The organism is Pseudomonas sp. S4_EA_1b, assembly GCF_016307435.1.
Classification (GTDB): domain Bacteria; phylum Pseudomonadota; class Gammaproteobacteria; order Pseudomonadales; family Pseudomonadaceae; genus Aquipseudomonas; species Aquipseudomonas rhodesiae.
On record NZ_JAEILC010000156.1, the window covers coordinates 1 to 51,443 of the forward strand.

Annotated in this window: 42 protein-coding genes and 3 pseudogenes; 25 read left to right on the plus strand and 20 right to left on the minus strand. The window is 61.0% G+C overall.

From position 1 onward, the window contains the following. Positions 1–237 precede the first annotated feature (237 nt). A complete protein-coding gene (locus YA0848_RS33630) occupies positions 238–2,373 on the minus strand; it encodes a TonB-dependent siderophore receptor (RefSeq protein WP_169903964.1) in 2,136 nt (711 codons plus the stop codon). Positions 2,374–2,567: 194 nt separating this feature from the next. Further along, positions 2,568–3,659 carry an NADH:flavin oxidoreductase/NADH oxidase gene (locus YA0848_RS33635; protein WP_034097355.1) on the minus strand — a complete coding sequence of 364 codons (1,092 nt, stop codon included), beginning with the start codon at positions 3,657–3,659 and terminating at the stop codon, positions 2,568–2,570. 90 nt (positions 3,660–3,749) lie between these two features. Between YA0848_RS33635 and YA0848_RS33640 the strand changes: the two genes are divergently transcribed. Beyond that, positions 3,750–4,049: an ArsR/SmtB family transcription factor gene (locus tag YA0848_RS33640; protein ID WP_047882561.1), complete on the plus strand. Its 300-nt coding sequence runs from the start codon at positions 3,750–3,752 to the stop codon at positions 4,047–4,049. 6 nt (positions 4,050–4,055) lie between these two features. Here the strand turns inward: YA0848_RS33640 and YA0848_RS33645 are convergent, their stop codons facing one another. Continuing rightward, a complete protein-coding gene (locus YA0848_RS33645) occupies positions 4,056–4,514 on the minus strand; it encodes a metallophosphoesterase family protein (RefSeq protein WP_169903965.1) in 459 nt (152 codons plus the stop codon). 238 nt (positions 4,515–4,752) lie between these two features. Here YA0848_RS33645 and YA0848_RS33650 point away from each other — a divergent pair, with 238 nt between their 5' ends. The 4 genes and pseudogenes from YA0848_RS33650 (at position 4,753) to YA0848_RS33660 (ending at position 10,315) form a co-directional block, all read left to right on the plus strand. Continuing rightward, positions 4,753–5,643 (plus strand): bestrophin family protein, encoded by an 891-nt coding sequence (locus tag YA0848_RS33650; RefSeq protein ID WP_034097352.1) that lies wholly within the window; start codon positions 4,753–4,755, stop codon positions 5,641–5,643. 144 nt (positions 5,644–5,787) lie between these two features. After that, positions 5,788–6,870, plus strand: a pseudogene (locus YA0848_RS36855) (HAMP domain-containing protein); the annotation flags it as partial. 93 nt (positions 6,871–6,963) lie between these two features. After that, entirely contained in the window at positions 6,964–7,731 is a 768-nt protein-coding gene (locus YA0848_RS36860) for a methyl-accepting chemotaxis protein (protein WP_371264003.1), read from the plus strand. A 175-nt stretch (positions 7,732–7,906) separates the two neighbouring features. Further along, a complete protein-coding gene (locus tag YA0848_RS33660; RefSeq protein WP_198712578.1) occupies positions 7,907–10,315 on the plus strand; it encodes a glucose/quinate/shikimate family membrane-bound PQQ-dependent dehydrogenase in 2,409 nt (802 codons plus the stop codon). A 152-nt stretch (positions 10,316–10,467) separates the two neighbouring features. Here YA0848_RS33660 and YA0848_RS33665 read toward each other — a convergent pair whose 3' ends face one another. Then, complete coding sequence (locus YA0848_RS33665) at positions 10,468–11,664, minus strand: XylR family transcriptional regulator (RefSeq protein ID WP_034112981.1); 1,197 nt, start codon at positions 11,662–11,664, stop codon at positions 10,468–10,470. Positions 11,665–11,803: 139 nt separating this feature from the next. On the opposite strand from YA0848_RS33665, the gene xylA reads away from it, so the two are divergent. The 4 genes from xylA (at position 11,804) to YA0848_RS33685 (ending at position 17,141) form a co-directional block, all read left to right on the plus strand. Then, positions 11,804–13,120, plus strand: coding sequence for a xylose isomerase (gene xylA / locus YA0848_RS33670; protein WP_169903907.1), 1,317 nt, complete (start codon positions 11,804–11,806; stop codon positions 13,118–13,120). A 329-nt stretch (positions 13,121–13,449) separates the two neighbouring features. Beyond that, positions 13,450–14,451, plus strand: coding sequence for a D-xylose ABC transporter substrate-binding protein (gene xylF / locus YA0848_RS33675; protein ID WP_034097344.1), 1,002 nt, complete (start codon positions 13,450–13,452; stop codon positions 14,449–14,451). Beyond that, positions 14,448–16,004 carry a D-xylose ABC transporter ATP-binding protein gene (gene xylG, locus YA0848_RS33680; RefSeq protein WP_169903908.1) on the plus strand — a complete coding sequence of 519 codons (1,557 nt, stop codon included), beginning with the start codon at positions 14,448–14,450 and terminating at the stop codon, positions 16,002–16,004. The genes xylF and xylG overlap by 4 nt, the downstream gene beginning before the upstream one ends. Further along, positions 16,005–17,141, plus strand: coding sequence for a sugar ABC transporter permease (locus YA0848_RS33685; protein WP_099312885.1), 1,137 nt, complete (start codon positions 16,005–16,007; stop codon positions 17,139–17,141). Positions 17,142–17,278: 137 nt separating this feature from the next. On the opposite strand, the gene YA0848_RS33690 is transcribed toward YA0848_RS33685, so the two are convergent. Continuing rightward, complete coding sequence (locus tag YA0848_RS33690; protein WP_034097329.1) at positions 17,279–18,778, minus strand: CoA-acylating methylmalonate-semialdehyde dehydrogenase; 1,500 nt, start codon at positions 18,776–18,778, stop codon at positions 17,279–17,281. A 108-nt stretch (positions 18,779–18,886) separates the two neighbouring features. Between YA0848_RS33690 and YA0848_RS33695 the strand changes: the two genes are divergently transcribed. The 4 genes from YA0848_RS33695 to YA0848_RS33710 all read left to right on the plus strand — a co-directional run bounded on the left by YA0848_RS33695 (position 18,887) and on the right by YA0848_RS33710 (position 22,584). Then, entirely contained in the window at positions 18,887–19,825 is a 939-nt protein-coding gene (locus YA0848_RS33695; RefSeq protein ID WP_034097327.1) for a LysR family transcriptional regulator, read from the plus strand. Positions 19,826–19,892: 67 nt separating this feature from the next. After that, a complete protein-coding gene (locus YA0848_RS33700) occupies positions 19,893–20,828 on the plus strand; it encodes an ornithine cyclodeaminase family protein (protein ID WP_169903909.1) in 936 nt (311 codons plus the stop codon). Further along, positions 20,825–21,958 carry an NAD(P)/FAD-dependent oxidoreductase gene (locus YA0848_RS33705; protein ID WP_169903910.1) on the plus strand — a complete coding sequence of 378 codons (1,134 nt, stop codon included), beginning with the start codon at positions 20,825–20,827 and terminating at the stop codon, positions 21,956–21,958. Before YA0848_RS33700 ends, YA0848_RS33705 begins: the two co-directional genes overlap by 4 nt. Continuing rightward, on the plus strand, positions 21,958–22,584 hold the full coding sequence (locus tag YA0848_RS33710) for a helix-turn-helix transcriptional regulator (protein ID WP_034137788.1): 627 nt from the start codon (positions 21,958–21,960) through the stop codon (positions 22,582–22,584). Before YA0848_RS33705 ends, YA0848_RS33710 begins: the two co-directional genes overlap by 1 nt. Before the next feature lie 412 nt (positions 22,585–22,996). On the opposite strand, the gene YA0848_RS33715 is transcribed toward YA0848_RS33710, so the two are convergent. After that, on the minus strand, positions 22,997–23,773 hold the full coding sequence (locus YA0848_RS33715; RefSeq protein WP_169903911.1) for an ABC transporter substrate-binding protein: 777 nt from the start codon (positions 23,771–23,773) through the stop codon (positions 22,997–22,999). Positions 23,774–23,971: 198 nt separating this feature from the next. Between YA0848_RS33715 and YA0848_RS33720 the strand changes: the two genes are divergently transcribed. Then, positions 23,972–24,268 (plus strand): hypothetical protein, encoded by a 297-nt coding sequence (locus YA0848_RS33720; RefSeq protein WP_052198945.1) that lies wholly within the window; start codon positions 23,972–23,974, stop codon positions 24,266–24,268. A gap of 31 nt (positions 24,269–24,299) precedes the next feature. Here the strand turns inward: YA0848_RS33720 and YA0848_RS33725 are convergent, their stop codons facing one another. Together YA0848_RS33725 and YA0848_RS33730 are read right to left on the minus strand one after the other, a co-directional pair. Further along, on the minus strand, positions 24,300–25,574 hold the full coding sequence (locus YA0848_RS33725) for a glucarate dehydratase family protein (RefSeq protein WP_169903912.1): 1,275 nt from the start codon (positions 25,572–25,574) through the stop codon (positions 24,300–24,302). Further along, positions 25,571–26,965 (minus strand): MFS transporter, encoded by a 1,395-nt coding sequence (locus YA0848_RS33730; protein ID WP_416146535.1) that lies wholly within the window; start codon positions 26,963–26,965, stop codon positions 25,571–25,573. Before YA0848_RS33730 ends, YA0848_RS33725 begins: the two co-directional genes overlap by 4 nt. A 70-nt stretch (positions 26,966–27,035) precedes the next feature. Between YA0848_RS33730 and YA0848_RS33735 the strand changes: the two genes are divergently transcribed. From YA0848_RS33735 to YA0848_RS33750, 4 genes are all read left to right on the plus strand, one after another. Next, positions 27,036–27,935 carry a LysR family transcriptional regulator gene (locus YA0848_RS33735; RefSeq protein WP_034137784.1) on the plus strand — a complete coding sequence of 300 codons (900 nt, stop codon included), beginning with the start codon at positions 27,036–27,038 and terminating at the stop codon, positions 27,933–27,935. 198 nt (positions 27,936–28,133) lie between these two features. Further along, positions 28,134–28,592, plus strand: coding sequence for a (2Fe-2S)-binding protein (locus YA0848_RS33740; RefSeq protein WP_034112956.1), 459 nt, complete (start codon positions 28,134–28,136; stop codon positions 28,590–28,592). Then, entirely contained in the window at positions 28,592–30,829 is a 2,238-nt protein-coding gene (locus YA0848_RS33745; protein WP_169903914.1) for a xanthine dehydrogenase family protein molybdopterin-binding subunit, read from the plus strand. The genes YA0848_RS33740 and YA0848_RS33745 overlap by 1 nt, the downstream gene beginning before the upstream one ends. Positions 30,830–30,845: 16 nt before the next feature. Next, on the plus strand, positions 30,846–32,189 hold the full coding sequence (locus YA0848_RS33750) for a c-type cytochrome (protein ID WP_169903915.1): 1,344 nt from the start codon (positions 30,846–30,848) through the stop codon (positions 32,187–32,189). A 77-nt stretch (positions 32,190–32,266) separates the two neighbouring features. Here YA0848_RS33750 and YA0848_RS33755 read toward each other — a convergent pair whose 3' ends face one another. The 4 genes from YA0848_RS33755 to YA0848_RS33770 form a co-directional block, all read right to left on the minus strand. Further along, the gene (locus YA0848_RS33755; RefSeq protein ID WP_099312866.1) at positions 32,267–32,758 is read right to left on the minus strand and encodes a CinA family protein; all 492 of its coding nucleotides are present in this window, start codon (positions 32,756–32,758) and stop codon (positions 32,267–32,269) included. A 64-nt stretch (positions 32,759–32,822) separates the two neighbouring features. After that, positions 32,823–33,266 carry a DUF421 domain-containing protein gene (locus YA0848_RS33760; RefSeq protein ID WP_034097307.1) on the minus strand — a complete coding sequence of 148 codons (444 nt, stop codon included), beginning with the start codon at positions 33,264–33,266 and terminating at the stop codon, positions 32,823–32,825. An 8-nt stretch (positions 33,267–33,274) separates the two neighbouring features. After that, positions 33,275–33,793 carry a hypothetical protein gene (locus tag YA0848_RS33765; RefSeq protein WP_099312867.1) on the minus strand — a complete coding sequence of 173 codons (519 nt, stop codon included), beginning with the start codon at positions 33,791–33,793 and terminating at the stop codon, positions 33,275–33,277. A gap of 7 nt (positions 33,794–33,800) precedes the next feature. After that, on the minus strand, positions 33,801–34,022 hold the full coding sequence (locus YA0848_RS33770; protein WP_034097303.1) for a PLD nuclease N-terminal domain-containing protein: 222 nt from the start codon (positions 34,020–34,022) through the stop codon (positions 33,801–33,803). A gap of 344 nt (positions 34,023–34,366) precedes the next feature. Between YA0848_RS33770 and YA0848_RS33775 the strand changes: the two are divergent. Beyond that, a pseudogene (locus YA0848_RS33775) lies at positions 34,367–34,519 on the plus strand (general stress protein); the annotation flags it as partial. Between the two features lie 199 nt (positions 34,520–34,718). Next, positions 34,719–34,904 (plus strand): annotated as a pseudogene (locus YA0848_RS33780) (general stress protein); the annotation flags it as partial. Between the two features lie 111 nt (positions 34,905–35,015). On the opposite strand, the gene YA0848_RS33785 reads toward YA0848_RS33780, so the two are convergent. Further along, positions 35,016–35,594: a TetR/AcrR family transcriptional regulator gene (locus YA0848_RS33785; RefSeq protein WP_169869082.1), complete on the minus strand. Its 579-nt coding sequence runs from the start codon at positions 35,592–35,594 to the stop codon at positions 35,016–35,018. 137 nt (positions 35,595–35,731) lie between these two features. Between YA0848_RS33785 and YA0848_RS33790 the strand changes: the two genes are divergently transcribed. Beyond that, positions 35,732–36,520: an SDR family NAD(P)-dependent oxidoreductase gene (locus YA0848_RS33790; RefSeq protein ID WP_034097298.1), complete on the plus strand. Its 789-nt coding sequence runs from the start codon at positions 35,732–35,734 to the stop codon at positions 36,518–36,520. A 217-nt stretch (positions 36,521–36,737) separates the two neighbouring features. Here the strand turns inward: YA0848_RS33790 and fabF are convergent, their stop codons facing one another. The 3 genes from fabF to YA0848_RS33805 form a co-directional block, all read right to left on the minus strand. Next, the gene (gene fabF / locus YA0848_RS33795) at positions 36,738–38,033 is read right to left on the minus strand and encodes a beta-ketoacyl-ACP synthase II (RefSeq protein ID WP_047882546.1); all 1,296 of its coding nucleotides are present in this window, start codon (positions 38,031–38,033) and stop codon (positions 36,738–36,740) included. Positions 38,034–38,129: 96 nt separating this feature from the next. Next, positions 38,130–41,213: an efflux RND transporter permease subunit gene (locus tag YA0848_RS33800; RefSeq protein ID WP_198712577.1), complete on the minus strand. Its 3,084-nt coding sequence runs from the start codon at positions 41,211–41,213 to the stop codon at positions 38,130–38,132. Next, positions 41,210–42,319 carry an efflux RND transporter periplasmic adaptor subunit gene (locus tag YA0848_RS33805; RefSeq protein ID WP_034097292.1) on the minus strand — a complete coding sequence of 370 codons (1,110 nt, stop codon included), beginning with the start codon at positions 42,317–42,319 and terminating at the stop codon, positions 41,210–41,212. Before YA0848_RS33805 ends, YA0848_RS33800 begins: the two co-directional genes overlap by 4 nt. Before the next feature lie 301 nt (positions 42,320–42,620). On the opposite strand from YA0848_RS33805, the gene YA0848_RS33810 reads away from it, so the two are divergent. Further along, positions 42,621–44,090, plus strand: a complete 1,470-nt coding sequence (locus YA0848_RS33810) for an efflux transporter outer membrane subunit (RefSeq protein ID WP_034097290.1) — start codon at positions 42,621–42,623, stop codon at positions 44,088–44,090. Positions 44,091–44,302: 212 nt separating this feature from the next. Here the strand turns inward: YA0848_RS33810 and YA0848_RS33815 are convergent, their stop codons facing one another. The 3 genes from YA0848_RS33815 to YA0848_RS33825 form a co-directional block, all read right to left on the minus strand. Further along, positions 44,303–44,923 carry a TetR/AcrR family transcriptional regulator gene (locus tag YA0848_RS33815; protein ID WP_034097289.1) on the minus strand — a complete coding sequence of 207 codons (621 nt, stop codon included), beginning with the start codon at positions 44,921–44,923 and terminating at the stop codon, positions 44,303–44,305. A 332-nt stretch (positions 44,924–45,255) separates the two neighbouring features. Continuing rightward, complete coding sequence (locus tag YA0848_RS33820; RefSeq protein ID WP_034097288.1) at positions 45,256–46,140, minus strand: SMP-30/gluconolactonase/LRE family protein; 885 nt, start codon at positions 46,138–46,140, stop codon at positions 45,256–45,258. A gap of 2 nt (positions 46,141–46,142) precedes the next feature. Then, positions 46,143–46,988, minus strand: coding sequence for an SDR family NAD(P)-dependent oxidoreductase (locus YA0848_RS33825; RefSeq protein WP_034097287.1), 846 nt, complete (start codon positions 46,986–46,988; stop codon positions 46,143–46,145). Between the two features lie 295 nt (positions 46,989–47,283). On the opposite strand from YA0848_RS33825, the gene YA0848_RS33830 reads away from it, so the two are divergent. From YA0848_RS33830 to YA0848_RS33835, 3 genes are all read left to right on the plus strand, one after another. Continuing rightward, positions 47,284–48,222, plus strand: coding sequence for a LysR family transcriptional regulator (locus tag YA0848_RS33830; RefSeq protein WP_034112942.1), 939 nt, complete (start codon positions 47,284–47,286; stop codon positions 48,220–48,222). A 51-nt stretch (positions 48,223–48,273) separates the two neighbouring features. Then, positions 48,274–48,675: a hypothetical protein gene (locus YA0848_RS36865; RefSeq protein ID WP_167389883.1), complete on the plus strand. Its 402-nt coding sequence runs from the start codon at positions 48,274–48,276 to the stop codon at positions 48,673–48,675. A 511-nt stretch (positions 48,676–49,186) separates the two neighbouring features. Then, a complete protein-coding gene (locus tag YA0848_RS33835; protein ID WP_082036812.1) occupies positions 49,187–49,726 on the plus strand; it encodes an AAA family ATPase in 540 nt (179 codons plus the stop codon). A gap of 213 nt (positions 49,727–49,939) precedes the next feature. Here the strand turns inward: YA0848_RS33835 and YA0848_RS33840 are convergent, their stop codons facing one another. Next, entirely contained in the window at positions 49,940–51,370 is a 1,431-nt protein-coding gene (locus tag YA0848_RS33840; RefSeq protein WP_034097281.1) for an IS1182 family transposase, read from the minus strand. Positions 51,371–51,443: the final 73 nt, after the last annotated feature.

Sequence of the window (51,443 nt, forward strand, 5' to 3'; positions counted from 1 at the left end):
TAACAGACAGCCCGTGTAGTGAGCAGGCTTGCCCTGCGCTGGACTCCGAAGCCGCCCCACAACCTGCCAACCGTTTCCGCCTGACCCTCCGCACCGCCTGCAGACACGACCGCTTCGCGGCCCAGCGCGGGGCAAGCCCGCTCACCACAGCAAGCCTCAACCCAGCAAGCCCCCTCCCACACTTAGCTCCAACTATCTGGTTACGCCCCTATGCCATTGCAAGCCGACAAGACGGCGTTACAAGGTGTAGGCAATACCAACCTGCACCGTACGCGGCGCGCCGGGGTACGCGTAGATATTGCCGAACGCACCCTCTTCGTACTCGCGGTTGAACAGGTTCTTCACGTCCAGGTTAAGACGGATCTTGTCGTTGACCTTGTAGTAGCTGAGCAGGTCGACGACGGTGTAGGCGCCCATGGAAAACGCGCTGTTGGCGGTCTGGCCCGCGCGTTCATCGACGTATTTACCGCCGGCGCCAAGGCCCAGGCCCTTTAGTGCGCCGTCTTGGAATTCGTAGACGTTGAGCAGGCTGAAGCTGTTACGCGGGATATTCAGCAAGCGCGTGCCACTGCGCAAGGTATTGTCCCGGGTGACTTCGGCGTCCACATAGGCATAGCCGCCGATCACGCGCCATTCGGGGGTGAGATTGCCGGCAACGTTAAGGTCGAAACCGCGACTGCGGACCTGGCCAGCGGCGACGCTGAAGGTGGAATCCACGGGATCGGTGGTGAGCACGTTCTTCTTCTCGATCTGGTAGATCGCCGCGTCAACGCTCAACTGACGGTCCAGGGCCTCCCACTTGATGCCCATTTCGTAGGACTTGCCTTTCTCCGGGGCGAAACCTCCGCCTTCACGGCTGGCACCGGTGTTGGGCTTGAACGAGCGTGCGGCGTCGGCGTAGACGGCGACGGTGTCTGTCAGGTCATAGATCACACCCAGCCGTGGAGTCACGGCGTTGTCCGCGGCCTGCCACGGTTTGACACCCGTCACATAACTTTCGTAGTCGTGCTCGAACCGCTCGAAACGCGCACCAGCCAGGACTTTCAAGCGTTCGGTCAGCGCCACCTGGTCCTGCACGAAAGCCGCGTAGGTCTTGAGGTTTTCTTTGTCGTGGGTCGGCGTGCGCGTCAGCGGCGGGCGTGTCTGACCGTAGACCGGATTGAAGATATCGATCGAGTAGGTGCCGGCGGCGGCGCTGGAGCGCTGGATGATCGACTGGTAATCGTAGTCCTCGTACTCGATGCCGGTCAGCAAGGTGTGATCGAGGCCGCCGGTGGAGAAGTGCCCGGTCAGATTGAGTTGGTAGTCCTTGTCGGTCCATTCCAGCTTGCGGTAGTTGAAGTTGCGTTGCAGCGTGCGGCCGTCGGCGCTCAGGCTACCGGGGCCGTTAGCCTCGATGGCATTCCCCTGCAACGTCCCATCCAACCACTGAAACCCACCCCCCAACGTCCAGCTGTCGTTGAGCATATGCTCGAAACGCAGTTGGGCCATGTTGTTGTCGTTGTGCAGCTTGCCCACGTCCTTGTCACCCCAGAACGTGTCGCGGGACGGCGTGCCGGCCTGGTTGGGGAAGCGCGTCAGGCCACGGTCCAGCGGATGGTTATTACGCATGAAATCGCCTTCGAAGATCACCTTGGTGTCATCGCTGGCCTGCCAGGTGAGGACCGGGGTGACGCCGTAGCGCTCGGTCGACACATGATCACGGAAAGTGTCGCCGCCCTCGCCCACCACGTTCAGGCGATAGGCCAGGCGGCCTTCTTCGTCCAGCGGGCCGGAGGCGTCCAGCGTGCCGCGCTGCATGCCCTGGTCGTTCAACTGGCTGCCTAGGGTCACCGTGCGTTCGGCCAGCGGTTGCTTGGACACGACATTGAAGGTGCCGCCCGGATCGCCACGGCCGTACAGCATGGTGGCCGGGCCGCGCAGCACTTCCAGGCGCTCGATGGTGTTGGCGTCCGGCATGTTCGGGTAGCCACGGTTGATCGGGAAGCCGTTACGGTAGAACTCGCCGGTGGTGAAGCCGCGCACGGTAAACGTGGTGAGGCCCTGCCCGCCGAAGTTGTTGGCGCGGCCTACGCCGCCGGCGTAGTCGAGAGCATCTTGCAGGCGCGTTGCGCCGAGGTCTTCGACCACGTCCTTGGACACCACGCTGATGGACTGCGGTGTTTCGTGGATGGCGGTGTCGGTGCGCGTCGCACTGGCCGAACGCGTGGCGTGGTAGCCCTTGACGGGACCTTGCGCCGTCTCGTAATCCCCTTCGCCAGTGACCGTGGTCGCTTGTAACTCAAGGCTGGCGGATGGCGTGGTGACCTCCTGCGCCCAGGTAAAAGGGGAAAACGCCTGAAGGACACACAGGGAAATCAGCGTACGACGCATGGGTGTTCAGCCTAGTGAATGAGCCAGATGGGACGGCAAACCTGCCAAGAATTCGCCGCGAATGGTATATCAAGTCATTCGTGTTTGATATCTGTTCTCATTCGTTATTTTTCGTGTATCCGCTGTGTATCAACTCAATGGCCAGACGTAAAAAAGCCACTCGATTGAGTGGCTTCCATTACCTCGCCAGGACCTTAGCGATAGCGCTCAAGCCAATGCGCATAAGGCGCCGGCAAGGTCCAGGCGGATTTCTCCACGCCTAATTCTTTGGCGGCGAAATACGCCCAATGGGGGTCGGCCAGGTGCGCGCGCCCCACCGACACCAAGTCCAGCTGACCGGCCTGCAACGCGCCTTCAGCCAGTTGCGGGGTGCCGAAGCCCCACGCGGAGGTCACCGGTATGCCGGCTTCCCGCCGCACACGTTCGGCAATCGGCCCCATGAAAGCCGGGCCCCACGGGATGTTGGCGTCCGGAATGGTGAAACCGACGCTGACGCTCAGCAAGTCCAGGCCGCCGGCCTTGAAACGACGCGCCAGTTCGATGGATTCGGTGAGGGTCTGCTCGTCACGGCCGTCGTACTCGATCACGCCAAAACGCGCGGTCAGCGGCAGGTTTTCCGGCCAGACTTCACGCACAGCGGCCAGGGTTTCCAGGAGGAAGCGGCTACGATTGTCGAAGCTGCCGCCGTAGGCGTCGGTGCGCTGGTTGGAATGTTCCGAGAAGAAACTCTGGCCCAGGTAGCCGTGGGCGAAGTGCAGTTCGATCCACTCGAAACCGGCGTCGCGGGCACGGCGCGCGGCATCGACGAAGTCCTGTTTGACCCGGGCAATGTCCTCCAGGGTCATGGCGCGCGGCACGTTGGGCAGGTTGGCACCGAACGCAATCGCAGACGGCGCGATGGTTTCCCAACTGCGGGCGTCGGAAGCAGGGATATGGTCATCGCCTTCCCACGGGCGATTGGCGCTGGCCTTACGTCCGGCGTGGGCGATCTGGATGCCTGGCACCGAACCTGCGGCCTTGATGGCTTTGACCATGGGCACAAAAGCTTCGGCGTGGGCATCGCTCCAGATGCCGGCACAGCCTGGGGTGATACGGCCTTCCGGGGCCACTGCGGTGGCTTCCACCACCAAAAGTCCTGCACCGCCGCGCGCCATGCCTGCCAGGTGAACATGGTGCCAATCGTTGACGATGCCGTCTTCGGCCATGTATTGGCACATTGGCGGAATAGCGATGCGATTGCGCAGGGTGACGTCTTTAAGGGTGAAGGGTTCGAATAGAGCGGACATCGTAAACTCCAAGAGCAGGTGACTGATTCGATAGTTCGATGGTAATCGAACAATAGTATTCAGCGATACCCCCCTGTTATGATTCGTTTCATGCGAGCCTTCAAACACCCTCCCCTGCAAGACCTCACACTCGAACGCGTGCTCTACGCCCTGAGTGATCCGGTGCGCCTGGAGATCGTCCGATGCCTGGCCGGCGTGCCAGAAGCCACCTGCGGCGAACTGGATGGCGGGCGGCCCAAGTCGAGCATGTCCCACCACTTCCGCGTGCTGCGCGACGCCGGCCTGGTGAATACCCGCAGCGTGGGCACCACCCATATGAACTCGTTACGCAGGGATGAGCTTGAAAGCCGCTTTCCTGGTTTGCTCGCGTCCATTCTTGCCCAGCAATAAGCCGCTTCACTCCAGCAGTGACACCAAGCGAGCGTCGATAGTGCCGTCGTCTATTTCAAGCAGCGCCAGCGTCACCGGTAACTTGAAACGCCGGCGCCCCGCGCTGCCTGGGTTTACATACAGGATTTCACCGCGCCACTGGATCAACGGTTTATGCGAATGCCCGGTGATCACCAGGCGCGTGTGAGGCGTGAGCAATGCCGGGACATCGGCGACGTCATGCACCAGCAAAGTTGGGCAGCCGTTGAGCGTAATGTGCAGATGATCAGGCACCTGGCATGCCCATGGCGCATCCTGATCATTGTTGCCACGCACCACATGCAGCGGCGCGATGCCGGCCAGTTGCTCGATAATGTCGGCACTGCCAATGTCGCCCGCATGGACGACCTGCTCACAACCTTGCAGGGCCGCCACAGCTTCGGGCCGAAGAAGGCCGTGGGTATCGGAAATTACGCCGATCTTCATAGGGGCTCACTCTCGAAGGTTTGACTCAGCATACATAGGTATCTACACAACTCTTAGAGGCTGACAAGTGAGCAGGCGTGCCACACATTCAGCCAGGCCGCGATCTCAAACCTGCTGCCATCGCTACCAAAATTGTTGCGCCCGGCGGCTTAAACGCTTCAGGTTGCGGCGAACCTAACGGGCTCGCCGGCGTCCGAGCTAAGGCACTGTTGCTTACCGTTCGCCGCGAGGTTGTCATTTGAAAGCCGCCATCATCAAAAAGTACCGCCTGGTCATCAAGACCATGGGCTACGTCGGCTGGTCGTTGTTCTGGCTGTTGCTGTGGGACGTCGCCGTGACGGTGGACTTCATGCTGTTTCTCACAGCCAAGATCAACCTGCCGCTGATGCCCCTGACCCTGCTGGGCTCGGCACTCGTGGTGTTGATCAGTTTTCGCAACAGCAGCGCCTATAACCGCTGGTGGGAGGCCCGCACGTTGTGGGGCGCGATGGTCAACAATTCGCGCAGCTTTGCGCGCCAGGTGCTGACCCTGCTGGACGACCCGGGCAGTGAGGTCAACCCGATCAAATCCACGCTGTTGCGCCGGCATGTGGCCTATGTGAACTGCCTGGCCGCGCACCTGCGGGGCCAGCCGTGCCCCGATGAAGTGCGCGCGTTCATCCCTGCCGATGAGTTTGCGCGCAACGGTGCGACCAATAATTTCGCCAATGACATCCTTACCGGTTCGGCGGCGTTACTGGCCCGCGAATACAAGGCCGGGCATCTGGACAGCATTCGCCTGGCGCGGCTGGAATCGACCCTGGTGGACCTGTCCAACGCCCAGGGCGGCATGGAGCGTATCGCCAACACGCCGCTGCCCTACCCCTACGTGTATTTCCCGCGTCTGTTTATCACCCTGTTCTGCCTGATCGTACCGGTGGGTCTGGTGGAATCCCTGGGCTGGTTCACCCCGCTGGCCTCCACGGTGGTGGGCTTTATGCTGCTGGCTATCGAACGCATCGGCACCGACCTGCAAAGCCCGTTCCGCTCCAGCGAACACCAAATCCAGATGGAAGCCATCTGCGAAACCATCGAGAAAAACCTGCAATCGATGCGCCGCGACACCCTGGCCGACAATTTGATCGGCTGAACCCACCTACGCGCCCTAAAGTGCGTGCCCTCTCGGTCGATAAAGAGGGTACGTACGCAAGGACCCACCCTTCATAACAACCCCTGCGACGCTCAGCACTACTGTTTGCCTTGCCAAAACTATAAATACCCGCGGGTGAAAGTCATGAATATCAAGCAGAAGCTGACCTGGGCGTTCGCGGCTATCGCGTGCGTGCCGGTCATCCTGGTAGCGGTACTGGTAGTGTTGAATCTGCGCGAGGGGGCTCAGGCCAATTTCCTCGACAGCAGCGGACGGGAAATCCGCCAGATCGACAATGGCATGAAGCAGTTCTTCGACGGCATCAGCCAGAACGTCGAGTACGTGGCCAAGGACCCGCGCGTGGTCGCGGCCAAAGATCTCAAGAGCTATGCCAGTGCCGACGCTGCGCAAATCCCGCTGACCCCAACCAATAAAGAGCTGCTGGCGATCTTCGATCAATTCGCCAAGAGCCATCCCACCACGGCCTACCTGTCCCTCGGCCTCGCCGACGGTGGCTACGCCAGCTGGCCCGACGACGCCAAGCTGACCAACTACGACCCGCGCGTACGCCCCTGGTACAAGGCGGCGGTTGCCGCGCCTGGCACCACGGTGCGCACTGGCGCGTACTACTGGGCGCCGGACGACGTGGTGCTGATCGGCACCGTGCATACCGTGGCCGATACCAGCGGCAATGTGCTGGGCGTGGTCGGCCTGGACGTGTCGCTCAAGCAACTGACCGAACTGGTCAAGAACATCAAGCTCGGTGACAGCGGTTACCTGATGCTGGTGGAAGGCAACGGCAACGTGCTGGTGGACCCCAGCGATGCCAAGCACAACTTCAAGCCTCTGGCCGACTTGGGCCCCAACTACGCCGAATTGGCCAAACGCGGCGACGGCGTGACCCAGATCGACATCGACGGCGTGGCCTATATGGCCAACGTGGTCAGTTCCAAAGACCTGGGCTGGCGCTTTATCGGCCTGATCAAGCGCGACGAAGTGATGGCCGGCGCCACCAGCCTGACCTGGTTGATCGCCGCCATCGCCGCAGCCCTGGCGGTGGTGTTCGCCATTGTCGGTGCCAGCTTTGCCAGCGTCATCGTGCGGCCGATTCGCGGCGTGGCCGACGGCCTGCAGGAAATCGCCGAAGGTGAAGGCGACCTTACCCGTCAACTCAAGGTGCAGGGCAAAGACGAAACTGCCACCCTGGCCGGCTGGTTCAACCAGTTCCTGGGCATGATCGCGCAACTGGTGCAGCGCATCGGTAACGCATCCTCCGATCTGCAGAGCGCCGCCGCCGACACCAGCGAAGTGGCCAACAATATGAACCAGGCCGCCGGGCGCCAGCGCGAAGCAGTGGAACTGGTGAGCACCGCGTTCAACGAGATGGTGGCCACCGCCAATGAAGTCGCACGCTCTTGCAGCGCCGCCGCTTCCAGCGCCGACGAAGGCTACCGCGACGTGCATGACGGCCAGCAACATATCGGCGAAGCCACCGGCAGCGTGTTGCGGCTCAGTGAAGACTTGCAGAAGTCGACCCAGACCATGCAGCAGTTGGAGCAGGACAGTAAAAACATCAACACCATCCTGGATACCATCCGCTCGATTGCCGAACAGACCAACCTGCTGGCGCTCAACGCCGCCATCGAAGCCGCCCGGGCCGGCGATCAGGGCCGAGGTTTTGCCGTGGTCGCCGACGAAGTCCGCGCCCTCGCCCGCCGCACCGCCGACTCCACCGGCGAGATCGACAGCCTGCTGGGCAACCTCGCCCGCCGCACCCAGGAAGTCACGCAGCAGATGCAAGGCAGCCTGTTGGTGTCCCATACCAGCGTGGAACGCATCCAGCAGGCCCGCGACAGCTTCGACAAGATCCGCGGCTCGGTGGACTCGATCCGCGACCAGAACACCCAGATCGCCACCGCCGCCGAAGAGCAGCACCAAGTCGCCGAAGAGATCAACCGCCACATCGCGCAGATCCATGCCGATGCGCAACTGGTCGAAGGCTTCGCACACTCGGCACAGACCGGCTCGGGCCGTTTGACCGATATTTCCGCTCAGCTCAAAGGCTTGGTGGGTCGCTTCAAGTTCTAGCCAAAGCACCGAAGGCGATCAATAAAGCCGCTTGTTTCTGACGGAACAAGCGGCTTTTTCATGCCCGAGCCCTCGCCATGGCCATTAAATTCAACTGCCAAGCAAAAATGTACTAACTAGTTACTTGTCTTGCTAACATTGCGCCTCTGCCCTCTCTCACTCGAGTCCTTTCGACATGAAACGAGCATCGCGCGCCGCTGGCGTCTCTAGATTCTTCCTGCTGGGCCTGGGCGTGATCATCGCCCTGCTCGGCCTTGCGCTGGCCGTCGGCGGCGCCAAACTGGTCAGCCTCGGTGGCTCTCGGTATTTCCTGCTGGGCGGTGTGGCCATGGCGGTAGCCGGCCTGTTGATTGCCCGTCGCAAACCGGCCGGCGCGTGGCTGTTCGCCGCGTTTCTGATCGGCACTGCCGTGTGGGCGGTGGCAGAGGTGGGGCTGGTGTTCTGGCCGCTGTTTTCGCGATTGTTCATGTTCGCAGTGATCGGCCTGGTGGTGGCGCTGGCGTATCCGCTGCTGGCCAGCAAGCCGGCACGCGGCGCGTATGGTGTCGCGGCGGTATTGGCGGTAGGCGTGGCGGTGGCGGCGGGCAATATGTTTGTCGCGCACCCGAGCGTGGCGCCAACGGGTGCGGGCCCGGGTGTCACGCCGGTGGTGCCGGCCGAGGCGCAGAAAGACTGGGCGCACTACGGCAACACTGAGGGCGGCAGCCGCTTTGCCGCCCTGGATCAGATCAACCGCGACAACATCGACAAGCTCAAAGTGGCCTGGACCTATCGCACAGGCGATGTGGCCATCAGCGACGGCAACGGTGCCGAAGACCAACTGACACCCCTGCAGATCGGCAACAAGGTGTTTATCTGCACGCCCCACAACAACCTGATCGCCCTGGACGCCGACACCGGCAAAGAGCTGTGGAAAAACCAGATCAACGCGCAGTCGGCAGTCTGGCAACGATGCCGGGGCCTGGCTTATTTCGACGCCAGCGCGCCCATCGCCCAGCCGACCCAACCCAACAGCTCGCCGATCATCGCCGCCAGCGTTCCAGCCGGTGCGCAGTGCCAGCGCCGTTTGCTGACCAACACCATCGATGCGCGCCTGATTGCCGTGGATGCCGACACCGGCCAGTTCTGCGAAGGCTTCGGCACCCATGGCCAGGTGGACCTCAAAGCCGGCCTCGGCAATGTGCCGGACAGTTACTACCAACTGTCCTCCGCCCCGCTGATCGCCGGGACCACCGTAGTGGTCGGTGGCCGCGTCGCCGATAACGTGCAGACCGATATGCCCGGCGGCGTGATCCGTGGTTTCGACGTAATCAGTGGGCACATGCGCTGGGCCTTCGACCCGGGCAACCCCGACGACAAACAAGCGCCGGCCGCTGGCAGCACTTATGTGCGCAGCACGCCCAACAGTTGGGCGCCGATGTCCTACGACCCGCAGATGAACACGGTCTTTCTGCCGATGGGCAGTTCGTCCACCGACATCTATGGCGTGGAGCGCACCGCGCTCAACCATAAATACGGCGCGTCCGTGCTGGCGCTGGACGCCTCCACCGGGGCCGAAAAGTGGGTGTACCAAACCGTCCACAACGACCTGTGGGACTTCGACCTGCCGATGCAGCCGAGCCTGATCGACTTCACCCCGCCGGGCAGCGACAAGGCCGTGCCTGCCGTGGTCATCGGCACCAAGGCCGGGCAAATCTACGTGCTCGACCGCGCCACCGGTAAGCCGCTGACCGAGGTCAAGGACGTGCCGGTCAAGGCCGCCAATATCCTCAACGAACCCTATTCGCCAACCCAGCCCAAATCCGTGGGCATGCCGCAGATCGGCGCGCAAACCCTGAGGGAATCGGACATGTGGGGCGCCACCCCATATGACCAGTTGCTGTGCCGCATCGACTTCAAGGGCATGCGCTACGACGGCCTGTACACCGCGCCGGGCACGGATAAATCCCTGAGCTTTCCCGGTTCCCTGGGCGGCATGAACTGGGGCAGTCTTTCCACCGACCCGGTGCATGGTTTTATCTTCGTCAACGACATGCGCCTGGGCCTGTGGATCCAGATGATCCCGTCGCAGAACAAGGCCCAGGCCGCGTCCGGTGGCGAAGCGCTGAACACCGGCATGGGCGCAGTACCGCTCAAGGGCACGCCGTATGCGGTGAACAAAAACCGCTTCCTGTCGGTGGCCGGTATCCCCTGCCAGGCGCCGCCGTTCGGCACCCTGACCGCCATTGATATGAAAACGCAGAAAATCGCCTGGCAAGTGCCGGTGGGCACCGTGGAAGACACCGGTCCGCTGGGCATCCGTATGCACCTGCCGATCAAGATCGGCCTGCCGACGCTCGGCGGCACGCTGTCGACCCAGGGCGGCCTGATCTTTATCGCCGGCACCCAGGACTTCTACCTGCGCGCCTTCAACAGCGGCAACGGCGAAGAAATTTGGAAAGCCCGCCTGCCCGTCGGCAGCCAGGGCGGCCCGATGACCTACGTGTCGCCGAAAACCGGCAAGCAATACGTCGTGGTGACTGCCGGCGGCGCGCGCCAGTCCACCGACCGGGGCGACTATGTGATCGCCTACGCCTTGCCATAACGCCTGCGTGCGCTCCGGCACTGCTTGAACATGTGGGAGGGGGCTTGCCCCCTCCCACATTTTGAGCCGGTTTTTTCAGTTAATACTGAGTAGAGCGACTGGCATTAGGGCAAGCTCCCCTCCCACACAGGTTCAGCAGCGTATGTCAGGCCCTAATCAGGCACGGGCAACGCACACTCCTCGCCTCGCTGGTACTCCCGCGGCGTACAACCAAATTCACGGCGAAAAACGGTGTGCAGATACTGCGCCGATGTGAAGCCGCATTGCGCCGCCACGTCGGCAATCGCCCGTTCGTGGCTTGCCAGGCCTTTGGCGGCGGCGGCGAGTTTGAAGCGCAAGATCTCGTCATGCACGCTGCACCCGCGCTCCTTGCGAAAGTGCGACTCCAGGGAGGAACGCGACACGCCGACATAGGCCGCCACTTGTGCAGTCTTGATGCCCTGGCAGGCGTATTGGCGGATAAACAGCAGCGCCTGCATCACGTACGGATTGCCCAGAGGCTGATGCAAGCTGGAGGCCTGCACGTTGATTGCCTCCGGAGGCACCAGAATCTGCGTACCGGCGCAAGGTTTGCCGTGCAGCATCTGATGAAGAAGCGCGGCGGCAGTGCGGCCCATGGTTTCCGTGCCCTGGATTACCGAACTCAGCGGCACCCGCGTGAGGGTGCGGGTCAGCGGGTCGTTGTCGATGCCGATCAGCGCCACTTCTTCCGGCACCGCAATACCGGCGGTGAGGCAGGCTTGCAGCAGTTGCCGAGCGCGGGCGTCGGTGACGGCGATGATGCCGATGGGCTTGGGCAGGCTCTGTAACCAAGCAATCTGCTGTTCCACCGCGCTGTCCCACAATGGCGCGCTGGTGCCCAGGCCGCGATACACCTCGACGTTCAGGCCATCGCGTTGCATCAAGCGGCGAAAGGCTTTTTCCCGCTCCTGGGCCCAGCGATTGGCCTGGGCCGGTGGCAGGCTGAAACAGGCAAAGCGGGTCAAGCCGGCCTCGATCAGGTGCTCGTAGGCCAGCTTCATCAACCCATGGTTGTCGGTGGCCACGTAGGGAATACCCTTGGGATAGGCGCTTGCATCCTCATAAGAACCGCCCACCGCCACCACCGGCAACTTGCTGTGGGCCAGGGCCTCGCCGATCAGCGGGTCATCGAAGTCAGCGATGATGCCGTCGCCTTGCCAGCGCTCGATGCCTTTGAGCCGGCACAGAAAGTCTTCCTCCAGGAACAAATCCCAGGATGCGCGGGTGCTGCTCAGGTAATTACCGATGCCGGCGATGATGCCACGATCGTAGATTTTGCTGCCGTTGAATAGCAAGGCAATGCGGTGCACGGGCGGTAGGGTTTTCATTGTTGTTGTCCTCAGGCCAGTCGCCACAGGGTAGCCCCCGCCACTCAAAATCGCACCATCGCTTGGTGATTTTCATAATTAGCGAGCCAGGTGCCGTTGCTAGTATCCAGACACCGCCCAGAACAATAAGGAACACGCCATGACGTACTTCCCCGGTGTCGAGAAGGTTCGCTTCGAAGGCCCCGACAGCGCTACCCCCCTCGCCTTTCGCCACTACGACGCCAACAAACTGATCCTCGGCAAACCGATGCGCGAGCACCTGCGCATGGCGGCTTGTTATTGGCATACGTTTGTCTGGCCCGGTGCGGACATGTTCGGCGTCGGCACCTTCAAGCGCCAGTGGCAGCGCAGCGGCGACCCGATGGAAGTGGCCATGGGCAAGGCCGAGGCCGCGTTTGAGTTCTTCTCCAAGCTGGGCATCGATTACTACAGTTTCCACGACACCGACGTAGCCCCCGAGGGCAGTTCGCTCAAGGAGTACCGCGAACACTTTGCGCAGATGGTCGATCAGTTGGAACGCCATCAGGAACAGTCCGGCATCAAGCTGCTGTGGGGCACCGCCAATTGCTTCAGCCACCCGCGCTTCGCGGCCGGCGCGGCCACCAACCCTGACCCGGAAGTATTCGCCTGCGCCGCCGCCCAGGTGTTCAGCGCGATGAACGCCACCCTGCGGCTCAAGGGCGCCAACTATGTGCTGTGGGGCGGTCGCGAAGGATATGAAAGCTTGCTCAACACCGACCTCAAGCGCGAGCGCGAACAACTCGGGCGCTTTATGCGCATGGTGGTGGAGCACAAGCACAAGATCGGCTTCAAGGGCGACCTGCTGATCGAGCCCAAGCCCCAGGAGCCGACTAAGCATCAATACGATTACGACAGCGCCACGGTGTTCGGCTTCCTGCACGAATACGGCCTGGAGCATGAGATCAAGGTCAATATCGAAGCCAACCATGCGACCCTGGCCGGGCACAGTTTCCACCATGAAATCGCCACCGCCGTGTCCCTCGGCATCTTCGGCAGCATCGACGCCAACCGTGGCGACCCGCAGAACGGCTGGGACACCGACCAGTTCCCCAACAGCGTCGAGGAAATGACCCTGGCCACCTATGAAATCCTCAAGGCTGGCGGCTTCAAGAACGGCGGTTATAACTTTGACTCCAAGGTACGCCGCCAAAGCCTCGACGAAATCGACCTGTTCCACGGCCATGTCGGCGCCATGGATGTACTGGCCCTGGCGCTGGAACGTGCGGCGGCCATGGTGCAGAACGATCGGTTGCAGCAGTTCAAGGACCAACGCTACGCAGGCTGGCAACAGCCGTTGGGCCAAGCCGTGCTGGCCGGTGAGTTCAGCCTGGAATCCCTGGCCGAACATGCGTTTGCCCACGGGCTGAACCCGCAGGCCGTGAGTGGTCGGCAAGAGATGCTGGAGGGGGTGGTCAACCGGTTTATTTATCGGTGACAGAGTGGTGAGCGGGCTTATTGTGGTGAGCGGGCTTGCCCCGCGTTGGGGCGCGAAGCGGCCCGATTCCAGGCGATGTGTTTTTAGCTGATACACCGAGGTGGGTTTGGGGCTGCTTCGCAGCCCAACGCGGGGCAAGCCCGCTCACCACAGTAAGCTACTCACAAGCGCATTCACCACAAAAGTCCTGTTCACCACAAAAGTGTCCTGTTCACCACAGAATCCCGGCTTACCACAACACGCCGGTTAGCCACACCTATCACACCTATAGTGTTCGCCTAAAGTCTTCACCCAGTGTCTTTCCAACAACAATAAAAGGACGCACCACCATGAAGTCATTCAAACGTACCCTGCTCGCCACCGCCCTGGCCCTGCTCGCCCTGCCGGTGATGGCCGACCCGGCCCATCCGAAAATTGGCTTTTCCATCGATGACCTGCGCCTGGAGCGCTGGTCCCGCGACCGCGATTATTTCGTGGCAGCAGCGGAAAAACTCGATGCCAAAGTCTTTGTGCAGTCCGCCGATGCCAACGAGCAAAAGCAGATTTCCCAGATCGAGAACCTGATTTCCCGTGGCGTCGATGTGATCGTGATCGTGCCGTTCAACGCCACGGTGCTGACCAACGCGGTCGCCGAAGCCAAGAAGGCCGGGATCAAGGTGGTGTCCTATGACCGTCTGATCCTCAACGCCGACATCGACGCCTACATTTCCTTCGATAACGAAAAAGTCGGCGAGATGCAGGCCAGCGGCGTGCTGCAGGCGGCGCCCAAGGGTAATTACTTCCTGCTCGGCGGCGCGCCTACCGATAACAACGCCAAGGTGCTGCGCGAAGGCCAGATGAAGGTGTTGCAACCGGCCATCGACAAGGGCGATATCAAGGTGGTCGGCCAGCAATGGGTCAAGGAATGGAACCCCACCGAAGCTCTGAGCATCGTCGAAAACGCCCTAACCCGGAACAACAACAAAATCGACGCGATTGTCGCCTCCAACGACGCCACCGCCGGCGGTGCGATCCAGGCCCTGGCCGCGCAGAAGCTGGCGGGCAAGGTGCCGATCTCCGGCCAGGACGCCGACCTCGCCGCCGTCAAACGCGTGATCGACGGCACCCAGACCATGACCGTGTACAAGCCCCTCAAGCTGATCGCCACCGAAGCGGCCAAGCTCTCGGTGCAACTGGCGCGTAACGAGAAGCCCACCTACAGCTCGCAATACGACAACGGCAGCAAGAAGGTCGACACCATCCTGCTCACGCCCACTCCACTGACCAAGGCCAATATCGACCTGCTGGAGAAGGACGGTTTCTACACCAAAGAGCAGATCGGCGGGCAATGACCGCCATGGCTGCCGACTACCTGCTGCAAATGAACGGCATCGTCAAAACCTTTGGCGGTGTCCACGCGCTGAACGGTATCGACATCAAGGTGCGGCCGGGGGAATGTGTCGGCCTGTGCGGCGAGAACGGTGCCGGTAAATCTACCTTGATGAAGGTGCTGTCGGCGGTCTATCCCCACGGCACCTGGGAGGGGGAAATCCTCTGGGATGGGCAGCCGCTCAAGGCGCAGTCCATCAGCGAAACCGAGGCCGCCGGCATTGTGATCATCCACCAGGAGTTGACCCTGGTGCCCGATCTGTCAGTGGCCGAAAACATCTTTATGGGGCACGAGCTGACCTTGCCGGGTGGACGCATGAACTACCCGGCGATGCTGCACCGCGCCGAAGCCTTGATGCGTGAACTCAAAGTGCCGGACATCAACGTGGCGCTACCGGTGTCGCAGTACGGCGGCGGTTACCAGCAACTGGTGGAAATCGCCAAGGCCCTGAACAAACAGGCGCGCCTGTTGATTCTCGACGAGCCCTCCTCGGCCCTGACCCGCTCGGAAATCGAGGTGCTACTGGACATCATCCGCGACCTCAAGGCCAAGGGGGTGGCCTGCGTCTATATCTCCCACAAACTCGATGAAGTGGCGGCGGTGTGCGACACCATCACGGTGATCCGCGACGGCAAGCACATCGCAACCACGGCCATGGCCGATATGGACATCCCGCGCATCATCACCCAGATGGTCGGCCGCGAGATGAGCAACCTCTACCCCACCGAGCCCCATGACGTCGGCGAGGTGATGTTCGAGGCGCGCCACGTGACCTGCTACGACCTGGACAACCCCAAGCGCAAACGCGTCGACGATATTTCCTTTGCGCTCAAGCGCGGGGAAATCCTCGGTATTGCCGGGCTGGTGGGCGCCGGGCGTACCGAACTGGTATCAGCCCTGTTCGGTGCCTACCCCGGCCGCTACAGCGCCGAAGTGTGGCTGGACGGCGAGCTGATCGATACGCGCACGCCGCTCAAATCGATCCGCGCCGGGTTGTGCATGGTGCCCGAAGATCGCAAGCGCCAAGGCATCATCCCCGACCTCGGCGTGGGCCAGAACATCACCTTGGCGGTGCTCGACACCTACGCGCACCTGACCCGCATCGACGCCGAGGCTGAGCTGGGCAGTATCGACCGGCAAATCACGCGCATGCACCTCAAGACCGCCAGCCCGTTTTTGCCGATCACCAGCCTGTCCGGCGGCAATCAGCAAAAAGCCGTGCTGGCGAAAATGCTGATGACCCAGCCCAAAGTGCTGATCCTCGACGAGCCCACGCGCGGGGTGGACGTGGGCGCCAAGTATGAAATCTACAAGCTGATGGGGGCGCTGGCCGCCGAAGGCGTGGCGATCATCATGGTGTCCTCGGAACTGGCCGAAGTGCTGGGGGTGTCCGACCGCGTGCTGGTAATCGGCGACGGTCAGTTGCGCGGCGACTTCATCAACCAGGGGCTCACCCAGGAACAGGTCCTCGCCGCCGCGCTCAGCCAAAACAATAACAATCGGAAAACCGCGTAGATGAATCAGGTCAAACAGCTGTTCACCCGCTACAAAATGCTCGCCCTGGTGATTGCCGTGGCGGTGATCTGGCTGTTTTTCAGCTGGCAGACCGAGGGCGGCTTCCTCACGCCGCGTAACCTGTCCAACCTGCTGCGGCAGATGTCCATCACCGGCATCCTGGCCTGCGGCATGGTGCTGGTGATTATCAGCGGCGAGATCGACTTGTCGGTGGGTTCATTGTTGGGCTTGCTGGGTGGGCTGGCGGCGATCCTGGACGTGGTCTACCACATTCCGCTGCTGGCCAATGTGAGCCTGGTGGCGCTGTGCGGCCTGATGATCGGCCTGGCCAACGGCTATATGACGGCCTACCTGCGCATCCCGTCGTTTATCGTCGGCTTGGGCGGCATGCTGGCGTTTCGCGGGGTTCTGCTGGGGATCACCGGCGGCACCACCATCGCGCCAGTGTCACCATCGCTGGTGTACGTGGGCCAGGGCTATCTGCCGCATACCGTGGGGGTTGGGCTGGGGCTTTTGCTGTTTGCCCTCACACTCTTCTTGACCTGGAAACAACGACGCAACCGCGCACTGCATGGGCTGGCCGCGCACTCATTGATGCGCGACGTGCTGCGGGTGGTGGTGATCGGCGCAGTGCTGGCCGGGTTCGTTACCACCCTCAACAGCTACGACGGCATTCCCGTGCCGGTGTTGCTGTTACTGGTGCTGCTCGGCGTGTTCAGCTACGTCACCAGCCAGACCGTATTCGGCCGCCGCGTGTATGCGGTGGGCAGCAACATGGAAGCCACGCGGCTGTCGGGCATCAACGTGCAGGCGGTCAAATTGTGGATCTTCGGCATCATGGGCGTCATGTGCGCCTTCGCCGGCCTGGTCAACACCGCACGTTTGGCGGCGGGCTCACCGTCGGCGGGCAATATGGGCGAATTGGACGCCATCGCCGCCTGCTTTATCGGCGGCACATCAATGCGCGGCGGCTCCGGCACGGTATATGGCGCATTGCTGGGGGCGCTGGTGATTACCAGCCTGGACAACGGCATGTCGATGCTGGACGTGGACAGTTACTGGCAGATGATTGTGAAGGGCAGCATTTTGGTGTTGGCGGTGTGGGTGGATGTGAGTACGCGGGCGGGTCGGCGTTAAAGCCATTCTCACCAGCAACACATAACGCCTGTGGGAGGGGGCTTGCCCCCGATAGCAGTGGGTCAGCCAAATTATTGTTAGCTGATCCGCAGCAATCGGGGGGCAAGCCCCCTCCCACATTTACCCTCCCAACTATGTTATTTGGAAACCGGCATCGCAAACTCAGCACCCTGTTCGATGCTCTCCGACCAGCGCTGCATAATCGACTTCTGCTTGGTGTAGAAGCGCACGCCTTCAGTGCCGTAAGCATGCATGTCGCCGAACAGGCTTTTCTTCCAACCACCAAAGCCGTGCCAGGCCATCGGCACCGGGATCGGGACGTTGATGCCGACCATGCCCACTTCGATGCGTCGTGCAAATTCGCGGGCGATGTGGCCGTCGCGGGTGAAGCAGCTGACGCCGTTGCCGAACTCGTGGTCGTTAACCAGTTTTACCGCTTCGGCGAAGTCATTCACGCGCACGCAGGCCAGTACCGGGCCGAAGATTTCTTCGCGGTAGATGCTCATCTCTTTGGTCACGTGGTCGAACAGTGTCGCGCCGAGCCAGAAGCCGTTTTCCAGGCCCGGTTCGTTGGGCACGTAGTCGCGGCCGTCCAGCAGCAGTTGTGCGCCGGCTTGCACGCCTTGTTCGATGTAGCCGCTGATGCGTTCCAGGGCTGCGCGGGAGACGATGGGGCCCATTTCGGCTTTAAGGTCGCGGCCGTCGGTAATGCGCAGGTGCTTGGCGCGTTCGGTCAGGGCGGCGATAACTTTGTCACCCACATCGCCCACCAGCACCGCCACGGAAATCGCCATGCAGCGTTCGCCGGCACTGCCGTAAGCGGCGCCCATCAAGGCGTCGACGGTTTTTTCGATGTCGGCGTCGGGCATTACCACCATGTGGTTTTTCGCGCCGCCCAGGCCCTGCACGCGCTTACCGTGCCGCGCGCCGGTTTCGTAGATGTACTGCGCAATCGGTGTAGAGCCGACGAAGCTCACGGCCTTGACGTCCGGGTGTTCGATCAGTGCATCCACCGCTTCCTTGTCGCCTTGCACCACGTTGAACACGCCCTTGGGCAGGCCGGCTTCACGCAGAAGCTCGGCCATGAACAACGACGCACTCGGGTCGGTGGGGCTGGGTTTGAGGATGAAGGTGTTACCCGCTGCAATGGCGATGGGGTACATCCACATAGGCACCATCACCGGGAAGTTGAACGGCGTAACGCCCGCCACCACGCCCAGGGGTTGGCGCATAGTCCAGTTGTCCATGCCCCGGGAAACCTGGTCGGAATGCTCGCCCTTGAGCAGGTTGGGAATGCCGCAGGCGAATTCGAGGATATCGATGCCACGGTCGACTTCGCCCTGGGCGTCGGTGAACACCTTGCCATGTTCGGCGACGATGATCCGCGCCAGGTCGTCTTTGCGTTCACGCAGCAGGTGCAGGTACTGGAACAGTACGCGGGCGCGGCGGATCGGCGGGGTGTCGGCCCAGCCGGCGAAAGCGGCCTGGGCGGCAGCGACGGCTTCGGACACAGTCTGGTGGCTGGCCAGCGCAACGCGGGCGGTTTTCTCGCCGGTGGCCGGGTTGTAGACATCCTGGTAGCGATCATCGCGGGAAACGCGCTGGTCGTTGATGTAGTGCTCAATGGTGTGGGTCATGGCAGTCGATCCAGGTGGTTAGCGTTGGTACACACCTTAGGCTTTCGCTTTGTTCCCAACCAGAGCAGAATCCAGAACTTATTGTCCTTATAGGCGAACAATACAGCCATGGAAAAATCCGAGATCGAAGGATTGTGGACCCACATACACTGGCTTTCCGTGCTGGAAGAACACGGCACCTACACCGCCGCCGCCGCGCGTCTGGGGGTAAGTAAGTCGGCCGTAAGCCAACGTATTTCCGACCTGGAAAAAGCCACCGGTACCCGCCTGGTGACGCGCACCACCCGCAGTGTGCGGCTGACCGATGCAGGGCATTCATTGACCCGTGACGTGCGCAGTGCCTACGAACAGATTGCCCGCAGCTTTTCGTCGGTGCGCGACGCCGCAGGAGAGATCCGCGGCCTGGTGCGCCTCACCGCGCCAGTGGCATTTGCCCGCCAGCAATTGGTGCCGCACCTGTCAGGGTTCCTGCAACAGTACCCGCAGGTGCGTATCCAACTGGACGTGTCCGATGCCCTCAGTTCACTCGCCGCCGAAGGCTATGACCTGGCGGTACGTCATGGTTTTCAGGTGCCGGAAACCCATGTGGCCTGGAAGCTGTGCGACACCGGCTCGGTGCTGGTGGCCACTCAGGATTACCTTCAACGCCACGGCGAACCGCGCGAGCCCGGCGAGCTGTCGGCGCACAACTGCCTGTTCTACCCGCGCGGCGCCGACCAACCGGCCTGGACCTTCGAACGCAACCACAAAACCGTCGAACGCATCACCGTGCCCATCGCTGGCAGCTTCGCCACCAACAACAGCGAAGCCTTGCGCGATGCGGCCCTGCACCACCTGGGCATCGCCCTGCTCCCGGACTTCAGCGCCCACGCCGCGCTGGCCAGCGGCAAACTGGTACAGGTGCTCAAGGGCTGGACGCTCAAGGGCGCGTTTGCCGATGAAATCTATTTGATCCGCCCGTACTCACCCCATGTGCCCAAGTCGGTAAGTGCGTTGGTGGGGTATCTGAAAGACAGGCTATCCGGTGGGTTTGCATTCAAAGGGTAAAACTTATCCGTTGCCAGAAAGAACTAAAAGTCCATAATGGACAAATTAGTTTACGCCGGAGACACCCATGCTCACTCCTCCTTTTGTGATCGACCAGACCCAGGCCCGCGAACACCTGGCCCGCCTCGACGTACCGCAGATCCTGCGCGCGCTGTTTCGCGATCTGGCGGCCGGGCACGCGGTGCAGCCAGCGCAGCAGCTTGTGCAGTTCCCCCACGGCGCCGGTGATTTCATCAACTACCTCGGTGTGTTGGCCAATGAGGGTGTGTATGGGGTCAAGACTTCGCCCTACATCGTGCGCGAACAAGGGCCGCTGGTAACGGCGTGGACGCTGCTGATGTCGATGCACACCGGCCAGCCGTTGTTGTTGTGCGACGCCGCCGAACTGACCACCGCGCGCACCGCCGCCGCCACGGCGTTGGCGGTGGACGCACTGGCCGCACCGCAGGCCCAACGCTTGGCGATTATCGGCAGCGGCAAAGTCGCCCAGGCCCACGTGCAGTATGTGAAGAACCTGCGGGACTGGCAGAGCATCCGTCTGTTTTCGCCCAGCGCGGTCACGGCCAATCACGACGCCCTCCACTGCCTGGACCCGCGCCTGAGCATCGCCGCCAGCTGCGAGGCCGCCGTGGACGACGCCGATGTGATCCTGCTGTGTACCTCCTCGGCGGGCCCCGTGCTCGACCCGACACGCCTGAGCAAACCGGCGCTGATCACCTCCATCAGCACCAATGCCCCGCGCGCCCATGAAGTGCCGCCCCACAGCCTCACGGGCATGCAGGTGTTCTGCGACTATCGCCAGACCTCCCCCGCCGCAGCCGGCGAAATGCTGATCGCCGCCGAACAGCACGGCTGGCACCCGCGCATGGTGCTTGGCGACCTATCCGAGCTGCTCAGTGACCTGGTGCCGCGCCCGACCTATGATCGCCACGTCTTCTTCCGTTCCATCGGCCTGGGCCTGGAAGACATCGCCCTGGCCAATGCCCTCTGGAGACAGCTATGAACCACGCGGACTACCTCATCATCGGCGGTGGCATTGCCGGCGCCTCCACGGGTTTCTGGTTATCGCCCCACGGCAAGGTGATCGTGCTGGAACGTGAAAGCCACCCGGCCTATCACTCCACCGGGCGTTCGGCGGCGCTCTATACCGCCGCCTATGGCACCCCGCAAGTGCGCGCGCTGACCCTGGCCAGCCGCGACTTTTTCGACCATCCGCCTGCCGGTTTCTGTGAACACCCGCTGCTCACGCCACGGGGCGAAATGACCGTGGACTTCAGCGGCGACCCGGCCGAATTGAACGCGCAATATCTGAGCGCCAAGGCCACTGTGGAACAGGTCGTGCAACTGAGCGTCGATGAAGCCTGTGAGATGTTACCGATCCTGCGGCGGGAAAAAGTCCACGGCGCGATCTACGACCCCACCGCCAGCGACATCGACACCGACGCCCTGCACCAAGGCTATCTGCGCGGTATCCGGCGCAATGGCGGCGAAGTGCGCACCGACAGCGAGGTGCTGGGCTTGAGTCGCGACAGTGCCGGGCTCTGGCAGGTCAGCACCCAGGACGCCACCTTCACCGCGCCAATCATCATCAACGCCGCCGGCGCCTGGGCCGACCATATCGGCGGACTGGCCGGCGCCGCGTCCATCGGCCTGCAACCCAAGCGCCGCTCGGCATTTATCTTCGCCGGCCCCGAAGGCGTGGACAGCCATGCCTGGCCGATGCTCGTAGCGCTGGACGAAGCCTTCTACATGAAGCCCGACGCTGGCATGTTCCTCGGCTCGCCGGCCAATGCCGACCCGGTGCAGGCACAGGATGTGCAGCCCGAAGAGTTGGATATCGCCATGGGCATCTACCAGATCGAAGAAGCCACCACCCTGAGCATCCGCCGCCCCACTCGCACCTGGGCCGGGCTGCGCAGTTTTGTGCACGATGGCGATCTGCTCAGCGGCTTCGATCCCCAGGTGCCGGGGCTGTACTGGGTCGCGGCGCAAGGCGGTTATGGGATTCAGACTTCACCGGCCATGGGCCAGGCCAGCGCGGCACTGGTGCGCGGAGTACCGCTGCCCCAGGCACTGACCCGCTTCGGTCTGGACGCTGATATGCTTTCCCCCGCCCGCCTGGAGCCCCATTGATGAACACCGCCGAACACGACAAAGCCCTGCAGAATTTCCGCGCGATTGCCGATGCGATCGCCACGCTGTTTTTCCCCCACGCCGAAGTAGTGCTGCATGACCTGCGCACACAAACCGTCGATTACATCGCCAACAACCTGTCTAAACGCGCCATCGGCGATGACTCGGCGCTGGAGGACATGCTCAGCGAGGAAATCAGCGAAGTGAATATCGGCCCGTACGAAAAGCTCAACTGGGACGGTCAGAAAATTCGCAGCCTGAGCACTGTCCTGCGCGACGCTCAGGATCGTCCGTTGGCGGTGCTGTGCATCAACTTGAATATCTCCCTGTTCGAAAACGCCAAGGCTGCGCTGGACCTGTTCCTGTCACCGAGCAAACTGATCCCGCAGCCGGACGCCCTGTTTCGCGATGACTGGCAGGAGCGCATCAACACCTTCCTCCACGCTTGGCTGCGCGAACGTCAACTGAGCCTGAACCTGCTGACCCGCGACCACAAACGCGAACTGGTACTGGCCCTGCACGCCGAAGGCGCGTTCAAGGGCAAGAGCGCCTCGAACTACGTGGCCAATGTGCTGGGCATGGGGCGGGCGACGGTCTACAAGCACTTGAAGGAGCTCAAGGGCTGATCGAATGAGGTAACGGGCCTGATTGCAGTGGTGACTGACTTTATCGGGGGCAAGCCCCCTCCCACACTTGGAGCACCAGGCACCAGCCATACCCTGTGGAACAGGGAATTGCCTGTAGGAGGAGGCCTGCCCTCTCCCACACTTGGAGCACCGGACATCAGTCATACCCTGTGAAAGGGGAATTGCCTGTGGGAGGAGGCCCTCTCCCACACTTGGAACACCGGGCATCAGTCATACCCTGTGAAAGGGGAATTGCCTGTGGGAGGAGGCCCTCTCCCACACTTGAAACACCGGGCATCAGCCATACGCTGTGGAAGGGGAATTGCCTTTGGAAGGAGGCCCTCTCCCACACTTAGAGCACCGGGCATCAGCCATACCCTGTGGGAGGGGGCTTGCCCCCGATGGCGGTCTTTCAGTCGCCGTAGATATCCGACTTGAAGTACTGCTGCGAGATTTTCTGATACTCGCCACTGGCGCGAATCCCGTCGATGGCACTGTTGAGTTCGCCGACCAACGCGGCATTGCCCTTACGCACCGCGACTCCCGCGCCTTCACCCACGTATTTCGGGTCTTTGAGTTCCGGGCCGACAAAGGCGTAGCCCTTGCCCCGCGGCATCTGCAGGAAGTCGTTCAATGGGATGGTGTCGGCAAAGATCGCATCCAGGCGCCCCGCCGCCAGGTCCATGTAGATTTCTTCGTTATTGCTGTAACGCTTGACGTTAATGCCCTTGGGCTCGAACACCTCGGTGGCGTAACGGTCGGTGGTGGTGGCGCGCTGCACGCCGACGGTCTTGCCCTTGAGGCTGGCGTACTGGTCATCCACCACCGCGCCGTCCTTCATCACCAGGCGCGATGAAGTGAAGTAGTACTTGTGGGTGAAATCCACCGACTTCTTACGGTCTTCGTTAATGGTCATGGACGACAAGGCCATGTCGATTTTCTTCACTTTGAGGGAAGGAATCAGGCCATCGAACTCGCCTTCGACCCACACACACTTGACCTTCATCTGCGCACACAGGGCATTGCCGATGTCGTAGTCGAAGCCGACGATCTTGCCCTCCTCGGTCTTGGAGGCAAACGGCGGATATGCCGCTTCGATGCCAATACGCAGGGTCTTCTCGGCGGCCAGCACATGGCTGGACGCAAACAGGCTGAGGGCCAGGGTGGGGATCAGGGCGCGTTTCTTCATGGAGGTATCTCGCAAGTTGTTGTGGGTTTTGGCAAGAGTGAAGAAAAAATGCAGCATTGCTTTTGTACTTATAAATCCATACTGGACTTTTATGTACAACCCGTCAAATCCACCTCGTCGCTCCCCTCCCCTGTACTAATTTGAACGATCAGGCCCGCCGCTGCCTCAATACTCAAGGACGACCTGGAGGCAAGCGCCATGGCAGCAAACAAGCGTCAAGCGTCGCAACCATCCGATTGGGATGCACAACTGGCGAGAAACACCGAACTGTTTTTCGAAGCCGACCGCCTGGAGCAGGCGGCCTACGACATTATCGGCACCAGCCTGGCGGATGCCGCCGCGTGGTTGCGCTTTACCGAGGCCAAGCAAGTGGCCGACGCTAAGCGCACCGAGGCATATCAGGACCTGATGCGCATTCGCCGCGCCATGGAGCAGGAACGTGCCGACCCGCGTCCGCCCAAAACCGCGGAGCAAAAAAAACCCGACGGCACATGACTGCGCGGTCGGGCAAACGAAGCGACCAGCTTCAATAACGGGGTTTGACGGCTTTCCAATCCGGCTGATAGCGCTGCATCTGTTTCACGTCATCGCGCTGGCGGATACCGCAGCTCAGGTACTGATCATGCAGCTTGCCCAACTGGTCATGGTCCAGCTCAAGACCCAGGCCGGGGGCGCGGGTGAGCTGCACACAACCGTCGACAATCGGCACTTTGCCGCCCTTGATCACCTCCTCGTCCGGCTCTTGCCAGGGGTAGTGGGTGTCGCAGGCGTAGTCAAGATTGGGCACTGAAGCCGCCACATGGGCCATCGCCATCAGGCTGATGCCCAGGTGCGAGTTGGAGTGCATCGACACGCCCAGGCCGAAGGTCTGGCACATCCTGGCGAGCACCTGGGTGTCACGCAGGCCGCCCCAGTAATGGTGGTCCGCAAGCACGATCTGCACACTGTTTTGCGCCACGCTGCGGCGAAACTCATCAAAGTCGGTGACCACCATGTTGGTCGCCAACGCTAACCCGGTGCGTTTGTGCAGGTCGGCCATGCCATCGAGGCCGGGGGTCGGATCTTCGTAATACTGCAGGTCGTCGCCCAGCAACTCGGCCATGCGGATTGCCGTGTCGAGGGACCAGTTGCCATTCGGGTCGATGCGCAGCGGCACGCCTGGGAAGGCTTTTTTCAGCGCCTTGATACACGCCACTTCATGCTCGGGGTCCAGTGCACCGGCCTTGAGTTTGATGCTTTTGAAACCGTAGCTGTCGATCATGTGCCGGGCCTGGGCGACGATCTGCTGCTCATTAAGCGCCTCGCCCCAGTGGTCGGGTGCGTAGGGCGAATCGACATGCTCGGCGTATTTGAAGAACAGATAGGCACTGAAAGGGATGCGTTCGCGGATCGCCCCACCCAGCAGGTCCACCAGTGGCACATTCAAGGCATGGGCTTGCAAGTCGAGTAAGGCCACTTCGAACGCCGAATAAGCATTGCTCACGGCTTTGCTGGCGTGGGAACCCGGTGCCAGTTCGGCTCCGGGCAGGCTTGTGGGTGCGTGGGCGGCGACGGTGGCCTGGACGATAGCGCGCAGGCCGTTGAGGTTGAACGGATCGAGCCCGATCAACTGCGGTTGCACCCGTTGCTGGATCGCCAGCGCCGGGGCATCGCCGTAGCTTTCGCCAAGGCCGATATAGCCGGTGTCACTCTCCACTTCGATGATTGAGCGCAGGGCAAAGGGTTCATGGATACCGCTGGCGTTAAGCAACGGCGCATCGCGAAAAGCAATCGGGGTGACGGTGACGCGGACGATTTTCAAGAGGCGGCTCCCTGTGGGCCTGGACGCAAGGCGTGATGATGGGCGGACGTGGGCGGCACACCGCCGTGCGGCGCGGTTCGGGCAAAAAACACCAGCACCGCCGCCACCAGCGAGGTCGCTGCCAGGCCATACAGCCCGCCCTCGATGGAACCAGTGGTCTGCTCAAGCAGGCCGAAGGTGGTAGGCGCAACAAAACCTCCGAGGTTGCCCACCGAATTGATCAAGGCGATCACTGCTGCCGCGATCCGCGCATCCAGATAACCCTGGGGGATGGGCCAAAACAGCGCCGAGGCGGCTTTGAATCCAATCGCGGCAAAACAGATCGCAACAAAGGCGAACACCGGCCCGCCAACGGTCGACATAAACATGCCCAGCGCCGCGATCACCAGCATCAGTGCGACCCAAGCCTGCTGGCGCCTCCACTTGCTGGCCAGGGAAGCAAAGCCGTACATCGCGACGATGGAAATCAACCACGGAATTGAATTGAACAGGCCCACCTGGAAGTCCCCCAGGTTGCCCATTTTCTTGATCATGCTCGGTAGCCAAAACGTGGCGCCGTAGATGGTCAGGGCGATCGAGAAGTAGATGAAACAAAACAGCGCGATCTGTCTGTCGGCCAACAGCTTGAACATCGACGGGCGGCTGACCTGGGCGGCTTCACGGGCCTGCTGCTCATGGTCGATGGCGCTGACCAATGCGTATTTTTCTTGCGCGCTGAGCCAGGTCGCCTCGCGGGGATGGGACTGCAGCCAACACCACACAAACCCGCAGAGCACGATGGAGGCAAACCCCTCGATCAGGAACATCCACTGCCAGCCGTGCAGGCTCAGGCCCCTCACGTTCAACAGCGCACCCGACACCGGCCCGGAAATCACCGAGGCGATGGCCGAGCCGCTCAAAAATACCGCCATGGCCTTGCCACGCTCGGCGGCCGGCAGCCACTGGGTGAAGTAATAAATGATGCCGGGGAAAAAACCCGCTTCGGCGGCGCCGAGAATAAAGCGCAGCACGTAGAAACTCGTCTCGCCCTGCACAAAGGCCATGGCCATCGCGGCCGCGCCCCAGGTGAACATGATGCGCGTCAGCCAGGCCCGCGCGCCGTAGCGTTGCAACAACAGATTGGACGGCACTTCGAAAATCGCATACCCAATGAAGAACAACCCGGCCCCCAGACCGTAGGCCGCTGCGCCAATTCCCAGGTCGGTCTCCATGTGGCTGCGCACAAAGCCGATGTTGACCCGGTCGATGTAGTTGACGATAAACATCACCACGAACAGCGGCAGCACATGGCGCTTGACCTTGGCGGCCGCGCGGGCAAGCACGGCGGGGTCCGGCGGATTGTGGAAGGTATCCAAGGGCGACTCCCGATGATTGTTTTTGTAGGGACGCATCGATCATGGACGTCGGTCATTGTTCCCGTCTAATCTAACTTGGCATGGGATTGATACCGGGATTAGATCAATGTTCGAGTTGACGCAACTGCGCTGCTTTACCACGGTGGCCACCGAGCTGAATTTCCGCCGCGCCGCCGAACGCCTGAACATGACCCAACCGCCGCTGAGCCGGCAGATCCAATTGCTTGAGCATCATTTGGGCGTGGCGTTGTTTGCGCGGACTACCCGCAGCGTCACCCTCACCGCCGCCGGCCGGGCGTTTTTCATCGAAGCGCAGAACCTGCTCGAACGCGCCCAACAAGCGGCAATCACCGCGCGACGCTTCGCCGAAGGCGACATTGGCACGGTCAATATCAGCTTCGTCGGCAGCGCGGTGTATGAGTTTCTGCCCAAGGTGATTGCCGAAGCGCGGCTCAAGCAGCCCCAGGTCAAAATCGACCTGTCGGAGATGAATACCTATCAACAATACGAAGCCCTGCGCGCACGGCGCATCGACCTGGGCATCGTGCGCGCGCCGTTGCTGGAACCGGGCTACGCCACCGAATGCCTGGTGCGCGAGCCCTTTGTGCTGGCGGTGCCGAGCGCGCATCGCCTGGCCCATGCCGAGTCGGTCAGCGTGCAGGACCTGGACGCGCAACCTTTCCTGATGTACGCCCACGCCGCTTACCCGCCGTTCAACGAACTGCTTACCGGCCTGCTGCGCTCGGCGCGCGTCGCGCCGGACTACGTGCAATGGCTGGGCTCCTCACTGACCATCCTGGCCCTGGTCAATGCCGGCATGGGCCTGGCCCTGGTACCGCGCTGCGCCAGCAGCGTGGTGTTCAAAAACGTGGTGTTCCGCGACATTGATCTAGGCGAAGGGGCGCAGAGCGAACTGCACCTGATCTGGCGCGAAGACAACGACAACCCAGCATTCGCAATGCTGCTGGAGGGCATCCGCAACGCCGTGCGCGAGGGTTGGGCCTGAACGCGAGGCTACCTGCACGAATACATTGACAGCCGACAGTCATCCAATCCTCTCGAATACTTGCCTGATCCTCCGAACTTTCAGGTGCTCGGATAGATAGCCCTGGCGCAGTCGACTAGAGTTCGACGATGGGCGATCTATCGCCCTCCCTATAAGAAAAACCGTACCCCTAACCGAAGATCAGCAGGTGAGCCAGCCATGGAGCTACGAATCAACCAGAAGACCTACCAGGTCGATGCCGACGCCGACACGCCGTTGCTGTGGGTGATCCGCGATGACTTGGGGCTGACCGGCACCAAGTACGGCTGCGGTCTGGCTCAATGTGGCGCCTGCTCGGTGCTGGTGGACGGCAACGTGGTGCGTGCGTGCGTGACGCCGGTGGCCGGGGTAGTGGGCCGTGAGGTCACTACCATCGAAGCGATCGAAGCCGATGAGGTCGGCAAACGCGTGGTCAGCGCCTGGGTCGAGCATCAAGTGGCGCAGTGCGGTTACTGCCAGTCCGGGCAGGTGATGGCTGCCACGGCGCTGCTCAAGCACACCCCGGCGCCCACGGTGGAGCAGATCGATGCGGCGATGGTCAACCTGTGCCGCTGCGGCACCTATAACGCCATTCACGCCGCCGTGCAGGACCTGGCCACCGGGAAGGAGCACGCCTGATGAACACGCCTGAACTGATCCCCGGCCCGCCCCTCGGCGAACCGATCAACCTGTCCCGGCGGCGTTTTCTGGCCAGTACCGCCGTCGGCGCGCTGGTCATTGGTTTCGGCCTGCCGCTGGGCGCGTCCAGAGCCCAGGCCGCTGCCGGCGCAAGCGCCGAGCGCGGCACCCAGGTGCCGGCGTTTCTGGAGATTCGCCCCGACGGCAGCGTGCGCCTGCTCAGCCCGTTCATGGAAGGCGGCCAAGGCACCCATACCGCCATGGCGCAAATCGTCGGCGAAGAGCTGGACGCCGACCCCGCCACTTTCATCGTCGAAGCCGCGCCACCCGGCGACGCCTATGTGGTGATGGAAAACGGCATGCGCATCACCGGCGGCAGCATGTCGGTGCGCATGAGTTACCCGACCATGCGCCGCCTTGGCGCCCTCGCCCGCGCCATGTTGCTGCAGGCCGGTGCCGAACAGCTCGGCGTGCCGGTGGCACAGTTGACCACCCAGCCAGGCCGCGTGGTGCATGCCGCGTCCGGCCGCTCGCTGGGCTACGGCGAGTTGGCCGGCCGCGCCCTGGACATGCCGGTGCCCGACCCGGCCAGCGTCACCCTGCGCGACCCCAGCCAATTCCGCTGGATCGGCAAACCGGTCAAACGCGTGGACGCCTATGACAAGTCCACCGGCAAGGCCCAGTACAGCATCGACCTGAAAGTCGACGGTATGCTCCATGCCGCCGTGCAGCACGCGCCGCGCCTGGGCATGACGGTCGGCGGCCTGCGCAACCAGGCTCAGGTGGAGGCCATGAAGGGCGTGCATTCCGTGCATCAATTACCCGGCGCGGTGGCGGTGGTGGCCGAGCGTTGGTGGCATGCCAAGCGCGCGGTGGAAGCGATCCAAGTGGACTGGCAGGAACCGACTGCCGACTCAACGGTGCGAGCGATGCCGGCGGATTTTTCCAGCGACGCTTACCGTGATTTCCTCGCGGCCCAGCAAGGCCCGGCCCGTGACGATGAAAACGAAGGCGATGTGGCCGGCGCGCTGTCCAGCGCCAAAACCAAGGTCGAAGCGACCTACCACAACCAATATGTCAACCACGCGCAACTGGAGCCGCCGTCGGCGCTGGCGCGCTTCAACCCGGACGGTTCGCTGGATATCTGGCTGCCCAACCAGGCGCCAGACATGTTCCGCGCTGACATTGCCAAACGCACCGGCCTGGCGCCGGAGCGCATTCATCTGCATTCGCCGCTGTTGGGCGGTTTCTTCGGTCGGCACTTCCTGTATGACTCGGCCAGCCCCTACCCCCAGGCCATCGCGCTGGCCAAGGCGGTAGGTCGCCCGGTTAAGTTGATCTGGAGCCGTGAGGAAGAATTCCTGCGCGATGTCTTGCGCCCGGTGGCGGTGGTCAAGTTCCGCGCCGCGCTGGACGCCGACGGCCTGCCCGTGGCCATCGAAGCAGTGAGTGCCACCGAAGGCCCTACTGAAGCCATTGCCGGCAAACAGGGCGACAAACTCGACCCCACGGCGCTCGAAGGGTTGTCGGGCAAGAGTTACGCGATCCCCAACAAGCGCATCGCGCAGATCTACGTCAAAGGCCCGGCCATGCTCGGCTACTGGCGTTCGGTGGGCAATTCCCTCAACGACTTCTTCTACGAAGCGTTCCTCGACGAGCTGGCCGACAAAGGCGGCCGCGACCCGTACGACCTGCGCCTGCACCTGCTGCGTGACAATCCGCGCCTGACCACGCTGCTCAAGGCGGTGGCCGAGTTGTCCGGCGGCTGGAAGCGCGGCCCCTACACCGCCGAAGACGGCACCCGCCGCGCGCGGGGCGTGGCCATGGCTTCGCCGTTCGGCTCCCATGCGGCGGTGATCGCCGAGGTGTCGATCGACAAAGGCCAGGTCAAGGTCCATCACATCTGGGAAGCCATCGATCCGGGCAGCATCGTCAACCCGGCCATCGTCGAGGCGCAGGTCAACGGTGCCGTGGCCCTGGGCCTGTCGCAAACCTTACTGGAAGAAGCGGTGTATGTGGACGGCAAGCCACGGGCGCGCAATTACGACCTTTACCCGATCCTGCCACCTTCGCGGATGGCCCAGGTGCATGTGAAGATCGTGGAAAGCGGCGAAAAAATGGGCGGCATCGGCGAACCTCCGCTACCGGCGGTGGCGCCAGCGGTGGTCAATGCCGTGGCGCAACTGACTGGCCAGCGCGTGCGCAGCCTGCCATTGAGCCGACACACTTTCAGCTGACCGACCGAGACCGCCCATGAATAACCGATTCGCAAGAACCCTCGGCTGGTTGGCCGTGCCCTGCCTGGTCGCCGCCGGCGCGCTGGCGTGGTATGTCACCCGCCAGCCTGTTACCGCGTTCGAGCAGGCGCCAGCCGCCGAATTTGACCCTGCCCTGGTCAGCCGTGGCGAGTACGTCGCGCGCCTGAGCGACTGCGTGGCCTGCCACAGCCTGCCCGGCAAGGCGCCGTTCGCCGGTGGCCTGGAAATGGCCACGCCGCTGGGTAATATCCACGCCACCAACGTGACCCCGGACCCTACCCATGGCATCGGCCGTTACAGCCTCGCCGACTTCGACCGCGCGGTGCGTCACGGCGTAGCGCCGGGCGGGCGGCGGCTGTACCCGGCCATGCCCTACCCCTCCTATGCCAAGCTCAGTGACGATGACGTGCGGTCGCTGTACGCCTTCTTTATGAAGGGCGTACAACCGGCCAACCAGGCCAACCTCCCCAGCGACATCCCCTGGCCGCTGAACATGCGCTGGCCGATTGCGCTGTGGAACGGGCTGTTCGCGCCAAACACCCCCTATGCGGCCAAACCGGCCCAGGATGCGTTGTGGAACCGTGGCGCCTACATCGTCCAGGGCCCCGGCCATTGCGGCAGTTGCCACACCCCGCGCGGCCTGGCCTTCAATGAGAAAGCGCTGGACGAAGCCGGTAAGCCGTTCCTCGCCGGCGCCCTGCTCGACGGCTGGTACGCCCCCAGCCTGCGCCAGGACCCTAACACCGGTCTGGGCCGCTGGAACGAGGCGCAGATCGTGCAGTTCCTCAAGACCGGCCGCAACCAGCACGCGGTGGTGTACGGTTCGATGACTGAAGCGTTCAACAACTCGACTCAGTTCATGAGCGACGACGACCTGGCGGCCATCGCCCGCTACCTCAAGTCACTGCCTGGCGACCCACAGCGCGACGGCGCACCCTGGGCCTATCAGGCCGTGGCCGCCAACGCCCGCCCGGATGCTCCCGGAGCCCACACCTACGCCACCCGCTGCGCCTCCTGCCATGGCCTGGACGGCAAAGGCCAGCCCGATTGGATGCCGCCACTGGCGGGCGCCACTTCGGCCCTGGCCACAGAAACCGCCTCGGCCATCAACATCACCCTCAACGGCGCCCAGCGCGTAGTAGCCGCCGGCGTTCCGGACGCCTATCGCATGCCGGCCTTCCGCGAGCAACTGTCCGACCAGGACATCGCCGAAGTGCTGACCTACGTGCGTAGCACCTGGGGCAACCACGGCAGCGCGGTCGAGGCCAAGGACGTGGGCAAACTGCGCGAGCACACCGATCCGGCGAGCAGCACGCCGATCATCTTGCAGATGCGCTGATCTGCGGCGTCACACCAACGAGCGGGCAAGCTCTGCAGATGCAAAGCTTGCCCGCCAAGGCCGCAGCACTGCCGCGCCTAACGGCCTACTGCCTCATCCAGAAAACGCGCCACGCCTTTCAACGCGTATTCAGCGGCAAGCACCTGCACCTGTTCGCGCGAACCGATGAAGCGTTCCTTGCGGCTGAATACCTTGACCGCGCCGTTGAGGTGATAAGCCCAGGCAAAGCACACGGTGCCCGGTGGAATGCCGTCGATGCTGTCAGGCCCCAGCAGGCCGGTAGTGGCAACCGCCACCTGGGCAGGGCTGTCGCGTAAGGCACCCTGGGCCATTTCACGGGCCACTTCGCAGCTGGTGAGGTTGAACGTCTTGATGGTGTAGGCACTGACGCCCAATAAGCGTTGCTTGGCCTCCTCGGAATACACCACGTACCCGCACTCGATACATGCACCACTGCCCTCGACTTGGGACAGCAACGTAATGATCTTGCCGGCCGTGCACGACTCGGCGGTGGTGAGCAGCAAGCGGTGTTGTTTCAGGCAGTCAATGGTGGCTGCGGCGATGGACATGGTCTTTCCTCCTTGCAAAAGTCTTCGGCCCGCACACTGCGTGCGCTGATAGAGCTAGACGGCGTCACTCATAAGGAATCACGGAGATCTTGCCGTTGCGTTCAAGAATGGCGAAGCGGATCTGCCGCAGTTCGACGATGCCCTGGGCAGAGCGCGCGGCCTCCAATACATCCTCGGCATCCAGCCGGGCACGCTTGAGGCGTTCGGGCAGCAAACGGCCATGCTCCACCAGCACCGTTGGCCCGCCATCGAGTACCCGGGCCAACCAGGTGAACCGTTGTTTGATCAGGGACAACCCGATGTCGATGGCGATCAGTGTCGCAATCACCAACACCGCATTGGTCAGGGAAAAATCATCGCCCAACAAGGCTTGCTGGGTGGCCTCGCCGATGACCATCAGCAGCACCAGATCGAAGGTGGTGAGTTCGGCCAGGGAGCGCCGACCGGCAATTTTGAACAGCACCATCAGCACCAGGTAAATGGCGGCGGCGCGCAACACTGAATCCATGTGTACCCCTAGGGATAAATGAACTGAGAAAATTGCAGCGCCGCCCCTGCGCCCAGCGCCACTTGAGTGTCGAAACGGCCTACGCCGTCACTGCGCAGATTCAGACGCAAAACTGCCTGGCCATCTGCGTCGCTGAGTACCCACAGCTTGACCCCCTGACCCGCCGCGCTGGCCTTGAGCGGTTGTGGTTGCAGCATCTCGACGTTGAACCCTTGGAGCAACTCGCCTTCGATGCGCGCCTCAAGCGCGGTGTTGGGTTGACCGCGTAAGTGGATCACCAGCGTGTCGGATGCACCGTTACGCAGGAAGCGTTGATGCTCCACGCGCACCTGACTATCGGCACTGTGCACCTGGGCCTCACTGAGCGGCCCTTTTGAAAACAAGCCGCCCAAGGTCAACGCCACCAACAGCAGCAACCCGTACCAGCCCCAACGCTCGAAGCGCCAGACTTTGCGCTGAAGAGCCATGTCTTCGCGCACCGGGTCACGGCGACTGCACAGTTCGCCCTGAGGCTCTCCGCTCTCCATGTCGTTATCAACCTTTGCTGTGTTCGGGTGACGACGGCCCCTTGGTCACACCCCGCGGACCGGCAATGCTCCAGATAACCGCACCGACCAACGGCAGCAGGATCACCAATGCGGTCCATCCCAGCTTAGTGCGCGAGGTTTTGCTGCTGCGCCAGACGCTGTTGATGATCCACAGGTCGAGCAATACCAGAATGACGGCCACGCCTGCCCAGAAATAAGTGGTTTGCATACGGCACCTCCTATTCAGTGATGCACGTTTAGGCCCTGCACCGAGTGTACAGGTTCACTCTAAATGCAAGCGAAGCGGCAACTAAGCGAAGCGGCATAACAGCTATCAGTTCAATATCAAAGACCACACCGACACATTAAAAACTTATACGAAGCGGCATTAAAAAGACCATTTTGTACAAGTTATTTTGAGCAACTACCGCTCATCGCCATTTTCAAAAATTCTTCAAACATTCCCGTCAGTGCCGTTATCGGAGTTAATGCCCGTTGTTGCGATGGGCACTCATATAACCAACCTTGATTAAATAGTGGAGATGCATCATGCCTACCAGTAATAAAAACCCTGGCAACTTCGCCAATGATCATGAACGCGCAGCCGAGGCCGGGCGTAAAGGCGGCCAGGCGTCCGGCGGCAACTTTGCCAACGACCGCGAAAAAGCCGCCCAAGCTGGACGCAAAGGCGGACAGCACAGCCATGGCGGCGGCCGCACGTCGTAAGTTCGCCAGCACACGGGCGCGATACAGATGCAACTTTCGTGACGTTCTAAAGCTTGCCTATACATCAAGACTGAACAGCACGCTTAACCGATTAGCGTGCGCCAAAGGCAACTTCACTAATGAAAGCTGCATAACCTTTATAACCATGAGGTAAATGACAATGAGCACTCAGGATAAAAAAGGCCAAACAAGCGTTAACGAAGCGGGCAGCAAAGGCGGCCAACACAGTGGAGGGAACTTCAAGAACGATCCACAACGGGCCGCCGAAGCCGGCAGTAAAGGCGGCCAACACAGCGGTGGCAACTTTGCCAACGACCGTGAAAAAGCCTTCCAAGCCGGACGTAAAGGAGGGGAACACAGCCACGGTGGCGGGCGCAGCAGTTGAGGCGCCAATACAGGGGAGCCACGCCGCTCCCCTGTTTTTTCTCTAAGCCTGTGTGCTGACGCCGGGCTCTAACGGCTCAGCACGCTGCAACAGCGCGCCCGGGGTTAGTCCTCAGGATTGCTCCTCGTCTTGGTGCCCTTGGATGTCTGCACGACACGCCGCCAGGATTTCATCGGCCAGCGCCGAGTCGTCCGGGCAGGCCCGTGACATGATCAACCCACCCAGCACCTGTGCCATCAACGCAAGGTTGGCGGCACGCGTCGTCGCCGGGTCTTGTTCTTCACCGTCGGCTTTTGCCGCGTGCATCGCGCTCAGTTGGGCCTCGATGCCGGCGGCAAATGCAGCGCGAACCTCGTCTTCTTTGCGTGCCGCGTCACTGCATAACGCCGCCAGTGTGCACCCCGTAGCGCGCTGATCGCGGTGTTCACGCGACAAGTAAAGGTTCACGAATGCTTCGGTTGACGCCCCCGCTGTGCGGGCGGCGGACTCTGCCAGGCCGCACGCCGACGCTTGCGCCATCAGGTCGGCCTTGGATTCGAAGTGTTTGTAGAACCCACCTTGGGTAAACCCTGCCGCTGCCATCAAGTCAGCGATGCCCACACCGTCATAACCACGCTCGCGAAACAGCGCGGAGGCGGTTTGCACGATGTGCGCGCGATTGGCCTGGGCCTGTTGTTTAGAGACTTTCATCGTCCACCTGAAACTTATCCGTACAGGCCGCAAGCATACATTGATGTCGACCAACATCAAAACGTTGACTTTTTAGATTTCGGTCGTAATCATTAGCGCAATTCCCCATCACTGCGGCATTCCTTAGGATACTCACCATGACTTCGCTCCCCGCTGTTCTGATCACTGGCGCCTCCTCCGGCATCGGTGCTACCTATGCCAAGCGCTTCGCCCGCCGTGGCCATGACCTGGTGCTGGTGGCTCGCGACAACGCGCGCCTGGAAACACTGGCCGCGCAACTGCGCGAGGAAAACGGCGTGGCCGTGGAGGTGTTTCAGGCCGACTTGACCCAGGCCGCCGACCTCGCTGCGCTGGAAACCCGCCTGCGAGAGGACGCCCGTATCGGCATCCTGATCAATAACGCAGGCATGGCGCAGTCCGGTGGCATCGTTGACCAGAGTGCCCAGGCGCTCGACCAATTGATCGCGCTGAACGTGGTGGCGCTGACGCGTCTGGCCGCCGCCGTGGCACCGCGCTTTGCGCAGACCGGTAGCGGTTCGATCATCAACCTGGGCTCGGTGGTGGGTTTTGCGCCTGAGTTCGGCATGTCGGTGTATGGCGCGACGAAGGCATTCGTCCTGTTCCTGTCCCAAGGGTTGACCGTGGAATTGGCCGCCAAGGGCGTGTACATCCAAGCCGTTCTGCCCGCCGCCACCCGCACCGAAATCTGGGAACGCGCCGGCATCGACATTAACGCACTGCCGGAAGTGATGGACGTGGATGAGCTGGTGGACGCGGCGCTGCTGGGGTTCGACCGCCGCGAGCCAGTGACCATCCCGCCGCTGCACGTCGAAGGTCGTTGGGATCAACTGGATCAGGCGCGCCAGGGGCTGCTCTCGGATATCCGCCAGGCGCGCGCCGCCGAGCGGTATCAGGCGCAGTCCTGAGCAAACGTCATTAGCCGCTCATTTCCTTCAATGGCATCGGGCCCAAGGCAGTTTTGAAAGCACTGGCCTTCAAACGCTACGGCAAAGCCCCGGATATTGGCTTTGAACAGGTGCTGAGCGGCTATGAGGGCGTGAAAAAGCCGCGGGGTGCTCAAACCCGACGGCCAGATCGCTTCGGCCCACTGGACAAAACCCTCGCCACGTCACGCCGCGTTCATTATTCAACCTCCGGCGCCCAGCGGCGAAACAGCACGCTGGCGTTCACACCGCCAAATCCGAACCCATTCGAGAGCGCATGGGTAATTGGCAACTGTCGCGAGTTCAGGGCGACCAGATCAAGGCCGTCGGCTGCCTCATCGGGATGATTGAGATTGAGCGTGGGTGGCACCACTTGGTCGCGAAGCGCTAGCACCGTAAACACCGCTTCAATACCTCCAGCTGCGCCAAGCAGATGCCCGGTGGCGGACTTCGTCGAACTGATCGCGACACTGGCGCCGCTCCCGAAAACCGAGCGAATCGCTGCCAACTCGCCTTTGTCGCCGACCTGGGTGGAGGTTGCATGCGCGTTGATGTGCTGAACGTCGGCGGGACTCACCGCCGCCTGGCGCAGCGCCTGCTCCATGGCGCGACGTGCGCCGCTGCCGTCCTCCGGACCGGCCGTCAGGTGATACGCGTCAGCGCTGGTGCCGTAGCCGACCAACTCCGCCAGGGGCTTGGCCCCACGCCTGAGGGCATGCTCCAGTGACTCGATCACCAATAAACCGGCACCTTCGGACATGACGAAGCCATCGCGATCACGATCGAACGGTCGCGAGGCTGCCTGCGGGTGCTCGGCAAACCCCGTGGATAGCGCGCGGGCCGCTGCGAAACAGCCTAGGGTCACACGGTCTATCGCCGCCTCGGTACCGCCGCATATCGCGATATCCGCCTCACCGGCTCTGATGATTCTGGCCGCGTCGCCGATGGCCTGTACCCCTGCGGCGCAGGCCGTGACGGGAGCGCCGAGCGGGCCTTTAAAGCCGTGACGGATGGAGACGTGCCCGGCCGCCATATTGGCGAGAAAGGACGGTGCAGTGAATGGCGACAGTCGGCGAGGACCACGCGCATCGGTGGTGCGGACTGCGTCGGCAATCGCGCCGAAGCCACCCACGCCCGACGCAATGATCGTGGCCGTCCGCGCTTGGTCCGTGACCTCTGTTGGATGCCAGCCGGCCTGCTCCAGCGCTTCGTGCGCAGCCACCAATGCAAACTCGATGAAGCGATCCATCTTTTTGCGATCCTTGGCCGAGATGATGCGCTCCGGGTCGTAACCGGCGATGGCATCCTCTTCGAGAGACGGCACCTGGCCGCCCACTGCGATGCCCGTACCCTCAGTAATGTCGTCGGGCAGGTTGCGGATACCAGAACGCCCGGCCAGCAATCTCTTCCAGACTTCCTCTACTGCGCACCCCAAAGGCCCGACAATGCCGACGCCGGTGACCACGATTCGCTTTTGAGCTTCGAGATTACTCATTGAACCCTCTTCATTTTTTCAGTCGCCGCCCACGCTACAACGATGAGGTGCACGACGAGAGGACGGGATGGCGCCCCATCCACTGGGTTTGCTTACTTAATTCGCTGGCTCGGTTTGACCTGCATTGTCAGGACGGATCTTGAACCAAATGGCGTACATCGCCGGCAGGAATACCAGCGTCATAACGGTGCCGACTAACGTGCCTCCGATCAGCGTGTAGGCCAGGGTGCCCCAAAACACCGAATGGGTCAGCGGGATGAATGCCAGGATCGCCGCCATCGCCGTCAGCAGCACCGGACGAGCCCGCTGCACGGTGGCTTCGATGACGGCGTGAAATGGATCCAAGCCTTCCTGAGCGTTGTGATGGATCTGCCCAATTAAAATCAGCGTGTTACGCATCAGGATGCCCGACAGCGCGATGAGACCAACCAGGGCGTTGATACCAAATGGTTGATGAAACATCAGCAGGGTCGGTACTACGCCAATCAGGCCCAACGGTGCGGTGAAAAACACCATGATCATTGCCGAGATCGAACGTACCTGAACGATGATGATCAGCAGCGTCAGGGCAATCATGATGGGTAGCAACGGCACTATCGCCTGGCCGGCCTTGCCCGACTCCTCGATTGCACCCGCTTGCTCGATCCGATAGCCGTTGGGAAGCGTGTCGATAATCGGCTGCAGTTGCTTGACGATCACACCCGACACATCGGGTGGTTGAAGGCCTTCGTCAATATCGCCGCGCACGGTGATCGTCGGTGTACGGTCACGGCGCCGGAGAATGGGGTCTTCCATACGCACATCCACCTCTGCGACCTGGGACAGAGGGATACGCTGGCCCGCCGCGCCCACCACTGTAAACCCCTCGATCCGAGCCGGATCCAGGCGGATGTCACCCGCGGCGCGCCCCACCACCTGCACTGAACGAATGTCTTCACGAACCGCTGTGATCGGCACGCCGGTCAGCAAGAATTGCAACTGCTGGGCGACTGCGCTGGAGGTCAGCCCTACCGCCTGCAAGCGATCCTGATCCAAGCGCAAATGCAAGGTCGGTGTCAGTGGGCCCCAATCGCTATTGACCGTCCTCATCAACGGGCTCGCTTGCATGACCGCTTGTACGCGCCCGGCAATCTCGCGCAGCTTGGTCGGGTCAGGCCCCATCACTCGGTAGGCGACAGGGAAAGGTGAATACGGGCCGAACACAATTTGCGTCGCCCTGACACGGGCCTCTGGGGCGAGCCCTGCAGCCACAGCCTCACGCAAACGAACCTTGAGGGTTTCGCGCGCTTCCTGTCTGGCCGTGAGCACCACAATCTTGGCGAACGATGGGTCCGGCAGTTCGGGTGCCATCGCCAGGAAGAAGCGCGGCGCGCCCTGGCCAATGTAGGCGGTGATGACTTTTGCCTCTTCCTGCTGTTGCAGCCAAGCCTCGACTTTTGCCGCGGTGGCACTGGTCTGTTCGATGGAGGTTCCGTAGGGCATTTGCACCTCGACCATCACCTCGGGACGGTCCGACGTCGGGAAGAACTGCTTCTTCACCAGCCCCATGCCCAGAACGGCTACAACAAACAACGTGATAACCGTGCCAGCCACCAGCCACTTGAGGGCGATGACCCGTGTCAGGACCCGGCGGAAGCGGTTGTAGCGGGGAGTATTGTAGATAGCAGCATGCCCACCCTCGACCGGCTTGATCTCTGGCAACAACTTCACGCCCAGGTAAGGGGTGAAAGCCACTGCGACAATCCAGGACGCAATCAACGCAATGCCCACGATCCAGAACATATTGCTGGTGTATTCACCGGCAGTGGACTGGGCAAAACCGTTGGGCATGAAGCCAACCGCCGTTACCAGTGTGCCGGAGAGCATCGGCGCGGCCGTATGACTCCAGGCATACGCCGAGGCCTTGATGCGGTCGTAGCCCTCCTCCATTTTCACCACCATCATTTCGATAGCAATGATCGCGTCATCTACCAGCAACCCGAGCGCCAGGATCAATGACCCGAGGGTAATACGGTCGAAGCTCTTTCCGGTGGCCGCCATCACCACAAACACGATCGCCAGTGTCAATGGCACGGCAGCGGCGACCACCACGCCCACACGCCAGCCCATGCTGAGGAAGCAAACGAGCATCACCACCAGCAGCGCGACAAAAAACTTGACCATGAACTCGCCTACGGCCGAGTCGATGTTGACGGCTTGATCGGTGACCTTGGTCAGGGTCATGCCCAGTGGCATGTGCTCATTGATTTTGCGGGTCTCGGCGTCCAGCGCCTTGCCCAGATCCAGGCCGTTCCAACCTTCACGCATGATGACCCCCAGCAGCAGGGCCTCTTCTGCGTTATTGCGCACCACAAAGGTGGCCGGGTCTTCATAACCACGCTCGACAGTCGCCACATCGGAAAGCTTGAGCGTGCGCCCCCGAGCCACAATCGGCGTATCGCGAATCTTCTCCAGCTTATCGAAGGCACCGTCCAGGCGCAGGAAGACTTGCGGCCCGTTGGTGTCGATCGAACCGGCCGGCGTCAGTACGTTCTGATCATTCAACGCGGCAAAGATGTCCTGAGGCGCAATGCCCAAAGTGGCCAACCGATCGTGGGAGAAAGACACAAAAATGCGCTCGGCCTGCTCGCCGATGATATTGACCTTCTTCACGCCCGGCACATGCAAGAGTTGCTGACGCAACGACTCCGCATCACGCACCAACAGGCGCTGCGGCTCGCCTTTGGCTTTGAGAGCGAACAGCGCGAACGTCACGTCCGAATACTCGTCGTTAACCAATGGCCCGATCACACCCGCCGGTAGCTTGGTGGCCTCGTCGTCGAGTTTTTTGCGCGCCTGATAAAACTCCTCCTGCACTTGCGACGGCGGCGTGCTGTCGAGCAGCGACACCATGGTGAAAGCGAGACCCGGCCGCGTGTAGGTTTCCGTGCGGTCGTACCATTTCAATTCCTGCAAACGCTTTTCAAGGGGCTCGGCTACCTGGTCCTGCATCTCCTGCGCGGTTGCGCCAGGCCACGCGGTAATGACTGTCAGCTGCTTGACCGTAAACGGCGGATCCTCCGCACGCCCCAGCTTGAAGAACGCCAGGGTGCCTGCCACCGCGATCAGAAAGATCAGAAACACCGTGATAGATCGCTCACGAACGGCGATCGCTGAAATATTGAAGCGGCCTTCGCTCATGGATGGCTCCCGGCAACGTTGGCTTGATCCTGCCCGGGCACTCGCACTTCTTCGCCATCGCGCAACAGATGGGCGCCTAACGCTACGATCTGCTCACCGACCTTGAGATCGCCTGCCACGCGCGCGGCATCGTCGCTCAACCCCAGCACTTGAACAGGGCGCCAAGAAACTTTTGCCGGTGAGCCGGCGATCACCCACACGCCTGTGCCTTTGCCTGGGTCATAAAGGGCCGCGATGGGCACTCGTAAAGCCTGCGCTTGCGCGGCGCCTTCTGCGATGCGCAGGGTAACCGTCGAACCTATCGGCGCATTGGTCAGCGCGCCCGCCAGCACGTACCGCGCCTCAAACGTGCGCGTGGCTTGGTCGGCAGAGTCGGAAAGCAGCCTCAGCTTCGCAGTCACTGCGTTGGCGGTATCTCCATAAAGCGTCGCTTGCGCAGTGGAACCTGGGGCAGGACGCAACGTCTCGGGCAGATGCACGATGGCTTCGCGCTGACCTGCGCGCGCCAGTCGAACCACAGGCTGCCCCGGGCTGACGACTTGCCCGGGCTCGGCGAGCGTCTCCACCACGACACCGTCGGAGTCGGCAAATAACACTGCGTAGCCTGAAGCATTGCGGGCAACGTCAGCCTGCGCTTCAGCGGCGCTAAGCTGCGCCTTTGCGGTATCTGCTGAGGCTTTGATCTGGTCATAGGCCGATGCAGAAATAGCGCCTGCGGCTACCAGGCTGCGGTATCGCGCCTCGTCATCGGCTGTCTGCTTGGCTCGGGCTTTGGCGGCGATGACCGACTCTTGCTGTGCTCGCGCCTGCAACCCGAGGTCTATAGGGTCAAGGCGCATAAGCGGCTGACCGCGTTTAACGCTCTGGCCGGTTTCGACCAACCGCTCAAGAATCTTGCCGGAAACCCGAAAGCCCAGATCGCTCTGCACGCGGGCCGCCACTACCCCTGTGAATGAGCGTGACGCCTCTGAGGCACCCTCAACCGTTCCGGGCCTTACCAGCGGAGCCTGCGTGCGCGGATCAACAAGATTGGAGGAGTCACCACACGCCGTCAGGACGAGAGGCAACAAGCAGGCGGCAATGGGGAAAGGTCGGAGCCGGAGCATAGGTTCCCTTATTAAATAGAGAGAGCAGGAGCGCTATATTCAGACTGGTGACCATTATTGTCAACAGTCACAAATCAAGAATCCAGCTGGACCTTAGCCGTGCAATGCCCCTTACGCGAAAGCTCTAGATGCCCCTTCACTCAGACTGGATCGGTACAAGGCGACGTTTTGCAAGGGCTGCATGTGAGGCAGTCGAGGGTTATTTTCTAGCCATGCCTGAATTTAGCTCAGTGGCCTCAATTGACAGGCTGTGACCATAAAGTAATATGGTCACAAACATCTCGCGATTCAAGGAATCTCAATGCTCTCCCTGCGCCCCGCTGCTTTTCTGATAAGCGTCACCTTGATGACAGGCTGTGCGGTCGGCCCGGACTATCGCCGTCCAGACGCCCCGCTCCCGGACCGATACTGGGGCCAGTTTTCTGTCGGGCAGAGACCAGCGGCAACGCCTGCCAGTCTCGTCATCTGGTGGGAGAGTTTCGGGGACCCACTGCTCGCCGGCTTCGTCTCCAAGGCGCTTGAGCAGAACCTCGATCTGGCACAGGCCCAGGCGCGAGTCATGCAGGCGCGGGCCGGACTCAGCGCCGCCAATGCCGCTTTGGCGCCCTCAGCAAACATCAGCGCTCAGGCCGCACGTGCCTATCAATCCATCGAGACCCCACTCGGCCAGGTGTTGAACTCAACGCCTGGCTACGATCGGTATGGGAGTTCCTACGAGGCCGACCTCAATGCCAGTTGGGAAGTGGATATCTTTGGCGGCCTGCGACGCGGACGCGAGGCGGCGCTGGCCGAGTACCAGGCCAGCGAGGCAGGCGCCGCTGCCACACGATTGGCCATCGCCGCGCAGACCGCGGATACCTACATCACTATCCGTGGGCTGCAGGCTCGATTGGACATTGCGAATCGACAAGTCAAAACCCAGCAAGGACTGCTGGAGAAAGTCCAATTGCTCTATAGCAAAGGGCTTGCCGCCAGCTACGAGGTGCGTCAAACCGAGGGGGCGTTAGCCCAGGTCCAAGCCACGGTGCCGGTCCTGCAGGCCGGTCTGGATGCTGCCATGAACTCACTCGATGTCATGCTCGGCACGCCACCCGGTACTCACCGTACGCAACTTGCCATGGTCGGGAGCATTCCGGTGGCACCGCAGTTAAAGACCTTGGGAACCCCCGCCGATTTACTGCGGCGCAGGCCTGACCTCATCGTGGCCGAGCGCCGCCTTGCCGCCTCCAACGCACGCATCGGGGAAGCGATTGCCGAGTACTACCCGAAGTTCTCGCTGAGTGCGCTACTGGGGAGCGCGACGGCGGTGTCCGCAGGCAATCTTTTTTCCGGCGGCGCCAGTCAATCGGCTGGCGTACTGGGACTGCGCTGGAGACTTTTCGATTTCGGCCGCATCAACGCCCAAATCGACCAAGCCAAAGGACAGGAAGCCGAAGCCCTGGCCGCTTACCGTCAATCGGAGCTGCGCGCCACCGAGGACGTCGAGAACGCGCTCTCCTCGCTGGTCAATCGGGACGCCCAAGCCACCACCCTAATGGGAGGCGAGACGTCTCTGACTCAAGCCCGCCAATCGTCGTTCATTGCTTATGAGAAAGGCACGGCGAGCTTGATTGACGTCCTGCACGCTGACGAGACCTTGCTTCAGGCTTCCGACGCTCGGGCACAGGCACAGACCGAATCGGCACGCGCGGCCGTCGCCACGTTCAGGGCACTGGGCGGCGGCTGGCAGCCCTCGGATACCCAACTGACGAGCCGATATCCGCTCAGGTGACGAGCGACCGGAAGATCCGCGCCCATGAGTCGTTGATGCAACAGCGCTGCTTGACGGCGATCCCTCAAGGACAGGTATATCCTGTTTATTGATGTGACTATATGAAAAAAAAGTCACTTTCTTGGCAAGCGGACAGGCCCAGTTGGACAGTGTTCGCCCACAGACTAAACGTTGATATCAGCGCAAAAAGATATACAGGGTTTGGCGTAGGCTCACGGCATCAAGCTACGCAGAATGAGATTGGAGGTGAGGACCGGAGCCACCTCGACAACATCAAGGTTGTACTGCAATAGCAACGGATTGACGAAAGGCCGTAGCGCCAGGTGGATTGCATCGACTGTTTCGTCCAACGGCGTTTTACGTTCAAACTCGCCGAGCTCTCGCCCTTCACGCACAATCTGCACGACAAAGCCCCTGATCAAGGCATCGTATTGCTGAGCGCAAGGCCAGTTTTCAGACGCTGCAAAAGCAGCGATGTCATAGAGTTTTCGCTCACTGAAGAACAAGTTCACACCGGTAGCCACCAGCGTTTTCAACAAGCGTCGTAAACGCTCGGTCGGCGTGAGACCACCAACGTTAATTTCCTGCTCCACTGCCGCGATCATTTGCGCCAGGCAATTGGCACAGATAGCTTCACCAATCGCCTGCTTGGAATCAAAAAACTTGTAGATGTACGCCTTGGAAAACCCGATTGCCTTCGCCAGATCGGAAACCGTGGTTTTGCTATAGCCGTATTGACTGAAGTGCTGGTTGGCCGCTGCGACGATCTGGTTCCGGATTTCATGATCGGCAGGACCACGGATGCTCGTGGAAGCGATGGTTGTCTTATTCATGCGGCTAGCTTACGCACCCGAAATGCGCTTGACAACGAGTGACCAAATTATCCTTTTGTCACTCAGACTTGCTCCATCGATATTACACAAACCCGCCCCACTCCCAAGCTTTCCAGAACCACGGTACTGAGCTTGTCTATCTGATCAGGTGGGCGGATGGAAGCGCATGGGTTGGGTAAACCTGATGGCTGACCAGGAATAGTCCGCCATCAAAGAAAAAAGCGCCGCGGAGCACGGCGCAATGGTGGGCCAGATTCGAGAAAAAAGGTGATGGCGTTGATCGACTATTCAAGAATACCTGCTGGCCTGCCACGTCCTTGATGCCTGTGCGATTAAAGTTCCTTGAAACGGTGTCGCGGCCTTCCGGGCACTGGCAAACGGATGCTGTAGATATTGCCCGCCGCCGGATAGTCCGCCTGCTCGGCCGCCGACATGCCGAACTTGGCGGTGGTGATGTACAAGGTGCGCATGTCCGGCCCGCCAAAGCAGCAACTGGTGGGGCGTGGCACCGGCATTGGCAAGGCCTGGAGCAGCACGCCATGGCGGTCGTACTGGAGCACGCAACTGCCGTTGAATTGGCAGACCCACAGGTTACCCTCGACATCCAGCGCCAGACCATCTGGCCGGCCAAGTTCAGCCGGTGTCTGGGCGAACACCAATACCTGTTCCAGGCCGTTTCCGTTCGCCGGATAACGGGCGCGATAGAGGGTACGGGCCACTGAGTCGACAAAAAACAACTCGCTGCCATCGCTCGACCACGCAAGTCCATTGGGCAGGCTGATGCCGTCCATTATGACCGAGGCGTTCAGGCCGGCGTCGTAGCGATAGAGCTTGCCCGTATTGCGGCTGTGACCTTCATCCATCAAACCGGTGATGAAGCGCCCCTGGGGGTCGCATGCACCATCATTGAAGCGATAGGACGACAGCGTAATGGCCAACTTTGAGTTGTGGGTGACCCGCAGACTTGTGCGGTCGAGGACGGCAACGCCGGCATCCTGGGTAAAAATCAGGTTGCCCTTGTCAGTCAAGGCCAGGGCGCCGATGCGCGCAGGCGACTCATACAGCCGCGTCAGGCGGCCATGTTGGTCCAGGGCATTGATCTGGCCGCCACTGATGTCGACAAACAGCAGGCACTGATGGGCTTCATCCCAGACCGGGCTTTCACCCAGATCGGCCTGGCACGCTGAAAACAGTTTGAGCTCTTCCTGAGCAGGCATATTCAATGCTCCTTAATTTGGTCCCAAAGCTGGGCAACTTGTTCGGCGCTGGTGGCCTTCACGCGGGCCAGATTGACGGGGTAGTCGACACCTGGGTTTTCGACAAACCGCGTCGCCGTAAATTGCCCATTGCTGGCACGCAGGACATAACCGGAGTCCTGGCAATGCTGCGACGCCAGAAACACCACGCCAGGCGTCACCCACTCTGGCTTGAGGTTCTCCGGTTCGCCCGTCACGCCCCACATGCGGGTCTTGGCCACTGGGGATACCGCATTGACGAGGATGCCCGCATCCGTGCCTTCCATGCTCAGCGCATTCATGATGCCCAGTTGCGCCATCTTGCCGGCGGCATACGCCACCAGGCCCGGTTGGGCATATTGCTGGTACATCGCGCGGTCGGATGACGTCAGCACGACCCGTGGGGCAGCAGACTGTTTGAGGTGTTTCCAGGCATGTTTGCATAACCACACGGGGGTATAGATATTGATATCCACCGCGCGGTCGATGAATGTTGTATCGGCCTCTTCAATCGCCTGATAACCGACCCAACCGGCGTTGTGAATCAAGATATCGAGTTGGCCAAACGTCTGGATGGCCGTTGCCACCAATTGCTCGCAACCCTGTTCACTGGACAAGTCGCCATGATGCCCCACCACGTTGAAACCTTTGTCCCTGAGGGTTTGCGCAGCCTCCATGGCGATGGAGCCATCCCCCCCGGCGCCCAGCTTGTCTGCGCCGATATCACTGATCACGACATTGGCACCCAGCGTGGCTAGCACCTGCGCATAACTAAAACCGAGCCCTCGACCAGCGCCCGTTACAACTGCCGTCTTTCCTGTAAAGTTCATTGGCTGTTTCCTCTTGAGTGCCACCTCACCTTAACAAGGGATATTCACGCTGTTTAATACTAACGGCGGCGCAAGCTGATACTTGGTTCGTATCAAGTTGACGCTCAACGCGAATGAATCGTTGACGTTTAACCCCCTAAAGGCCCACCCCGACACTTCCCCACGGCATTCAGGCCTGCTCGACAGCACTTGCAAGCTTTAGGTCCGAAGTTCAACTTACCCTGTCGAGCGCCTGTTTACAGGTAACATTGCCTCGCCCAGTCCACAGATCAGTTCAAATGAAGGACCAGAAGAAATGATCGAAACCCGCCTGCTACGTCAATTCATCGCCGTGGCTGAAGAGCTGCATTTCCACAGGGCCGCCATTCGCCTGCATATGGCCCAGCCCCCGTTGAGCCAAGCCATCCATCGACTGGAAGACAAACTGGGGTTCCGTCTGTTCACGCGCAATAAACGCGGGGTCAAGCTGACCCCCGCCGGCGGTGCGTTTCTGAACGCCGCCTACAGCACATTGAAGGAGTTGGAGCTGGGCATCGAACACGCACGCCAAGTATCCGAGGGTATTGCCGGCAAACTCACAGTGACTGCGGTGTCGATCGCCTACTATGAGTCGCTGCTCAGCACCCTGCGCCAGTTCCGCGAGACCTACCCCAAAGTCCAGTTGATCATCAAGGAGATGCCCTCTGCCAGCCAGGCCAAAGCTATTCTGTCCGGGGAAGCGGATATTGCCTTTATGCGCAAGTTGCCGATCTCGGCGGAAAACGTTGAGTCACGCCTGTTGCTCGACGAAGAGATCGTGATGGCGCTGCCCGCCCGTCACCCGAAGGCGAAGGAAGGTCCGATCGACTTGAGGGATTTCGCTGGGGAAGACTTCGTATTCACCCCCGAAGCCCTGGGCACCGGCTATCACAGCCAGTTGATCGCCTTGTGTGAGGCCGCCGGTTTTTACCCCAAGGTGGTGCAGGAGGCCGCGCAGATCCATACCTTGATCGGCTTGGTAGCCTGCGGTTTTGGCGTTGCCCTGGTGCCTGAGTCGATTGCTAACACAATCATGCGCGACAAGGTCCTGTTCCGCCGGGTCTGCCCCGTGACCGCCTCCCCCAACCCGGCCATCGGTCTGTACATGAGCTGGAACACCCACAACGAATCACCGTTGATGGACAGCTTCATTTCCATGCTGGACTTCAATGCCGCTCCCCGGGTCGAGGGGATGAGCGCCGCCCAGATCAGTTAGAGCGCCAGCGGATCGATGAAGAGCGGCTGGTCATGCGTGATTCGGAGATCAATGCTTTATGGCATCACACTCGTTACGCAAGTTGTTGTCTTGAATGTTGCCGCAGCTTTGGCCGTTGACTTTGGCATTGCAGTAAGCGCGTTGATCGTTGTCACTGATGTTGCCGCAGCTTTGACCGTTCATTTCCGCCGAGCACCTGGCCCGAAGGTCGTTGTCCCGGATATTGCCGCAGCTTTGACCGTTGACTTTGGCATTGCAGTAAGCGCGTTGATCGTCGTCACTGATGTTGCCGCAGCTTTGACCGTTCATTTCCGCCGAGCAACTGGCCCGAAGGTCGTTGTCCCGGATATTGCCGCAGCTTTGGCCATTGGTTTTGGCCTCGCAATAAGCGCGTTGATCGCTGTCACTGATGCTGCCGCAACTAGCATGAGCGTAGGTACTCAACATCAATAACATCGCAATGATGGCTCTCATCACTCTCTCCATGGGGTCTCAGAAAATAGCCTGACGCTGACTGATCCAAGATGATCTTGTTGCTGTAACGAGCAATCAAATTGACATCATTTTTTCGGGAAGTTCCATGAGGGGATGTGACTTTCGGGCGTACAGTTTTTATGTTTTCGGCGACACCTGAATCGCCCCTGGCTTCGTAGGCATGCGGAGTGACCGCTTTTGGCCGATTCTGTTGAAAACAGTCGGCTTCGAATTCCACGCCAGAAAAGTACGCGCCTGAGATTGAAATCTGAATTTTTGGCAGAAGGTTCAGTACTCGGAGCTCACGTAGCAGCGGGCAACAGAGGTGTTTTCATACATTAATATTCGAGTGTTTTGGGAAAACTGACTTTTTCAACACAATCGGCCAGAAGCTGCCTGTCATACTGACCGCTTTTTGTTGACCGAGATAGGTCTTGACGTAAAATCGCCGCCCCGGAAAAATCAGCTGGCATAGTGAGAAGGAGCTTCGATGCAACGGGTGATGATTGTTGGTCAACCTGGGTCAGGCAAAAGCACTTTGGCGCGTGAGCTTGGTCAGCGCACAGGTTTGCCGGTCATTCATATCGACACTATTCACTGGCAGCCAGGGTGGATCGAGCGAAGTCCGGACGAGAAGACACAGCTTTGTCTCGATGTTGAGGCCCGAGATTGTTGGATATTCGAAGGCGGCCATTCAGCCACTTGGGACAACCGGCTGGCCCGTGCAGACCTTTTGATATGGATTGATCGTTCGGCGACGCTTCGATTCTTACGCGTACTGCGCAGAACCCTGCTCCAACGCGGTCAGTCTCGGCCTGACTTGCCTGAGAACTGCCCCGAACTGCTGATGAACCTGCCGGAGTTTTTTAGATTCATGTGGCGGACGAAAAAATCAGCGCGAGAAAAGATGCGGCAACTTGTTGCAACAGCGCCACCAGCTTGCCGCGTGGTTTGTCTGCGTTCTAATCGGGATACCTGCAATTTTCTCGCGAGCATTGAAAATTCGAACTTCCAGACTCCGCGAGATTGATCGACGGTTGCCTGATGCGATGCGGGACTACCGTTTACGAGTGGCTGCTATTGGCCCAGAGTGTGTAAAAACACTTCCGTATCGTGGATGCCTCAGCCCAGCGCAGCCAGGCGAGTCGATTGGCCACGTATTTGCCACGATCAGCATCGGTAACGCTCCGGAGCGCTTATGAAGCGTTTTAGCGCAACCTGGAGCAGCAAAAGCCGGAGGTTTTTACGCCGCTATTGCCTTCAACAAGCCTTCGGCACCGATGATTCTCATGACCCGCTTCATGTTGTAGGCGAGCACATTTAGACTCATCTCCGCGCTGACGCCGGCCAGCCTACGCGTGAGGAAATGCGTGGATCCCATCCATTGTTTGAGCGTCCCGAAGGGATGCTCAACAGTGCGCTTTCGGACTCGCATCATGTCCGGCGCCTGGTTCAGCCGGTTCTGCATTTCGTCTAGCACGGCTTCATGCTCCCAACGCCGCACTCGTCGCTGCTTGCTCGGCGTGCACTGAGTTTTCAGGGCGCAGCTTTGGCAGTTCGAACTCCAGTAGCAGTGCATGTTCAGGCCTTTCTCGACGCTGGAGAAACGCCAAATCAATGCCTCGCCAGCCGGGCAAAGGTATTCATTTTTAGCTGCGTTAAAAACGAAGGCATCTTTGTTGAAACGCCCGTCCGCTTTAGCTCCTGAAGTCATCGACTTGGGTACATAGGCGGTAATTTTTGCATCATGGCAGGCCAGGATTTCCTCGCTTTTGAAATAGCCTCGATCAGCCACGACGGACAGCGTTTCTGAACCAATGGCTTCCCGCGCCTGCTTCGCCATCGAGCTGAGTTGGTCGCGGTCAGAGCCAACGTTCGTGACCTCGTGAGCAACGATCAAATGGTGCTGGGTATCGACCGCCGTCTGTACGTTGTAGCCGACGATGCCATTGCCACGCGTCATCATCGAGCGGGCATCGGGGTCGGTCAGTGAGACCTGTTTGTCTGGAGAGTCGTTGAGCTGAGACTCGATCACCTGAAGCTCTTTCATCTGAGCTTTGAGCTTGGCGATTTTCTCTTCCAGGCGCGTAGCGTCTGGCTCAGCGGCGCTTGGCACTTGCCGATCAGCTGCATCAAGGGAGGTCAGGTAACGGTTGATGCTCGACTCGATTTCTCCCATTCGCCGCTTCAGTTTGGCGCTGGTGAAATTGCGGTCGCGGTTGTTCACTGCCTTGAATTTGCTGCCGTCGATGGCCACCAGGTTTTCGCTAAACAACCCCAACTGCTGGCACAGCACAACGAACTGGCGGCACACGCCGCGAATGGCTTTGCTGTTGTCTTTTCGGAAGTTGGCGATGGTTTTGAAGTCGGGCATCAAGCGCCCGGTTAACCACATCAATTCGATGTTGCGCTGGGCTTCTCGCTCAAGACGTCGACTCGATTGGATGCGATTGAGGTAGCCGTAGATATAGATCTTCAGCAGGATCGCAGGGTGATACGCAGGTCTGCCGGTTTCGGCGGGAATGACGCCATCAAAACCCAACGAGGCCAAATCGAGTTCATCGACGAAGGCATCAACCACCCGTACCGGGTTGGAATCGCTGACGTAGTCGTCGAGCCTCTCGGGAAGTAAGGTGCTTTGCCCTCGGTGCTCACCCTGGATAAACCGTTTCATGGGCTTCCCTTGCGATGAAATTCTCAGAAATCATAGCAAGGGTATGTCCGGGCGTTTTTACACACTCTGGGCC

Coding starts and splice junctions, on each gene's coding strand:
- YA0848_RS33630 (WP_169903964.1), bottom strand. CDS start 2,373: ATGCGTCGTACGCTGATTTCCCTGTGTGTCCTTCAGGCGTTTTCCCCT.
- YA0848_RS33635 (WP_034097355.1), bottom strand. CDS start 3,659: ATGTCCGCTCTATTCGAACCCTTCACCCTTAAAGACGTCACCCTGCGC.
- YA0848_RS33640 (WP_047882561.1), top strand. CDS start 3,750: ATGCGAGCCTTCAAACACCCTCCCCTGCAAGACCTCACACTCGAACGC.
- YA0848_RS33645 (WP_169903965.1), bottom strand. CDS start 4,514: ATGAAGATCGGCGTAATTTCCGATACCCACGGCCTTCTTCGGCCCGAA.
- YA0848_RS36860 (WP_371264003.1), top strand. CDS start 6,964: ATGAACCAGGCCGCCGGGCGCCAGCGCGAAGCAGTGGAACTGGTGAGC.
- YA0848_RS33660 (WP_198712578.1), top strand. CDS start 7,907: ATGAAACGAGCATCGCGCGCCGCTGGCGTCTCTAGATTCTTCCTGCTG.
- YA0848_RS33665 (WP_034112981.1), bottom strand. CDS start 11,664: ATGAAAACCCTACCGCCCGTGCACCGCATTGCCTTGCTATTCAACGGC.
- xylA (WP_169903907.1), top strand. CDS start 11,804: ATGACGTACTTCCCCGGTGTCGAGAAGGTTCGCTTCGAAGGCCCCGAC.
- xylF (WP_034097344.1), top strand. CDS start 13,450: ATGAAGTCATTCAAACGTACCCTGCTCGCCACCGCCCTGGCCCTGCTC.
- xylG (WP_169903908.1), top strand. CDS start 14,448: ATGACCGCCATGGCTGCCGACTACCTGCTGCAAATGAACGGCATCGTC.
- YA0848_RS33685 (WP_099312885.1), top strand. CDS start 16,005: ATGAATCAGGTCAAACAGCTGTTCACCCGCTACAAAATGCTCGCCCTG.
- YA0848_RS33690 (WP_034097329.1), bottom strand. CDS start 18,778: ATGACCCACACCATTGAGCACTACATCAACGACCAGCGCGTTTCCCGC.
- YA0848_RS33695 (WP_034097327.1), top strand. CDS start 18,887: ATGGAAAAATCCGAGATCGAAGGATTGTGGACCCACATACACTGGCTT.
- YA0848_RS33700 (WP_169903909.1), top strand. CDS start 19,893: ATGCTCACTCCTCCTTTTGTGATCGACCAGACCCAGGCCCGCGAACAC.
- YA0848_RS33705 (WP_169903910.1), top strand. CDS start 20,825: ATGAACCACGCGGACTACCTCATCATCGGCGGTGGCATTGCCGGCGCC.
- YA0848_RS33710 (WP_034137788.1), top strand. CDS start 21,958: ATGAACACCGCCGAACACGACAAAGCCCTGCAGAATTTCCGCGCGATT.
- YA0848_RS33715 (WP_169903911.1), bottom strand. CDS start 23,773: ATGAAGAAACGCGCCCTGATCCCCACCCTGGCCCTCAGCCTGTTTGCG.
- YA0848_RS33720 (WP_052198945.1), top strand. CDS start 23,972: ATGGCAGCAAACAAGCGTCAAGCGTCGCAACCATCCGATTGGGATGCA.
- YA0848_RS33730 (WP_416146535.1), bottom strand. CDS start 26,965: ATGCGTCCCTACAAAAACAATCATCGGGAGTCGCCCTTGGATACCTTC.
- YA0848_RS33735 (WP_034137784.1), top strand. CDS start 27,036: ATGTTCGAGTTGACGCAACTGCGCTGCTTTACCACGGTGGCCACCGAG.
- YA0848_RS33740 (WP_034112956.1), top strand. CDS start 28,134: ATGGAGCTACGAATCAACCAGAAGACCTACCAGGTCGATGCCGACGCC.
- YA0848_RS33745 (WP_169903914.1), top strand. CDS start 28,592: ATGAACACGCCTGAACTGATCCCCGGCCCGCCCCTCGGCGAACCGATC.
- YA0848_RS33750 (WP_169903915.1), top strand. CDS start 30,846: ATGAATAACCGATTCGCAAGAACCCTCGGCTGGTTGGCCGTGCCCTGC.
- YA0848_RS33755 (WP_099312866.1), bottom strand. CDS start 32,758: ATGTCCATCGCCGCAGCCACCATTGACTGCCTGAAACAACACCGCTTG.
- YA0848_RS33760 (WP_034097307.1), bottom strand. CDS start 33,266: ATGGATTCAGTGTTGCGCGCCGCCGCCATTTACCTGGTGCTGATGGTG.
- YA0848_RS33765 (WP_099312867.1), bottom strand. CDS start 33,793: ATGGAGAGCGGAGAGCCTCAGGGCGAACTGTGCAGTCGCCGTGACCCG.
- YA0848_RS33770 (WP_034097303.1), bottom strand. CDS start 34,022: ATGCAAACCACTTATTTCTGGGCAGGCGTGGCCGTCATTCTGGTATTG.
- YA0848_RS33785 (WP_169869082.1), bottom strand. CDS start 35,594: ATGAAAGTCTCTAAACAACAGGCCCAGGCCAATCGCGCGCACATCGTG.
- YA0848_RS33790 (WP_034097298.1), top strand. CDS start 35,732: ATGACTTCGCTCCCCGCTGTTCTGATCACTGGCGCCTCCTCCGGCATC.
- fabF (WP_047882546.1), bottom strand. CDS start 38,033: ATGAGTAATCTCGAAGCTCAAAAGCGAATCGTGGTCACCGGCGTCGGC.
- YA0848_RS33800 (WP_198712577.1), bottom strand. CDS start 41,213: ATGAGCGAAGGCCGCTTCAATATTTCAGCGATCGCCGTTCGTGAGCGA.
- YA0848_RS33805 (WP_034097292.1), bottom strand. CDS start 42,319: ATGCTCCGGCTCCGACCTTTCCCCATTGCCGCCTGCTTGTTGCCTCTC.
- YA0848_RS33810 (WP_034097290.1), top strand. CDS start 42,621: ATGCTCTCCCTGCGCCCCGCTGCTTTTCTGATAAGCGTCACCTTGATG.
- YA0848_RS33815 (WP_034097289.1), bottom strand. CDS start 44,923: ATGAATAAGACAACCATCGCTTCCACGAGCATCCGTGGTCCTGCCGAT.
- YA0848_RS33820 (WP_034097288.1), bottom strand. CDS start 46,140: ATGCCTGCTCAGGAAGAGCTCAAACTGTTTTCAGCGTGCCAGGCCGAT.
- YA0848_RS33825 (WP_034097287.1), bottom strand. CDS start 46,988: ATGAACTTTACAGGAAAGACGGCAGTTGTAACGGGCGCTGGTCGAGGG.
- YA0848_RS33830 (WP_034112942.1), top strand. CDS start 47,284: ATGATCGAAACCCGCCTGCTACGTCAATTCATCGCCGTGGCTGAAGAG.
- YA0848_RS36865 (WP_167389883.1), top strand. CDS start 48,274: ATGCTTTATGGCATCACACTCGTTACGCAAGTTGTTGTCTTGAATGTT.
- YA0848_RS33835 (WP_082036812.1), top strand. CDS start 49,187: ATGCAACGGGTGATGATTGTTGGTCAACCTGGGTCAGGCAAAAGCACT.
- YA0848_RS33840 (WP_034097281.1), bottom strand. CDS start 51,370: ATGAAACGGTTTATCCAGGGTGAGCACCGAGGGCAAAGCACCTTACTT.